Origin of the sequence: Photobacterium frigidiphilum, from assembly GCF_003025615.1 — a bacterium.
GTDB classification, from domain to species: Bacteria; Pseudomonadota; Gammaproteobacteria; order Enterobacterales; family Vibrionaceae; genus Photobacterium; species Photobacterium frigidiphilum.
The window spans coordinates 115,344-165,664 of record NZ_PYMJ01000011.1 but is presented as its reverse complement, the minus strand read 5'-3'; the positions used below and the strand labels follow the sequence as shown (position 1 = coordinate 165,664).

General features: G+C 39.5%; 47 protein-coding genes and 1 pseudogene (1 of these 48 only partly in view). 23 read left to right on the top strand and 25 right to left on the bottom strand.

Annotation, left to right across the window (positions count from 1 at the left end; translation table 11 throughout):
- Nucleotides 1-101: 101 nt before the first annotated feature.
- Nucleotides 102-318: pseudogene (locus tag C9J12_RS31110) on the bottom strand (hypothetical protein); the annotation flags it as partial.
- A 279-nt stretch (nucleotides 319-597) separates the two neighbouring features.
- On the opposite strand from C9J12_RS31110, the gene C9J12_RS13320 reads away from it, so the two are divergent.
- Nucleotides 598-765, top strand: coding sequence for a DUF1737 domain-containing protein (locus tag C9J12_RS13320; protein WP_107243158.1), 168 nt, complete (start codon nucleotides 598-600; stop codon nucleotides 763-765).
- A 440-nt stretch (nucleotides 766-1,205) separates the two neighbouring features.
- Here the strand turns inward: C9J12_RS13320 and gcvP are convergent, their stop codons facing one another.
- The 3 genes from gcvP to C9J12_RS13305 all read right to left on the bottom strand — a co-directional run bounded on the left by gcvP (nucleotide 1,206) and on the right by C9J12_RS13305 (nucleotide 6,130).
- Entirely contained in the window at nucleotides 1,206-4,085 is a 2,880-nt protein-coding gene (gene gcvP / locus C9J12_RS13315) for an aminomethyl-transferring glycine dehydrogenase (protein WP_107243157.1), read from the bottom strand.
- Nucleotides 4,086-4,285: 200 nt separating this feature from the next.
- On the bottom strand, nucleotides 4,286-4,663 hold the full coding sequence (gcvH, locus tag C9J12_RS13310; protein ID WP_107243156.1) for a glycine cleavage system protein GcvH: 378 nt from the start codon (nucleotides 4,661-4,663) through the stop codon (nucleotides 4,286-4,288).
- A 171-nt stretch (nucleotides 4,664-4,834) separates the two neighbouring features.
- Complete coding sequence (locus C9J12_RS13305) at nucleotides 4,835-6,130, bottom strand: serine hydroxymethyltransferase (protein ID WP_107243155.1); 1,296 nt, start codon at nucleotides 6,128-6,130, stop codon at nucleotides 4,835-4,837.
- A 571-nt stretch (nucleotides 6,131-6,701) separates the two neighbouring features.
- Between C9J12_RS13305 and C9J12_RS13300 the strand changes: the two genes are divergently transcribed.
- The 3 genes from C9J12_RS13300 to gcvT all read left to right on the top strand — a co-directional run bounded on the left by C9J12_RS13300 (nucleotide 6,702) and on the right by gcvT (nucleotide 10,253).
- The gene (locus C9J12_RS13300) at nucleotides 6,702-7,328 is read left to right on the top strand and encodes a helix-turn-helix domain-containing protein (protein WP_107243154.1); all 627 of its coding nucleotides are present in this window, start codon (nucleotides 6,702-6,704) and stop codon (nucleotides 7,326-7,328) included.
- A gap of 348 nt (nucleotides 7,329-7,676) precedes the next feature.
- Complete coding sequence (locus C9J12_RS13295) at nucleotides 7,677-9,056, top strand: alanine/glycine:cation symporter family protein (RefSeq protein ID WP_107243153.1); 1,380 nt, start codon at nucleotides 7,677-7,679, stop codon at nucleotides 9,054-9,056.
- Nucleotides 9,057-9,134: 78 nt separating this feature from the next.
- Complete coding sequence (gene gcvT, locus C9J12_RS13290) at nucleotides 9,135-10,253, top strand: glycine cleavage system aminomethyltransferase GcvT (protein ID WP_107243152.1); 1,119 nt, start codon at nucleotides 9,135-9,137, stop codon at nucleotides 10,251-10,253.
- 234 nt (nucleotides 10,254-10,487) lie between these two features.
- Here gcvT and C9J12_RS13285 read toward each other — a convergent pair whose 3' ends face one another.
- Nucleotides 10,488-10,652 (bottom strand): hypothetical protein, encoded by a 165-nt coding sequence (locus tag C9J12_RS13285; protein ID WP_227876360.1) that lies wholly within the window; start codon nucleotides 10,650-10,652, stop codon nucleotides 10,488-10,490.
- A 406-nt stretch (nucleotides 10,653-11,058) separates the two neighbouring features.
- Nucleotides 11,059-11,706, bottom strand: a complete 648-nt coding sequence (locus C9J12_RS13275; RefSeq protein WP_107243150.1) for a glutathione S-transferase — start codon at nucleotides 11,704-11,706, stop codon at nucleotides 11,059-11,061.
- Between the two features lie 236 nt (nucleotides 11,707-11,942).
- On the opposite strand from C9J12_RS13275, the gene C9J12_RS13270 reads away from it, so the two are divergent.
- The 3 genes from C9J12_RS13270 to C9J12_RS13260 all read left to right on the top strand — a co-directional run bounded on the left by C9J12_RS13270 (nucleotide 11,943) and on the right by C9J12_RS13260 (nucleotide 16,041).
- Nucleotides 11,943-12,770, top strand: a complete 828-nt coding sequence (locus tag C9J12_RS13270) for an SDR family oxidoreductase (protein WP_107243149.1) — start codon at nucleotides 11,943-11,945, stop codon at nucleotides 12,768-12,770.
- A gap of 174 nt (nucleotides 12,771-12,944) precedes the next feature.
- On the top strand, nucleotides 12,945-13,451 hold the full coding sequence (locus tag C9J12_RS13265) for a glycine cleavage system protein R (RefSeq protein WP_107243148.1): 507 nt from the start codon (nucleotides 12,945-12,947) through the stop codon (nucleotides 13,449-13,451).
- 361 nt (nucleotides 13,452-13,812) lie between these two features.
- Nucleotides 13,813-16,041, top strand: coding sequence for a patatin-like phospholipase family protein (locus C9J12_RS13260; protein ID WP_107243147.1), 2,229 nt, complete (start codon nucleotides 13,813-13,815; stop codon nucleotides 16,039-16,041).
- Nucleotides 16,042-16,110: 69 nt separating this feature from the next.
- Here the strand turns inward: C9J12_RS13260 and C9J12_RS13255 are convergent, their stop codons facing one another.
- From C9J12_RS13255 to C9J12_RS13240, 4 genes are read right to left on the bottom strand one after another with little or no spacing between them, the layout of a single operon-like run.
- Nucleotides 16,111-17,058, bottom strand: a complete 948-nt coding sequence (locus C9J12_RS13255; protein WP_107243146.1) for an amino acid ABC transporter permease — start codon at nucleotides 17,056-17,058, stop codon at nucleotides 16,111-16,113.
- Nucleotides 17,059-17,060: 2 nt separating this feature from the next.
- Nucleotides 17,061-17,870: a transporter substrate-binding domain-containing protein gene (locus C9J12_RS13250; protein WP_107243145.1), complete on the bottom strand. Its 810-nt coding sequence runs from the start codon at nucleotides 17,868-17,870 to the stop codon at nucleotides 17,061-17,063.
- A gap of 52 nt (nucleotides 17,871-17,922) precedes the next feature.
- A complete protein-coding gene (locus tag C9J12_RS13245) occupies nucleotides 17,923-18,750 on the bottom strand; it encodes an amino acid ABC transporter permease (protein WP_107243144.1) in 828 nt (275 codons plus the stop codon).
- Nucleotides 18,751-18,789: 39 nt separating this feature from the next.
- Complete coding sequence (locus tag C9J12_RS13240) at nucleotides 18,790-19,551, bottom strand: amino acid ABC transporter ATP-binding protein (protein WP_107243143.1); 762 nt, start codon at nucleotides 19,549-19,551, stop codon at nucleotides 18,790-18,792.
- A 444-nt stretch (nucleotides 19,552-19,995) separates the two neighbouring features.
- Between C9J12_RS13240 and aroG the strand changes: the two genes are divergently transcribed.
- Nucleotides 19,996-21,048, top strand: a complete 1,053-nt coding sequence (gene aroG / locus C9J12_RS13235) for a 3-deoxy-7-phosphoheptulonate synthase AroG (RefSeq protein ID WP_107243142.1) — start codon at nucleotides 19,996-19,998, stop codon at nucleotides 21,046-21,048.
- A gap of 265 nt (nucleotides 21,049-21,313) precedes the next feature.
- Here the strand turns inward: aroG and C9J12_RS30695 are convergent, their stop codons facing one another.
- The 3 genes from C9J12_RS30695 to C9J12_RS13225 all read right to left on the bottom strand — a co-directional run bounded on the left by C9J12_RS30695 (nucleotide 21,314) and on the right by C9J12_RS13225 (nucleotide 22,501).
- Entirely contained in the window at nucleotides 21,314-21,487 is a 174-nt protein-coding gene (locus C9J12_RS30695) for a hypothetical protein (RefSeq protein WP_170111771.1), read from the bottom strand.
- Between the two features lie 63 nt (nucleotides 21,488-21,550).
- Entirely contained in the window at nucleotides 21,551-21,673 is a 123-nt protein-coding gene (locus C9J12_RS31410; RefSeq protein WP_265416149.1) for a hypothetical protein, read from the bottom strand.
- Nucleotides 21,674-21,967: 294 nt separating this feature from the next.
- Nucleotides 21,968-22,501 (bottom strand): DUF4136 domain-containing protein, encoded by a 534-nt coding sequence (locus C9J12_RS13225; protein ID WP_107243140.1) that lies wholly within the window; start codon nucleotides 22,499-22,501, stop codon nucleotides 21,968-21,970.
- Nucleotides 22,502-22,653: 152 nt separating this feature from the next.
- Here C9J12_RS13225 and C9J12_RS13220 point away from each other — a divergent pair, with 152 nt between their 5' ends.
- Nucleotides 22,654-23,013, top strand: coding sequence for an ArsR/SmtB family transcription factor (locus tag C9J12_RS13220; RefSeq protein ID WP_107243139.1), 360 nt, complete (start codon nucleotides 22,654-22,656; stop codon nucleotides 23,011-23,013).
- Between the two features lie 567 nt (nucleotides 23,014-23,580).
- On the top strand, nucleotides 23,581-24,066 hold the full coding sequence (locus C9J12_RS13210; protein ID WP_107243137.1) for a hypothetical protein: 486 nt from the start codon (nucleotides 23,581-23,583) through the stop codon (nucleotides 24,064-24,066).
- A gap of 45 nt (nucleotides 24,067-24,111) precedes the next feature.
- Here the strand turns inward: C9J12_RS13210 and C9J12_RS13205 are convergent, their stop codons facing one another.
- Nucleotides 24,112-25,539 carry a hypothetical protein gene (locus C9J12_RS13205; RefSeq protein ID WP_107243136.1) on the bottom strand — a complete coding sequence of 476 codons (1,428 nt, stop codon included), beginning with the start codon at nucleotides 25,537-25,539 and terminating at the stop codon, nucleotides 24,112-24,114.
- Between the two features lie 261 nt (nucleotides 25,540-25,800).
- On the opposite strand from C9J12_RS13205, the gene C9J12_RS13200 reads away from it, so the two are divergent.
- The 5 genes from C9J12_RS13200 to C9J12_RS13180 all read left to right on the top strand — a co-directional run bounded on the left by C9J12_RS13200 (nucleotide 25,801) and on the right by C9J12_RS13180 (nucleotide 30,811).
- Entirely contained in the window at nucleotides 25,801-26,607 is an 807-nt protein-coding gene (locus tag C9J12_RS13200) for a crotonase/enoyl-CoA hydratase family protein (protein ID WP_107243135.1), read from the top strand.
- A gap of 71 nt (nucleotides 26,608-26,678) precedes the next feature.
- Nucleotides 26,679-27,179 carry a phage portal family protein gene (locus tag C9J12_RS13195; RefSeq protein WP_146150086.1) on the top strand — a complete coding sequence of 167 codons (501 nt, stop codon included), beginning with the start codon at nucleotides 26,679-26,681 and terminating at the stop codon, nucleotides 27,177-27,179.
- Between the two features lie 395 nt (nucleotides 27,180-27,574).
- Entirely contained in the window at nucleotides 27,575-28,558 is a 984-nt protein-coding gene (locus C9J12_RS13190) for a retron St85 family RNA-directed DNA polymerase (RefSeq protein ID WP_227876359.1), read from the top strand.
- Nucleotides 28,548-30,158 (top strand): AAA family ATPase, encoded by a 1,611-nt coding sequence (locus C9J12_RS13185; RefSeq protein WP_107243132.1) that lies wholly within the window; start codon nucleotides 28,548-28,550, stop codon nucleotides 30,156-30,158. The genes C9J12_RS13190 and C9J12_RS13185 overlap by 11 nt, the downstream gene beginning before the upstream one ends.
- Nucleotides 30,159-30,160: 2 nt before the next feature.
- Nucleotides 30,161-30,811, top strand: a complete 651-nt coding sequence (locus tag C9J12_RS13180; RefSeq protein ID WP_107243131.1) for a retron system putative HNH endonuclease — start codon at nucleotides 30,161-30,163, stop codon at nucleotides 30,809-30,811.
- A gap of 466 nt (nucleotides 30,812-31,277) precedes the next feature.
- Here C9J12_RS13180 and C9J12_RS13175 read toward each other — a convergent pair whose 3' ends face one another.
- Nucleotides 31,278-32,960: a HEPN domain-containing protein gene (locus C9J12_RS13175; protein ID WP_107243130.1), complete on the bottom strand. Its 1,683-nt coding sequence runs from the start codon at nucleotides 32,958-32,960 to the stop codon at nucleotides 31,278-31,280.
- Nucleotides 32,961-33,742: 782 nt separating this feature from the next.
- Between C9J12_RS13175 and C9J12_RS13170 the strand changes: the two genes are divergently transcribed.
- Nucleotides 33,743-34,219, top strand: coding sequence for a peptide-methionine (S)-S-oxide reductase (locus C9J12_RS13170; RefSeq protein WP_107243168.1), 477 nt, complete (start codon nucleotides 33,743-33,745; stop codon nucleotides 34,217-34,219).
- 107 nt (nucleotides 34,220-34,326) lie between these two features.
- On the opposite strand, the gene C9J12_RS13165 is transcribed toward C9J12_RS13170, so the two are convergent.
- Together C9J12_RS13165 and C9J12_RS13160 are read right to left on the bottom strand one after the other, a co-directional pair.
- Nucleotides 34,327-35,526: a multidrug effflux MFS transporter gene (locus tag C9J12_RS13165; RefSeq protein ID WP_456107139.1), complete on the bottom strand. Its 1,200-nt coding sequence runs from the start codon at nucleotides 35,524-35,526 to the stop codon at nucleotides 34,327-34,329.
- Between the two features lie 109 nt (nucleotides 35,527-35,635).
- Nucleotides 35,636-35,950, bottom strand: coding sequence for a DUF3861 domain-containing protein (locus C9J12_RS13160; RefSeq protein WP_011221304.1), 315 nt, complete (start codon nucleotides 35,948-35,950; stop codon nucleotides 35,636-35,638).
- 103 nt (nucleotides 35,951-36,053) lie between these two features.
- Here C9J12_RS13160 and C9J12_RS13155 point away from each other — a divergent pair, with 103 nt between their 5' ends.
- A complete protein-coding gene (locus C9J12_RS13155) occupies nucleotides 36,054-36,488 on the top strand; it encodes a MarR family winged helix-turn-helix transcriptional regulator (protein ID WP_107243129.1) in 435 nt (144 codons plus the stop codon).
- 118 nt (nucleotides 36,489-36,606) lie between these two features.
- Here the strand turns inward: C9J12_RS13155 and C9J12_RS13150 are convergent, their stop codons facing one another.
- Entirely contained in the window at nucleotides 36,607-37,011 is a 405-nt protein-coding gene (locus C9J12_RS13150) for a DoxX family protein (protein WP_107243128.1), read from the bottom strand.
- A 281-nt stretch (nucleotides 37,012-37,292) separates the two neighbouring features.
- Between C9J12_RS13150 and C9J12_RS13145 the strand changes: the two genes are divergently transcribed.
- Entirely contained in the window at nucleotides 37,293-37,874 is a 582-nt protein-coding gene (locus tag C9J12_RS13145; protein ID WP_107243127.1) for a rhomboid family intramembrane serine protease, read from the top strand.
- A 72-nt stretch (nucleotides 37,875-37,946) separates the two neighbouring features.
- Nucleotides 37,947-38,285 (top strand): DUF1840 domain-containing protein, encoded by a 339-nt coding sequence (locus C9J12_RS13140; RefSeq protein ID WP_006230058.1) that lies wholly within the window; start codon nucleotides 37,947-37,949, stop codon nucleotides 38,283-38,285.
- Nucleotides 38,286-38,311: 26 nt separating this feature from the next.
- On the opposite strand, the gene C9J12_RS13135 is transcribed toward C9J12_RS13140, so the two are convergent.
- The 6 genes from C9J12_RS13135 to C9J12_RS13110 all read right to left on the bottom strand — a co-directional run bounded on the left by C9J12_RS13135 (nucleotide 38,312) and on the right by C9J12_RS13110 (nucleotide 44,926).
- Nucleotides 38,312-38,929: a DJ-1/PfpI family protein gene (locus C9J12_RS13135; RefSeq protein ID WP_107243126.1), complete on the bottom strand. Its 618-nt coding sequence runs from the start codon at nucleotides 38,927-38,929 to the stop codon at nucleotides 38,312-38,314.
- A gap of 224 nt (nucleotides 38,930-39,153) precedes the next feature.
- On the bottom strand, nucleotides 39,154-40,383 hold the full coding sequence (gene gltS, locus C9J12_RS13130) for a sodium/glutamate symporter (RefSeq protein ID WP_407675679.1): 1,230 nt from the start codon (nucleotides 40,381-40,383) through the stop codon (nucleotides 39,154-39,156).
- 215 nt (nucleotides 40,384-40,598) lie between these two features.
- Complete coding sequence (locus tag C9J12_RS13125; RefSeq protein ID WP_107243125.1) at nucleotides 40,599-41,120, bottom strand: hypothetical protein; 522 nt, start codon at nucleotides 41,118-41,120, stop codon at nucleotides 40,599-40,601.
- Nucleotides 41,121-41,186: 66 nt separating this feature from the next.
- On the bottom strand, nucleotides 41,187-41,732 hold the full coding sequence (locus C9J12_RS13120; protein WP_107243124.1) for a porin family protein: 546 nt from the start codon (nucleotides 41,730-41,732) through the stop codon (nucleotides 41,187-41,189).
- 165 nt (nucleotides 41,733-41,897) lie between these two features.
- Nucleotides 41,898-42,854 carry a LysR family transcriptional regulator gene (locus C9J12_RS13115; RefSeq protein ID WP_107243123.1) on the bottom strand — a complete coding sequence of 319 codons (957 nt, stop codon included), beginning with the start codon at nucleotides 42,852-42,854 and terminating at the stop codon, nucleotides 41,898-41,900.
- A gap of 161 nt (nucleotides 42,855-43,015) precedes the next feature.
- Nucleotides 43,016-44,926 carry a bifunctional metallophosphatase/5'-nucleotidase gene (locus tag C9J12_RS13110; RefSeq protein ID WP_107243122.1) on the bottom strand — a complete coding sequence of 637 codons (1,911 nt, stop codon included), beginning with the start codon at nucleotides 44,924-44,926 and terminating at the stop codon, nucleotides 43,016-43,018.
- A 439-nt stretch (nucleotides 44,927-45,365) separates the two neighbouring features.
- On the opposite strand from C9J12_RS13110, the gene C9J12_RS30955 reads away from it, so the two are divergent.
- From C9J12_RS30955 to C9J12_RS13095, 3 genes are all read left to right on the top strand, one after another.
- Complete coding sequence (locus tag C9J12_RS30955) at nucleotides 45,366-45,587, top strand: DUF2986 domain-containing protein (RefSeq protein WP_193944663.1); 222 nt, start codon at nucleotides 45,366-45,368, stop codon at nucleotides 45,585-45,587.
- A gap of 230 nt (nucleotides 45,588-45,817) precedes the next feature.
- Entirely contained in the window at nucleotides 45,818-47,215 is a 1,398-nt protein-coding gene (locus C9J12_RS13100; protein ID WP_107243165.1) for a DEAD/DEAH box helicase, read from the top strand.
- 170 nt (nucleotides 47,216-47,385) lie between these two features.
- Nucleotides 47,386-48,288 (top strand): AraC family transcriptional regulator, encoded by a 903-nt coding sequence (locus C9J12_RS13095; RefSeq protein WP_107243120.1) that lies wholly within the window; start codon nucleotides 47,386-47,388, stop codon nucleotides 48,286-48,288.
- Nucleotides 48,289-48,429: 141 nt separating this feature from the next.
- Here C9J12_RS13095 and C9J12_RS13090 read toward each other — a convergent pair whose 3' ends face one another.
- Nucleotides 48,430-49,503 carry an endonuclease/exonuclease/phosphatase family protein gene (locus tag C9J12_RS13090; protein ID WP_107243119.1) on the bottom strand — a complete coding sequence of 358 codons (1,074 nt, stop codon included), beginning with the start codon at nucleotides 49,501-49,503 and terminating at the stop codon, nucleotides 48,430-48,432.
- A 508-nt stretch (nucleotides 49,504-50,011) separates the two neighbouring features.
- On the opposite strand from C9J12_RS13090, the gene C9J12_RS13085 reads away from it, so the two are divergent.
- Nucleotides 50,012-50,321: the 5' portion of a DoxX family membrane protein gene (locus C9J12_RS13085; protein ID WP_036803089.1), read on the top strand. Its footprint extends 74 nt past the window's final position; only the first 310 of its 384 coding nucleotides appear in the window; the start codon lies at nucleotides 50,012-50,014; its stop codon lies off the right edge, out of view.

Sequence of the window (50,321 nt, the reverse complement as noted above, 5' to 3'; positions counted from 1 at the left end):
AATAATCTTCTTGTTCATGATTATATCGCAACCTGCTTGCAGCAGATTGCTGAAAAACCGAATAATATTGACGCGTTGCTGCCATGGAATATTAAGCATAGCTAGGTGTCGTTGCCCAGACGCTTACGGTAAGGCTGCCTATGAACTACAGACGTAATGATTTCTGTCAGCACTGACATGGTTGATAGTTCCCGCTTTTTACAGGTATCTATTAGAGTATGTATCCGGCTTCTGAACTTATCCCCTGCATCTGATGTTGTCCCATAGCTAATTTTACGCTGGATAACCCCCTCGGATACGCCGCTCAGCCTCACTGTTCGCCCTAGTGTTACTTGTATCAACTGATCTTCTCTAATAGTTTGAAATTGAGAGGAAATAGTAAAACGGTTGCTGACATATAACGAAGCTAGTTGTAAAAGATCAGAATGAGTGATTCTTTTGCAACAGAACCTAATTATTTATGACTATTATTTAAGATGCTGGTCGTTTTATTCTTGTCATATAAACATCGACTTAGCATTCAGTTTACGGTGAACTGGCAATAATAAAAAATCTTGTTCATCCGTTTTCTTATGTGGTGTTAGTTGGAGAGCAATTATGAAATACAAAATTGTCTGCGATAAACATGAGTTTGAATTTGAAAAGAAAATTAACCTTCTTTTTGATCAGGGGTGGAAACTCTATGGTGATATTGTAGTTAATCTGGTTGGTTCAGATAAGACATTAACCTGCTGGTATACCCAGTCGATGGTTAAAGACGACTAACAAATGTGACAGCAATACCTTTATACTCAAGTCACCTCAAGATACAGGATTCTCGCTGAAACGAACATCTTGAGGTAACTTGGGTATAGTGCCCCTTGACTTAATTTTTGTAATACACAATTTACCTTACATCAATTATTTACTACCTAAATTTTAAGTAATATCTTAAACAGGAAGATAGTGAACACGTCTACTAAGTAGAAATTACTTATCTACAAGCAAAAATGCATTTCTGAAATTCATGTTTATCTACAGTCTATTCGGCAATAATAATTTCACTTACTTAGGATGGAGTTTTACTTGACCACAACATATCTTGAACTAACGCTAAGCCATTCCTTATTAACCCTTAAAAAAGAACAATAAAAAAGCGAACCTTTCGGTTCGCTTTTTAACTATCAAGCTAGTCTTCAACTTGATTATCCATGATCAGCAGATCATTAATCTTCGATGTAGCTCTCGATGCTTGGGCAAGAACAGATTAAGTTACGGTCACCGAATACATTATCAACGCGGTTCACTGTTGGCCAATACTTAGATGCTCGAGTGTGATCTGTTGGGAAGCAAGCAGTTTCGCGACTGTAAGCACGGTTCCACTCAGTTTCCATTAGATCTGCCTGTGTATGCGGGGCATGTACCAACGGGTTGTCGTCGATTGGCCATTCACCTTCTTGAACGCGTGCAATTTCTTGACGAATTGCAATCATCGCGTCACAGAAACGATCAAGCTCAGCTAAATCTTCAGATTCAGTCGGTTCAATCATCAGCGTACCGGCAACAGGGAAAGACATGGTTGGCGCATGGAAACCGTAGTCCATTAAGCGCTTCGCTACATCTTCTTCAGAAATGCCAGAGGCTTCTTTTAGTGGGCGAATGTCGATAATACATTCGTGAGCAATACGGCCTTCAGTACCACGGTAAAGAACAGGGTAGTGTGGGCGTAGACGTTCCATAACGTAGTTCGCGTTCAAGATAGCAAGCTTCGTTGCTTCAGTAAGCCCTTCTTCACCCATCATCGCGATGTAAGCGTATGAGATAGGAAGAATAGAAGCTGAACCTAGCTCTGCTGCAGAAACAGCGTACTGCTGGCCTTCATCAGCAGTCGATTGAACGTGACCAGGTAGGAAAGGTGCTAGGTGTGATTTAACACCGATAGGACCCATACCAGGACCGCCGCCACCGTGTGGAATGCAGAACGTTTTGTGTAGGTTAAGGTGCGAAACATCTGAACCGATAAAGCCTGGGTTAGTTAAACCAACCTGTGCGTTCATGTTTGCGCCATCAAGGTAAACTTGACCGCCAGCATCGTGTACAAGGTCACAGACTTCACGTACAGCTTCTTCGTATACACCGTGTGTAGAAGGGTATGTGATCATAATGCATGATAGGTTATCGCGGTGTTTTTCGATCTTATCTTTCAGATCTGCAACATCGACGTTGCCTTTTTCATCACAACCTACAACCACAACTTTCATTGATACCATTGCTGCTGATGCAGGGTTAGTACCGTGCGCAGAACTAGGAATCAAACAAACATTACGGTGGCTGTCGCCATTGTGCTGGTGGTAACGTTGAATCGCGATTAGACCTGCATATTCACCCTGTGCGCCAGAGTTTGGCTGTAGAGAGAATGCATCGTAACCAGTAACAGAACACAGCATTTCAGAAAGCTTAGAGGCAAGCTCTTGATAGCCTTTAGTTTGATCTGCTGGTGCGAATGGGTGCAGTGAACCGAATTCAGGCCAAGTGATTGGAATCATCTCTGCTGCTGCATTCAACTTCATTGTACAGCTGCCTAGCGGGATCATACCGTGTGTCAGCGAGTAATCTTTGTTTTCAAGCTTCTTCATGTAGCGCATCATTTGCGTTTCACTGTGGTGCTCGTTGAAAACAGGGTGTGTTAGGTACTTACTTGTACGACGGCAGCTTTCTGGAATTGCAGCAAATTCGTCAGCAGCAATATCTGCTGTGAACATCGATGCTTTTAATTCGTTGCCAGTAAAGATAGCCAGTAGCTCTTCAACGTCAGAAACCTTGGTGGTTTCATCTAGGCTGATACCTAGCTGAACGTCAAACTTACGCAGGTTGATACCAGCAGCTAGTGCTTTTTTGTAGAAATCTTCAGTTTTCTTGCCAGTGTTAAGCGTAATCGTATCGAAGAATGTATCACTTGCTAGCTCGATACCTGAATTACGTAAACCTGCAGCAAGAATTGCTGTTAAGTGGTGAACACGACGGCCAATTTTACGAAGGCCTTCAGGACCGTGGTACAGGGCATAGAATGCAGCCATATTGGCTAATAGAGCCTGTGCGGTACAGATGTTCGATGTCGCTTTTTCACGACGAATGTGTTGCTCACGCGTTTGCATTGCCATACGAAGAGATTGGTTGCCTTTCGCATCTTTAGAAACACCGATTACACGGCCTGGCATAGTACGCTTGTGCTTGTCTTTTGTTGCCATGAAACCAGCGTGTGGACCGCCGAATCCCATTGGTACACCGAAGCGCTGTGCACTACCAATTACTACGTCTGCGCCCATTTCACCAGGTGCTTTAAGCAATGTTAGTGCTAGTAGATCAGATGCTACAGCAACCAGTGTTTTTTTCGCGTGTGCTTTTTCAATGATGTCTGTTAAATCAGCGATGACACCCGTTGTACCTGGGTATTGTACTAAGGCACCGAATACATCGTGGTTATCCAGTTCTTCAACTGAACCTGTGATGATTTCAATACCAATGTATTCTGCACGAGTGCGAACAACGTCAACTGTTTGAGGGTGTAGGTCGTTAGAAACAAAGAAAGCTTTGCTCTTACTCTTACCTGCACGTAAACACAGTGTCATTGCTTCTGCTGCTGCTGTTGCTTCATCAAGCAAAGAGGCGTTTGCCAGTTCCATGCTTGTTAGGTCCATAATCATCTGCTGGTAATTAAGCAGAGATTCAAGGCGACCTTGAGAGATTTCTGGCTGGTAAGGTGTGTACGCAGTGTACCAACCTGGATTTTCAAGCACGTTACGAAGCACAACATTTGGCGTTAGGTTGTTATAGTAACCTTGACCGATATAGCTACGATTAATGATGTTCTTGCTTGCAATAGCTTTAAGAGAAGTCAGCATGTCTGCTTCACTTTGTGCTGGATCCAGCTTCATAGGTTCTGGCAGACGAATATCTGCTGGAACTGTTTGCGCTATTAGCTGCTCAACGCTTTCTGCTGAAATTGCTTTCAGCATAATATTTTGTTGTGCAGCATTGGGGCCATTGTGGCGACCCGCAAAATCTTGGTCGTCGCTTAAAGCATTTAGAAGAGTCATGTCGGTCATGGTTCTTTCCTGAACAGTTGCTACCAATTACATCCATTGTGATTCAATGATCTGACGTAATTGCTATAAGTCATCGGAGTATTGCTTAAAACGGCTTTTGATTGGTATCTGTAGAAGCAAGTGTCTAAAAGAAGACATCGCTCAACCAAAAGCCGAGATTTACCTAGTTTTCAAGAGATACTTAGATTTCGATAGAGACCTTAGTCTTCGATAGATTCTAAGTATTTGTCACCAGCAGTAAGCTTAGTCAGCTCTTCAACGTCGCTGATCTTAATTTTAGCAATCCAGCCGCCTTCGTACGGTTCTTCGTTTACAAGCTCTGGGCTATCTTCTAGATCTTCGTTGATTTCAACAATTTCACCAGTAACAGGAGCGTAAATATCAGATGCTGCTTTTACTGATTCAACAAGAGAGAATGTTTCGCCTGCTTCAACTGAATCACCAACTTCTGGAAGATCTACAAAAACCACGTCGCCTAAAAGACCTTGAGCGTGGTTAGAAATGCCCATGGTGATAGTGCCGTCACCGTTATCACGAACCCACTCATGGCTTTCAGCAAACTTAAGTGTATTTTCCATTTTAAACTCCTTGCGTAAATTTTCCGCAGATAATGTTTTTTAAAAAAGCGTGCTGTTTATACAGACAGGCCATTTGAATTAATCATTTTTGTTGTTACATGCTCTCTATAACGATGTTCTTCATAAAAAAGAGGTGTTACGAGAGCATGATATGTCGGTAAGTTTTGGTTTTTACTGGTAAAGCGGGAAACGGCTGCACAGCTTCTGAACTTGCTGCTTAACATGTTTTTCCACTTCACTGTTGTCTTCTGGGTTAGCCGCTAGACCATCTAGTACATCGCCAATCCATTCACCGATTTGCTTGAATTCGTCATTGCCGAAGCCACGGCTTGTACCCGCTGGTGTGCCTAAACGAATACCCGAGGTTACCATTGGTTTTTCAGTATCAAACGGGATGCCATTTTTATTACAAGTGATGCCTGCACGTTCTAGTGCATTTTCAGCAGCATTACCTTTCAACCCCTTAGGGCGAAGGTCAACCAGCATCAAATGGGTATCGGTGCCGTTAGTTACAATATCGCAGCCACGATTTTGTAGTACTTCGGCTAATACTTTGGCGTTGCTAATCACATTTTTGATATAAATTTTGAAATCAGGTTCTAATGCTTCACCAAATGCGACAGCTTTACCCGCAATAACGTGCATCAACGGACCACCCTGAAGACCAGGGAATACCGCAGAGTTAATCTTTTTATTGATGTCTTCTAGGTTTGTTAGAATCATGCCACCACGTGGACCACGTAATGTTTTGTGTGTTGTTGTAGTAATAACATGCGCATGTGGGATAGGGCTAGGGTGTTCTCCCGCAGCAATAAGACCTGCGATGTGTGCCATATCAACCATTAGGAAAGCGCCAACTTCATCAGCGATTTCGCGGAATTTTGCAAAATTGATTATACGAGGAATCGCTGAACCACCCGCAATAATCATTTTTGGTTTGTGCTCGATAGCCAGTTCACGTACTTGGTTGTAATCAATTTCTAGGGTGTCTTTGTTCACACCGTATTGAACAGCATCGAACCACTTACCAGAAAGAGCAGGGCGTGCACCGTGTGTTAAGTGACCGCCAGCATCCAAAGACATACCTAAGATAGTGTCACCCGGTTGAAGCAGTGCAAGCATAACGGCACCGTTTGCTTGAGCGCCAGAGTGAGGCTGAACATTAACGTATTCACATTGGAATAATTGCTTGGCACGAGCGATAGCGATCTTTTCTACTTCATCAACATGTTCACAACCACCGTAGTAACGACGGCCCGCATAACCTTCAGCATACTTATTGGTTAAACAAGTACCTTGTGCTTGCATTACTGCTTTAGAAACGATGTTTTCAGAGGCTATCAGCTCAATTTGCTGATTCTGGCGGTTAAGCTCAGCTTCGATACCTGCGTTAACGGCACCGTCAACCTGTGCAAGGTTGGTTGAAAAGAACATTTCTAAATCATGATTTTGATACGAAGCTTTCATTCACGTTATCCTCAAGTCGAGCTCCAAGGCCGTTAAGCATTTATCAGAGCCGTTCATATTTGTAGGTATGGTTTATTCTAATTTTAATAACGTTTCGTCTTGTTTTATCTTGGCAGTGAAGAGCAATACTGCCAACAAGTACGTAACATACCCTTCTATAGATAGCCGATCAAACAAAAATTTCCAATAGTGAATTTTTATCTTTTTTAATGCTAATTATTGTACGCAAACGTTTGCGCTCTGTCATGTAAATTCCTATTATAAGACCAAATTGTTAGTCAATTTCAGTTTACAGTAGTCGTTGATAGTTTGTTTTAATTTGTGATAACCCCTTTTACATAAAGGGGTGAGGGGTATTTCTAAATACATTAAGTTGAAATAATATCGGCGTTATAAATGATGAGTTTTTCATTGATTAAGGCGATGTTTCAGCTTTATATTTTCCAAGTTTCCTAAAGGAAACTTTGTTTCAAATATGACGCATGGGTCATGTTTTTTATTCGCGATAACTTTTAAGTTTCGGGCAAGCTATGCCAGAATGAAGATATAGTATTGGGCAAGGAGGGCCGTAATGACCGATAAAAACGAACAAGATATTTACCCATCAATGAGCGTTGCGAAAGAACTGGAAAGTGAAAAAATTAAGCCGCTAAAGCTCGGTAAACGCTTAAAAGAAATTCGCATGGCACATGGTTTAACACTTGAAGAAGCGAGTAAAAGAACAGGTCTTGCACGTTCAACGCTTTCTAAGATTGAAAACGAACAAATATCGCCAACATTTCAAGCCATGCAAAAGTTGGCGAATGGTTTAAGTGTTGATATACCTCAACTTTTTGCGCCACCGAAGCAGATAAAGGCAACAGGTCGCCGTGATATAACACGTACTGGCGAGGGTAAGCCACATCCCACTTCAACCTATGAGCATGAGCTATTAGCAACCCAGTTAACGCATAAGAAAATGATGCCGTTTAAGTCTCGTGTTCGTGCCCGCTTTTTTGAAGATTACTCTGATTGGATTCGTCATGATGGTGAAGAGTTTTTATTGGTGTTGTCAGGGCAGATAACCTTCTATTCTGAGTTTTATGAACCCGTCATGTTAAGCGAAGGAGACTCCGTATATTACGACGCAAACATGGGGCATATGCTTGTTTCTTTAAGTGAAGACGATGCACTTATCCTTTGGGTTACAGCTTCTTAGCTCAATGTGTGTGATGAAGATCTTCTTTTTAACATTTGTTTTTTAAGCTTGATGATAGGTTTGCCAGTTATTTGTCATTATTGACAAGTGTTTAACATTTAAGGTTTTTTAAGGGAATCAAGCAGCACATCACAAGTGTGTTAGTGGCTGATTATCTAGACAACATCGACAGATTCGGAAAGAAATCTGAATTTATGTGAGTGAGCACGGGTTGAACTAAACTAAACTTTGTCTATTATAGGAAACTCATTAACAAAAACATAACAATCAGCATTGGTAGTTGTTGTTTAAAACAAAGCCGACTATGTTTTTGCAGAGATAGTGATAATAGCGAGGATAGTGTTCCCCATGGAAGCTTTAACGAACTTGATATCTGCAATAAATGGTGTGGTGTGGGGTGTTCCCATGCTAGTAATGATTCTTGGTGTAGGATTATTTTTAACGTTTGGTCTGAAATTAATGCCAATTCTAAAGCTAGGTACTGGCTTTAAATTGTTATGGACTGGACGAATTCCTGAAAAAGAAGAAAATGTAAAAGGTGAGATAAGCCCGTTCAACGCGTTAATGACATCCCTTTCTGCCACTATCGGTACAGGTAACATTGCGGGGGTGGCAACGGCTATCTTCTTAGGTGGTCCGGGCGCATTGTTTTGGATGTGGTGTACAGCGTTAGTCGGAATGGCAACGAAATATGCAGAAGCGGTTTGTGCGGTGAAATTCCGTGAAACCGATGCGAATGGGAACCATGTTGGTGGCCCAATGTATTACATCAAAAATGGCTTAAGCAGCAAGTGGTCTTGGCTGGCGACTGCGTTTGCTATTTTTGGTTCTATTGCCGGTTTTGGTATTGGTAATACAGTGCAATCCAATTCCGTTGCAAGTGCTATTGAATCAAGTTTTGGTGTTTCACCAATGATTTCAGGCTTGGTAATGATGGTACTGGTTGGTTTGGTATTAATGGGTGGCATAAAGCGTATTGCTGATGTTGCAGGAAAATTAGTACCACTGATGGCTGCTTTTTATATTACTGCAGGCTTAGTCGTATTGATGATCAATGCGGCAGAAGTACCGGCAGCCGTTGCATTGATTTTTGAAAGTGCGTTCAACCCAGTTGCTGCTCAAGGTGGATTTGCCGGTGCGGCGGTTTGGGCGGCAATTCGTTTCGGTGTTGCTCGGGGTGTGTTCTCGAATGAAGCTGGTTTAGGTAGTGCGCCTATTGCGCATGCAGCGGCACAAACAAAGAACCCGGTAGCACAAGGCTTAGTCGCGATGCTGGGTACCTTTATTGATACCTTAGTCGTTTGTAGCATAACTGGTTTAGCCATTGTGGTATCAGGTGAGTGGACATCTGGCGCAACAGGTGCGGCACTTACATCTGCCGCTTTTGCTTCAGCATTGCCCGGAATTGGTAATTATCTTGTTGCTATTGCTCTATCAGTTTTTGCTTTCACCACAATTTTAGGCTGGAGCTTTTATAGCGAAAAGTGTGTTCAGTATCTTTTGGGTGTGAAAGCGGTGGTACCTTTCCGAGTACTATGGATTTTGGCTGTGCCTATTGGTGCAACCAGCTCTTTAGAATTCATTTGGTTACTCGCAGATACATTAAACGCAATGATGGCAATTCCTAACCTAATTGCTCTGATATTGCTAAGTCCTGTGGTCTTTAAGCTGACAAAAGAATATTTCTCTAATCAGCAAAAAGGCGATGAACAAACAGGTGAATCATAAGGTTGGAATGGTTTTATTACCAACTAGTAGTATGGATTAATTGACCGCAGGGTATGCGGTCTATGGAGTATTAAACGTATGTCTCACGAACTTCTGGTTACCCCTCTTCATGCGCTACATGTTGAAATGGGCGCAAAAATGGTTCCATTCGCTGGCTATGATATGCCTGTTCAGTACGCATTAGGTGTACGTAAAGAACACTTGCATTGCCGCGATGCAGCTGGTCTATTTGATGTTTCTCATATGGGGCAACTACGTCTGCATGGCGCAAATGCAGCGAAAGCGATTGAAGCATTGGTACCTGTCGATATTATCGATTTGCCTTCGGGCAAGCAGCGTTATGCTTTCTTCACGAATGAAGAAGGCGGTATCAGCGATGATTTAATGGTGACAAACTTTGGTGACCACCTATTCGTTGTTGTTAACGCGGCATGTAAAGATCAAGATATTGCACACATTCAAGCTAACCTGCCTGAAGATGTAACAATGGAACTGATTGACGATCGCGCTCTACTTGCACTTCAAGGGCCAAAAGCAGCTGAAGTACTGGCACGTTTGAATCCTGCAGTGAGCGACATGGTCTTCATGGACGCGACGAAACTAGAATTGTGTGGCGTTGAATGTTACGTAAGTCGTTCTGGTTACACCGGTGAAGACGGATACGAAATCTCTGTACCAGCAGATACAGCAGATGCATTTGCACGTGAGCTATTAGCATATGCAGAAGTCGAGTGGATTGGTCTTGGTGCTCGTGATTCATTACGCCTTGAATGTGGTCTGTGCTTGTACGGACACGATCTTGACCCAACAACAACACCAGTAGAAGCAAGTCTACTTTGGGGTATTAGCAAGTGTCGTCGTGCAGATGGTGAGCGTGCTGGTGGTTTCCCTGGTGCTGATCTTATTCTTGAGCAAATCAAAACCAAAGATGTTGCACGTAAGCGTGTCGGACTTCTTGGTAACTCAAAAGCCCCTGTGCGCGAAGGCAGCAAGTTATTTGATGTTAACGATAATGAAGTAGGTATCGTTACAAGTGGCACGTTTGGTCCTTCTAAAGGTATGCCTGTTGCAATGGCTTACGTTCAGACGGCTCTTGCAGTGATTGGTACAGAGCTATTTGCAGAAGTTCGTGGTAAGAAACTACCGATGACTGTTGAAAAAATGCCGTTCGTACCACAGCGTTACTACCGCGGTTAATTGATTCGCATCACCCACTATCTTGCAACTAGGGTGGTGGGGTTCTTGATGATGTGCTTATGAAGAACAGAAAGTGCTAGTTAGTGAGAATGATTAATTAAAAAAGGAGCGATTTTAGCTCCTTTTTTTCATGCCAAATTTATGCGGATTATCAGTGTGAAATAGACTTTATATAAACAATGTAAATACGTGAGGCATGTGAACGATTGCAGCATGCACCAACGTCTATGTTGATTAATGGCTTTTTACCATTGTCTGATAAACAGATTTGAACATCAGATTAAATCCGTCTTGTGAAATTTCACGTGCTGTCATCTTTGCCGCTTTTAGTCTGCGATAGCACTCACCAAGGGTAGCAAGTACGACTTCTTGTTCTTTAGGGTTCAATTTATTCATCATTGTTGGCTCACTATCAGTAGTAATAAACATTGTTTTTTTTATCACTCAAATATATCTGACAGTTTATGAATCAACTCTGAACGAAGATGAAGAAATAGTGTAATTATCTTACTCGTATTAATCGGTGTGGTATGCCTTCCAAGTTAAAAACCTTTGCTTGTGAGCGCTTCATATTAGAAACCTGTACAAGCATGGTAGTTGTGTAGTGTTTTCTTTTCATCCATTGTAGTGGCTCGGTGAAACTGTCTTCATCGACGACGAAGGTGTCACAACTTAAGCCTTCACCTATGCTGACAATCCACACGCGCTGCTGAAAATCCATTACTTCGAGACATGAGCTTGAAAACCGCTGCCACAGTGTTTGGATGTGACTACTCATCATATAATCCCTTTTAATGTATTTAGTTCACTCTAAAAGAAAAGCCTCATTATGATCAAGCCAAAGAGGGTATTTTGCCATTACTTTCGAAAACACGTCGCTCTTTAAGTGTTTTGCCAACCAGTCTTGAATCTTCGGATAAGATGATTGCTCAAACCATTGCCGATCAACATGCGCGAATTGACGAATAAAGGGGAAAATCGCATAGTCCGCTAGGGTGGGCGCCGTTCCCATTAAATAATTGGAAGTACTCAATCGCTCTTCGAGTACATTTAAAAAATGCATGCCTTGCTGGCGATAGTACTCTTCTGGAAAGTCAGGGTGACGGTCAGCATATTTGTACTTATCTAACCAGCCTTTGAATTCGCCATCACAAGTAGCAATTAATGCGTCAATGTCAGATTGAATCGATGGATTGTCGATGCAGAGTAAATTCGCTGGGTCATTTTGCTGAAGTGCCCATTGCATAATATCTAGGCTTTCATCTATCACCGACCCATCATTCAAGATCAATACGGGTACTGTTCCTTTTTCTGATGCAGCAAGCATGTCGGCAGGTTTATTTTTTAACAGTATTTCACGCAGCATGACAGAACGCTTTGCTAATAATAATCCCATTCGTGCACGCATAGCGTAAGGACAGCGACGAAAAGAATACAGTATAGGATGTGGCATGGTGTTTTCCTGAATACAGAAAAGAATCTATCGCTATAGTAACGTGACTTAATGAATCCTGCATCTTGAGGTAGCTTGGGTATAAAATAATTAACGGTTAATAAATTTTCAGTAAATACTCTAGAAAAAAAGATAATGTAAAAATCACCGTCTATAATTTTAGTCAGTCATGTCTGTGTGAAAAATATGGATTCACACTTAACAAAAAAACACACTTAAATAAGGGAATAGTTCTGATGACTGCTTTAAAAGGCGTTACTGTTTTTATTACCGGCTCTAGCCGAGGAATTGGTCGTGAAATTGCTTTAATTTGTGCTCAGCAAGGCGCTAACATTGTTATCGCTGCAAAGTCTGATCAACCACACCCTAAATTATCAGGTACCATTCATAGCGTTGCCCAAGAAGTCGAAGAGGCGGGTGGCAAAGCGTTGGCGATTAAGCTGGATGTACGAGATGAGGAAGCTGTTAACCTTGCAATGCAACAAGCGTTTGAAACCTTTGGTAGTATTGATGTACTAGTTAATAATGCCAGTGCAATAGTACTAACGCGGTTACAAGATACAGACACTAAGCGCTTCGATCTTATTAATTCGATCAATGTACGTGGCTCATTTGTGTGCTCTAAAGCGGCGATACCGTATTTAAAGAAAAGCCGTAACCCCCATATTATTACGTTATCCCCGCCTATTAATCTCGCTTCGCATTGGTTGAAACCCTATATTCCTTACACAATCACCAAATATGGCATGACACTGTTAACCATGGGATTAGCCGAAGAGTTAAGAGATGACGGCATTTCAGCAGCAACACTATGGCCGCAGACTTCAATAGCTACAGCGGCGGTTGAATTTGCGATTGGCAAAGAGTTGTTAAAACATTCAAGAACGCCTCGTATTATGGCAGAAGCGGCGTTAGAAATTATTAAGACAGAAGGCTTACAATTAAGTGGTCAAACATTAATTGATGAAGGCTTGCTAAAAGAAAGAGGCTTTACAGATTTCGATCAATATAAGCATGATCCTAATTGTGATGATCTGATGCGTGATCTATTTCTGGATGCGTAATACAGATCATTTGATGCAATCGTGATAATTGAACACTTATATAGACTAAATAGTAAGAATCAATAGTTTGTATGAACTTAATCACTGCAGGGTAGCCTTTTGCTTGCTAATCTAATTAATAGAGCTTGGGTATAGGTATGTTGTATCGGTTGCATCAATAGAAGGGGACGACTTATGAATTCTCATTTAACAATTACTCTTGCAGGTAAAGATCACCCACAATTAATTAATCAACTTGCAGCAAAAACCCATGAACTTGGCGGAAAATGGCTAGTGAGTAAAATTAGCCGTTTAGACCAACAGCTTGTGGGTATTATTAAGGTCGAAATTCCAGACACTTTTGCAGAAAAATTAGAGTCAGAATTCAATAAGCTTAGTGATTTTTACGTAAATATTGTAAAAAGTGATCAGCCGCAGGCATTTGTGAAAATAGAGCACATCACATTAAAAGTTGAATCAAGCGACCGCCCCGGCATTGTTAACGATATCACCAATATTTTACATGATATAGGTATTAACATTGATCGAATTGAAAACCATCGAATAGGGGTGCCCGACTTAGGGAAAACGTTGTTTTTTGCTGAACTTTCAATAGATGTACCAAGCCAAACAAATTTAGAACAATTAATCGAATCTGTTCAACAAGTTGAAGGCGATATGCGAGTCGAAGTTGTTGATTGATAAATAGTAATACTAAAGCGCATTATTGCCTTACCGTGTAAACGAATGAGTTGTTCGACATTAATTGTTGAGTGACTAAAATACGGGGTTTCACACTGTATTCGATGTGAACAACACCAACCCACAACTACTTCAACCACAAGAAGGGTGCTGATAAATCAGTGCCCTTTTTAGTCGATGGCTTTTCTCATGCAAGTAAACACTGATACCATTCTCATCGTTTCAATACCTTGCCGTATTCATTCTATTTTAAAATGTCGCACTTTTCACCCGTCGGTCTTAGTGAGTGTTAACTAAAGTTAAATGAATAAATTGCCATAAAGATATATGTGGGAATTGTTAACTTTAAGGTTTCGCACACATGAGAATTGTAACTATATGGTATGTAGCTTTATGTTTTTTATTTAGCTTATTACCTATGGCATTGGCTGGTGCCGATGAATTATCCCCTAAGATTGGTCTAACTCTAAGTGGTGGGGGAGCTAAAGGTGCCGCACATATTGGGGTTTTAGAGGTATTGGAAGAGTATCGAATCCCTATTCATGCAGTTACTGGCACCAGTATGGGGGCCTATGTTGGTGGAATGGTGGCTCTAGGATTAAGCGCTGAAGAAATTAAGCGCCGGACATTTGAGATTAATTGGAGTGATGGTTATTTCGATCGACAAACAAGAAAAGAATTGCAATTAAGAGAGAAAAAAAGAACCGATGAATTTCATTTCTATACAGATATTGGACTATCGCTAGACGGTGAAGTGAAGCCTTTTCCTGGGTTAGTTTTGGGACAGAAAATGGCGAGCATACTACGAAAAGCGACTGGAAACCCGCCCAACTATGACAGTTTCGATCAGCTTGCTATTCCCTTCCGGGCTGTGGCGACCGATCTTGAAACAATTGAGCCAGTTGTACTTGATAAAGGAAACCTGGTACAAGCGATGCAGGCTTCTATGTCTGTTCCTGGGGCGCTAAGGCCAGTTCATAAAGATGGCCGACTTCTTGTTGACGGCGGTATTGTCAATAATATGCCTGTCGATCAGGTGAAAATACTGGGTGCTGATGTGGTGATCGCTGTGGATCTGAGGGATCAGATGTTTAATATTGAGGAACTTCATTCTGCCGTTACGGTTGTTAGTCAGCTCACTACCCATATGACTAATAAAGGGACTGACGAACAGATAGCTTTGCTGAACTTGGAAAAGGATATTTATATCGTACCTGATGTGTCTTTTATGGTGGCGACCGATTTCGATTTAATGTATCAGGCATATAGAAGTGGGCGCAAAGCTGCAATAGCTGTACTACCACAGTTAATGCGTTACCAGCTAAACGAAAAAGAGTATGCCCGATATAGAGTAAATAAAAGAAACCATCGCTGGAATCCATCAACATACTCCTTTACGAATATCATCATTATTAATCAAACAGCTTTGAGTGATAACTCTCTGTATCAGTGGTTAGCATTGCAGCCGAATCAGGAATATAGTGCCGAAGAGATAGAGCAGGCAATTGACAGGCTTTATGCCAAAGGGATTTTTGAAAAGATCACCTACGAGCTTGAGAAAAACGGAAAGCAGTTATCTATTATCGTAGTGGAGAAATCATGGGGACCGGGATATCTCAATCTTAAGGTGTCTATCGAAAGAGACAATGAAGACAGACCTAATTATGGTGTTGGTGCGGAATATACGTTAACTAATATTACCAATTTGGGTGGGGAGTGGAAGTCTAAGGTTTTACTGGGTGTTCAGGATATGCTGATGAGTGAGCTGTACTTGCCGCTTGATTACCAGCAGCAGTATTTCTCCAATGTGGGGGCTAGTTGGCAAAAGGTGATTCGGGCGTTTCACAACGTAGACCGTTTCAACCTCGCTCCGGACGAAGTAAAGTATAAATCGTGGAACATTTTTACCGAATTAGGGTGGAACATTCACCGAGATAGCAGTCTTGCGATAGGGTTTGATGCCAGTTATAGCGATATCCAAGGTGAACTTTCCTCGGCGCCCGAACAGAAAGTAGAAAGCTTTAGTGGCTTCGGTGAGTTTAACTACGATAGCCTAGATAGCTTCTTTTTTCCGAATATAGGTACCTTGTTTGATGTCCAGCTTGGTTACAGGTATTCCAATTCCGAATTAGATAGCGGCGATATTTCTGAATCGGTACCTTATTTGGACACCCAGCTAGTTAAGCCGTTATCTCTTGATAATCATACTTTAATTGCCGGACTGAAAGCATCCGGTTCCGAATCGAATGCATTTTATCCGGTTGCGCCACAAAGCCTTGGCGGGCTCTTTAATCTTTCCGGTTTTACTCATTTTCATTTTACGGGGAACTACAGTGCTATAGGTACGTTAATTTACCGTTATCATTTGACAGATGTAGATTTTAAACTTTTTTCGGCCCCCTTATATTTGGGAGGCTCAGCTGAACGTGGTGGCGTTTGGCTAGATGAAGACGATATTAGTTGGGATTCCTCAATCACTGCTGGCAGTTTGTACATCGCGCTTGATACCTTATTGGGACCTGTCGTTTTAGCATACGGGAAATCAGAAGATGACAATGGGTCGTTGTATTTTGCTTTTGGTAGCCAGTAAATTTAACACCTTGATGCAGTGGTATCAAGGTGTCTTATCTTTCAGGCGATGGTGAAATATACTCGTACTTTACCGAGCTAGATGTCGTTGGCTGCGTTTTTCTAAACGACTAAATAATAGTGATAGCCCCAAACATAACACCAGATATCCAGCACCCACTAGTAGCCAAATCTCGAAGATCAGCCCTGATGAATTAGCCATTTCACTGCCGACAAAGGTCATTTCTTGAATTGAGATGAGTGAGATGATGGAAGAGTCTTTCACTAACGAGATAAACTGACCCGCCAACGGTGGTACTATGCCCGCAAAAGCTTGCGGAAAAATCACGTCACGAAAGCGGCTCCAGCGTGAAAGGCCTAAAGAATCGGCAGCTTCCCATTGCCCTTTTGCAATCGCATCAAGCCCTGAACGTACAATCTCAGCAATGTAAGCGGCAGATATCAAGCCTACACAGAGTACGCCTGAAAATAGGTTTTCCCATAATTTTGACGAACCAAATAAGAAGTGCTGTAAGCCATTAATATCACCAGTATGGTAGCGAAGTGTATCCGCAAGCCCAATAGTAGGAACCAATTGGCTTGAAATGAAAAAATAGAAAATAAAAACAAAAACAAGCGGTGGAATATTCCGAACAAGTTGAATATAAGCTTGTGCAGGTAAACGTAAAATCATCAATGACGAACGACGAGTAAGGCCTAGAAATAAACCGAGTAAACCTGCAAATATCATTCCCCATAAACTTAGGCGGATAGTGGTCACAAATCCTTGAAAAAAGTAGGGGAGCTCGCCTGATTTACCTGCTGAAAAAATCAGATCGACGGCTTTATGCCAGCGCCATTGATAATGAATGCCAGCAGAAGATTGAACATAAATCCAACCAATAAATACACTGATAATAGCAAGTAAAATCCAATCAAGTTTATTGAGTTTAATTCTTGAATAGAACGACAGCAGCGCCGGGGAATTGCTTCCCGGCGTGCTTTTTTTTAATGCATTTTTAATGTTGCTTTGCGACAAAGTTATTGTCCTTCAGAGATCTGGTTTTGCCAATCAAGCGTTGTGAACCAGTAATCGTGACGCTCTTTTAACCAGCCATCTTCGGTACGAAGTAAAATCCAGTTGTTGAAGAAATTAAGTAGGTCAAATTCACCATGACGAATGGCAAATGCTTCAGAGCCACGGCTTAAACGATCGGTTAATGGAATAAAAAGCTTTTCATTATACTGAATCGCCATTTGCTCTGGCTTAGGTGATGATGCAAGAACTGCGTGTGCGTTGCCATTAAGTACTTCTTGGAATGCTTGTGCATCATCATCAAACTGACGAAGCTTGGCTTTAGGGAAGTATTTCTTTGCGGTCTCTACTGTGAAAGCCCCACGGCGAACAGAAAGCGTAACACTGCGCTTGTTGTAATCGGCAATCGTTAATTTGTCTGCAGATTTTCCTTTATTTGCTGCTAATTGCACGCCAGAGTGTGCATAAGGCGCGGTAAATAGAACACTCATATTACGCTGTGGTGTAATTGATAGGCCACCGATGATGACATCAAACTTACCTGCAAGTAGGGCTGGAATAATGCCATCCCACGCGGTAGGAATGAACTCAACTTTCAATCCTGCATCTTTAGCAAGGCGACGAGCAACATCGACTTCAAAACCGACAAGTTCACCTTGTTTATCACGCATAGCCCAAGGAACGAATGTTGAAAGCCCCACACGTAATGTCCCGCGCTCCTTTATATCAATGAGTGTACTTTTTTCTGCTGCAAGGGCGTTTGTACCCATTATTAATGTCATTACCGCAAGACAAGCGGCGAGTAATTTTTTCATGCTTCCTTTCTCCTTTAAATACGATGCTACATCGTGTAGCTCGGATATATTATTATTGTGTTGGTACATTCATTTTATGTTCTAACCACGCAGCAAATCCTGATAGCATTAAAGTGACGCACAAATAAATGCCAGCGACGGTAAACCACACTTCAAATGGCATTGCTGTATCAGCCACAATATTACGACCTTCCGTTGTTAAATCAAAGATAGCCATGATACTGACAATTGAGGAATTTTTTACTAAAGAGACGGTTTCATTTGTGAGTGGTGGCAAAATTCGACGGATCATTTGCGGTAGTATAACGAAACGATACCCGTCTATTGCTGATAATCCTAAACTACTACAAGCCTCAAATTGTCCTCTGGGAATGTTGTTTAAACCTGCCCGAAAAATTTCGGCAGTATAAGCACCTTGAAACAGCGAAAGGGCTAAAACTGCAGTGGTAAATCGCTCTAATCCCAATACAGGACCAAAGACAAAGTACAAAAGGTAAATTTGTACGAGCAATGGTGTATTGCGGATCAGTTCAATATAACCTCGTGCTAAACCTCGCCCTATTATTGAGTCAGATAAGCGTAATAGTGCCGTTACTAGCCCAATGAGCAAGGTGAAAATAAGGCTGACAGCTGATATTTTTAAGGTAATGAATAAGCCTTCGAGCAATTCCGCTGGAAACCATTCGCCATCTTCTATAAACCAGAGGTATTGTGGAATGCGATACCACTGCCAGCGATAATTCATCGCTTCAGCACCAGCGTTTAATAGCCATATTAAGCCAAGTGTCACTACCGCTATTTGCAATAAACCAGAGAGTACAGGCTTTAGAATCCTATAGCCTACTGTGGGTGCTGCTGTAGAAAACGTCTTATTTAACATCAAATAAATAATATCTAGTATAGAGAATCGGCTAACGAGTTAGTAACTTAGTATCTGTTCTAAGAACTGCTTGGTTCGTTGTTGTTTGGGGCTATCAAATAACGTCACTGGTGGCGCAATTTCAACAATTTCGCCTTCATCCATGAATACCACACGATCAGCGACTTGACGTGCAAACCCCATTTCATGAGTAACGCACACCATCGTAATCCCTTCATTAACAAGCTCTTTCATAACATCTAGCACTTCCCTTATCATTTCGGGGTCAAGCGCAGAGGTGGGCTCGTCAAACAGCAGAATGTCGGGTTTCATGCATAACGAACGGGCAATAGCGACACGTTGCTGTTGTCCACCAGACAGTTGTGCAGGGTATTTATCAGCTTGGTGACCGATATGTACTCGTTCTAGGTAATCGCGAGCTAATTTTTCTGCTTCAATTTTAGACATTTTTAATGTTCGACGTGGAGCGAGCATTAAGTTTTCTAGCACGGTCATATGCGGGAAAAGATTAAAGTGTTGGAACACCATACCGACTTTGCCACGAATAGCTTTTAAATGTTTACCATCAAGAGATTGACCCACAACATTCAATTGACCTGAATTATATTTCTCCAGACCATTTATACAGCGAATGAGGGTTGATTTACCAGAGCCAGACGGACCACAAATGACTAAACGTTCACCACGGTTAATCGTTAAGCTTATGTCTTTCAATGCGTGAAAATCGCCATACCACTTATCAACGTGTAAAAAAGAAATAATGGGATCATCTCTTAAGGTTTCAGACTCTTCAGTTAACAAGCGAGATCTCAGTAATGTTGAATGTTGACACCATGTTATTGCTTTAAGACGTTTTTTTCAAAGAAATCGGTCGTAAATACTGAATAAAAAGGAAAAAACATAAGGCACTATGATTTCGAGCTAAATATTGGAATGTATTCTTCCACTGCATTAAAAATCGATTTAATGGAGCTTCAAGAAGGTGTAGCAAGGGTTTGCTTACATTTTATGATTGAGATCTTTGGTTGATATTCGAACTGCTTGTTAGCAGTATTATGAGGTTTTGTAAGCAGATTTGGTCTAATTAGGTCTTAATGCGGAAAAAATGTGTAATTTTATTTCAAATAGCGTTTGCACATGCGGAGTGAAGGCGATAAGTTAGTTTAATGTTTATTGGAGTATGAAAACACTATGGGTATTGACCGATACTTATCATAGTGTTGTAACGCGGGAAGATGAGAAACAATGCAAAAAACAGATGACGTACGCATTAGCGAGATCAAAGAACTTTTACCACCAGTTGCTGTATTGGAAAGATTTCCAGCCACCGAACTGGCGGCTGAAACTGTATATCAGTCACGTAAATCGATTCACAACATTCTGAATGATGAAGACGACCGTTTGTTGGTTGTTGTAGGGCCTTGTTCAATTCATGACACTGAAGCTGCTATCGAATACGGTAAAAAGCTGAAAGTATTACGTGACGAATTAAAAGGTGACCTTGAAATCGTAATGCGTGTTTACTTTGAAAAACCACGCACCACAGTAGGTTGGAAAGGGTTAATTAACGACCCGTATATGGACAATAGCTTTCAGTTAAATGATGGTTTACGTATTGGCCGTAAGTTGCTACTTGATTTGACCGATATGGGCTTACCAACAGCGGGTGAGTTCCTTGATATGATTACCCCACAATACATGGGTGATTTGATCAGCTGGGGCGCAATTGGTGCTCGTACTACAGAATCACAGGTTCACCGTGAGCTATCTTCTGGTCTATCTTGCCCTGTTGGTTTTAAAAACGGTACAGATGGCAATATTAAGATCGCGACCGATGCGATTGGATCGGCAAGTGCACCTCACCACTTTTTATCAGTGACCAAGTATGGTCATTCAGCCATTGTGTCTACTTTGGGTAATGAAGATTGTCATATCATTCTTCGTGGCGGTAAAGAGCCTAATTACAGTACAGAACACGTTAATGCGGTGACATCACAGCTAGGTAATGCTGGTCAGCGTAAGAAAGTAATGATTGATTTCAGTCATGCTAATAGTTCGAAGAAGTTTGAACGTCAGATTATTGTTTCTGAAGACGTCGGTCAGCAAGTTGCTGGCGGTAACAAAGATATCTTTGGTGTTATGGTTGAAAGCCACCTTGTTGAAGGTCGTCAAGATATCGTAGAAGGCACAGAGCCAACGTATGGTCAAAGTATTACCGATGCATGTATTGGTTGGGCAGATACAGAAACAGTACTTCGACAATTAGCACGTGATGTTGCTAAGCGTCGCCAAGCATAGACTGACTCTTTGAGATAGTAGGTAGCCCAGTTAAATTACTGGGCTTTTTTATGTCTTCAATAATCTAACTGTTCTCTCATATTTATATATGGCACAGCATAAATAACCTTGAACGGTTAAATGTTATTGAATAAATAAGGCGAGGGTTGTTTGGTGAGAAACGGTATTGACAGGGAATTCAATGGGTGACAATAATTTTGAAAAACACCGATAGCGTGCTGTGCGGTAATGTCACTAAAAGAAAAGCTAGAATATCCCCTTAGCTTTACTTGTGCTCATTGATTAAATGTTCATATGCAGAGCTGAAAAGCAACGTTTTTCCTTCAGGTGAAAGGTCGCTTAATTCAAAACCAGCAGTCTTTAAACGACGATCACATTCTTCTAAAATATCAGTGATAAACATTTGTTGTGCAGTGTGGGGAAGCTTTCGTTCCATCATTAATACTCTACTTTTAAAAATTCAGATAGCTGCTGCTGGAGTAATACAATAAGTGTATTCATTTTATTCAGTAGGAACTTGCTTACCTTCAGAAATAAGTTCTAAGTCTTGCGCTTTAGTGCAATGTGCAAATAGCTCGGCACCACAATTACAGCACTCATATTTCTCCCAAAGCTTTCTTGTCATGTATCTTTCTACGAACGTTCTATGTACTTGCTTTAGATTAACATTTGCTTTACAAGAAGGACAAGACCTATTAAATAACATGTTGCACTGCTCCCTTTGCATATAAATCCATAGGTATATTAACGCACATCCGACCAGTTACTATTGGGAGTGGTGTCACAGATATGGCCGTGTAATTACACTGTTGGGTAAATGTGTCGTTTTTGTAATGCACATTAATAAAAGGGGGTTAATAAGTGGTATTGCAGGTGGTAGCAGTGGAATAGCTTAAACAAAAAACTACTGTAAAGAAGATTACTGTGGCGGGTAGGTTTTAAACATTTCATGAATCTGCTCATCAATAAAAGTTACTCGTGACTGAGGTGTCATTTCATCCGTCAGTTTACGTTGAGAGATTGAACGCCATACAACCTGATTTGATGTATTTTGGATTAATTCAACAATCAATTTACCATATCTATTTTCTCTATACCGTGTTGGTGAGCTGAACCCTACACCGACATTGCTAGCGCCGTAACCAAAACCAACACTCGTTCCGTAAGACTGTAATTCAGATTCTGCTTGTATATAATATTTAACCGTTAGATCTATTTTTTTATCTGTGCCCAGTTTTAGTCCTTTATTTGTTAATTGGTAATTTAAAGCATCTTTAACTCGAGCTGCATCTAGGCTTGTTGCGGTTTTATTCGTATTTTCTGCAAATTCGTAAGTATGAAATTGGCTGTAATTTACATTTGCTTTAAAATCGGTTGAAACATCAGAGCTACACCCTACAAGAAGTAAACTAAATAATGGCATACTTGCGAATGTCTTAATAAAGCGCAGCATAGAATGCTCCTTAAGGTGTCTGATTACAGTATAGCCATGCTTTTTGATTTTAACGTTGAAGTTTAAGGTCAGGCTGATTTCTTTTTATCATTGACTCATATTAAGTTAATACATATTATCGTTAATCGACGATTTGTAGATGAAGTACTCTGATGAATAAAGAAAAGCAGGCATCAAAGCAAGAAGAATTGAACTGTGAAGATGCAGGCTGTATCACTGTTTTGAATGACATAGTCATTGATGAAGCAAAAGAACAAGCGATTGCGATTGCTGCTAAAGCGATATCTCACCCGGCACGAGTGAGAATCTTGCGTATATTAGCACGCCAGCAAGGTTGTCTTAATAGTGATCTGGTTGGTGAACTTGGCTTAGCTCAGTCGACGGTTTCAGAGCATTTACGCATTTTACGGGAGGCTGGCTTTGTTATTGCCGAACCTAAACCACCTAGAACATGTTTCACTTTAAATAGAGTAAAACTTGATGAATTTAGAGCATTACTCAGCTATCTATAATTTTCAGAGTATTTGTCTATTTTAAAGTACGACTTTTACTGTCATTAATTACTTTAAACAATATTAAAAGTGAGTCGTTTCATAAGTATAGAACGCGGTGGGTTATTGGTTTCCACATCGATACCCATCGTTAAATTCAATGTATTTAGCTTCGTTCAGCTCAAATTCGTAAAGCTTTTGACTATAGTGCGGGAATTGACAGTAGATGGCATACTCCCTGTGTAAACCGTTATCAAGAAATGCCTCGAATACATCTTTAGTATCAGCAATCAGTGTTTTATCGACCATCTTCGCTCATTAATAATAGTGCAGTAATCTTGTTCTTATTAAAGCTATTGAGCGAAAACTTGAATGTCTTATTTTTAAGATTTTAAGATCATAATTATATTGTCGGCATCCAGTATCCAGATAAATTTTATTTAAAACATATTTTCTCCATATTTAGCTAACATCGTGCTTTGAATCTATGCTTATAACAATTAATTATTGGAAGCATTGTGTTTGGTTTTAAAACCGATACAGTGATTTGATAGTGTTGTTGTTATCGATACAGTGAAGAGAGGTATTATGAACGGTTCGCATTTATTGATAGTGCTATCGAGCATAATGATAACCGCGTGTATTAGCGACTTGTATTCAAAACCTATAGCAAAACGAAATGTTGATATATCAACCATTTCAGAAGAATATGTAAAAGCGACCCGTGGTGGCATCTTAGATTTTACTGCGGCAATACCGGGTAAAGTTTATCATCCACGTGATGGTTATATTGCCTATGAGCGCTTCTGGTGTTTAGACGAAGAGAAAGGTTCTGTTGATGATTACCAATTACTCATCAATGAAGTATGCGAACTTAAAGGTGGCGATATGAAGGGGAGTTGGTGTAGTGACAAGCAGAGCCAGCGAGCTCTATTCAGCGCAACAATAGAGCAGAATCAAACAACCTGTACAGGTGGTTACGACACGACTATTATTCATACCCTCGAACCGATATCTTCATCGATTGCATCGGAGTGGATTGCGGCATCAGAAATGTTGGGATATGAACGCTAGGAACTCATCATAATGAGTGTAAAGCATCCTTGCTTTGCGTTTGCGTTAAGCTTTACTCCACTGTTCACGTAACCTTCCATCTAGCTTTTCTGTCAGTGATTTACCACGGCGCAATATTACATTTGAATCGCCTGCTTTAATCACTACTGGGAACGATGTTGTGAGTATACCTTGAAAAGCGAGATACTGTTGATTGTGATGAAAATCAAATACAAGTTCTTGAGTTTTATAGCTAAAAGGTAGACTAAAAGCGCCAGTATGAGAAACAGTGAACATTAACTCAGAAGGATAACATTGAATTGTTTTTTTAGCATAAGCCCGAATAAAGGCGTTTGATAAATTAGGATCATGGAGCTTTTGTGCAAACGGTTTAATTGGATTCTTTACATCTTTTTGTAATCTTTGGAAGTTTTGAACAAAACTGTTTTGATTTATATCGATTTTTTGATCATGTGTCAGTAATGGGTTATCGAAAATATTTTGGCGCTGATTTTCCAGCAAAGAGATTTGCGTTTGATAATTCCCAACAAGCTTAGCAATATCAAGATGTTGAATGTTTTGTTTATCTCGCAGATCTTTTCGTGCTGTTGAAAGCTGTTGGCGTAAACTATTTTCAAAATACTGGACGTTATTACTTGTATCAAAGAAGCCATTTAAATATATCAGTTGATTCCAAAGTCGAGGAGCATAGTTATCAATATTACTTGATACCTCGATACGATCTTTTTCATTAAACCCAGAGAGTATTTGCTCTTTATTGATATAAACACAATTTTCTAATACTTTGTTCAGTAGTTCATCCATACCTTTATAACGGCTGCACAAAGTATGAGGGCCTTCTACAAAGCTGAATCTTAAATCATATAAATCGGAAGATGATGTAATATCGTTATTAATTATCTTAGTGAGTGATTTATTGTATTTATTGCTTAATTGGCTGTATTTTTTTGTTGCCTGTTTTATATCATTTGTTAAATGTTTAATGTTGTTTTGATACGTTTTTTCGGGTGTTTCAAGTAGCGTAAGCTCTCGAGTCAGAGCCTGAATAGCCTGATCATAATCATTTAAAGTGTGGTCGAGATCTTGTTGCATTAAACGTGCTTGTGATCGAACGGCGACCATATTTTTCAGATAACGGTTTTGTGCTATTTCTAAAGCGGTTATATAAGTATTTGCTTCAGCGATGTTAGTTGATTTAAGCAGTGCTTTTAAATCATTTAGTTGAATAATGAAGTTAGGGTTTTCTAACCAGTGTTGATTAGTAAGCTTCGCTGACAATGTTTGGATTTTGAGGAATTTTTCTGGCACATCCAAGGGGTTGTGATTATTTGTAATAATAAAGCCTTTAATTGCTTCTGTTTTTTTTGCAGAGCTGTCTATATCAAAAGATGATAAATCAAGATGACTTTCTGAGTTACAAGAAACCAGCATATAGATGGTAGATAGTAAGGCAAAATTATATGTGAATTTCATGAGTATTTCTTTCGTTTCAACTTTAAAACTTACCGATGAGTGTACTAACAATTAACCGCTATGCAACTGGTTTCTCTGCTTGTGTGGCGCGATATAGCAAAATTGGTATCTGTTTATATAAAATTTGAACGATTACGCTAAGTTTTACACTGGATAAAAACAGCTCTGTAAGTTTTTTTTTAGAAAAATACTTGTCAAATTGAACGGTTTTGTTGAATCTGTGTTAAGTTTTACTGGACAGACCAGATAAGGATTACCGTCATGACGTGGAATAAGTTGGACGTAACAGAGCACAAGGGAGTTGTTACTGTCGCTTTAAATCGACCTGAAAAATTGAATGCGATCGATAAAGAAATGTTCGATGAATTAGATACGATAAGTAAACAGCTGCGTAAACGAAAAGATATTCGAGCCGTTATTTTGACTGGAAATGGCGGAACATTTAGCAGTGGAATCGATATCAAGAGTATTGTTTCTGATAAATCGAAGATATTGAACTTATTAGCCAAGCTTTTACCCGGCAATGCGAATTTAGCACAACGCGTATCTCGCAACTGGCGGATGATCCCCGTACCTGTAATTGCCGTTATTGAAGGCCGTTGTTACGGTGGCGGGCTTCAAATTGTTATGGGGGCTGATATTCGCATAGTCGCCCCTAGTACTGAATTGTCGATAATGGAGGTACGATGGGGATTAGTACCTGATATGGGCGGCTTATTGGCGCTACGCGAGGTGGTGTCGAAAGATGTTGCATTAAAGCTAACCTTAACCGGTGATATTATCACAGCAGAGCAAGCACTAGAATTTGGTGTAGTCACAGAGGTTTGCGATCAACCGATGCAAACAGCGCAAGCTTTATGCGCCAAAATTACGCAGGCTTCCCCCGATGCTATTGCCGCAATCAAACACACAACTAATCGGTGCTGGGTAAGCAGCGAGCGTAGATTATTAGCAAAAGAAACGTTTAGTCAAATTCGTTTATTGTTAGGCAAAAACTTTCAAATTGCTGTAAAGCGTCAGCGCACTTCAAATGATATTGAATATAAAGACCGCCAATCTTTTTGGTAATGAGTCTCTTATTTTTGTTCGATGTAGTCTGAATTAAACAAAAAGGCGTTAAAAACGGCTTACCCGATTACTTGTCGGGTATTCAGTCTGTTTTGTTATCACAAGATGCGACCCAGTTTCACCGTCGTTATTACAAGAATGGTATGCATATGGGCTTCGTTCTTTATACGACGGATCCAAACCTGTCACCGACATCGGAAGATGCTTTGAAGAGTGCACTAAAAAACTCCCGTGGCGTAGGTAATTTTAGCTCTATGTTGATTAATATTCCGAACGGTCAAGAGAAAGGGGTACAGCTCATCCCTGTGGGGAGTATTGGCTCAAAGGATGAATTTGAAGGAATAAAGAAAATATCATCTCAAGAGACCATCGTGGCACACCGCTTTCCAGCAGGGATGTCAGGCATTATTCCGCCAGAAGGTGCGTCGATGGGAAACCCGCTGCAGTACAACGAGACCTACTATGAGAATGAGGTGAAGCCAATGCAGAAGCTGATAATCGGAGTGAATGCGGTTTTATTGAAGCAGTTACATATCCAATTTGAAACGCTGGAAGTCCCCTCGCCAGTATAGTGTTGTCTTAAAGCATTCAGCTTAATACTGGCTGAGGGTTAACTTATTTCCTTAAAAACGTGTCAGAGCAATATATCACTAACGTTCTATTTTGGAGTTTGTCATAGCGCAACCAATTGATAGGTAAAATAAGCCCCCGTTATATCTGCTTCAATCTTTAGGTTGATGAGGATCAAAACCTAACGTATTATGATAGCAATCCTTTAGTTTATAGACATTAAGTCTAGTCGGGCGATAAGCCAGACTCTAATTTATTGGGGAGTTCTGCGATTGCGGTGTAAATTTTATCCGCGTTCGCTCAACGAGTTCCTCGTTTCTCGGTCGCGGATAAAATCTACACCGCTTCCTTAAGTGAAGGATTTAAAGCACGGTTAGTGTAAAACTAATCGTGCTTTATGCTATTAATTTCGTTACAGGAATTTAGTTTGACTATACGGCTATACAAAGCATTTGAGGACGAGTTAGGAGTAACTAGGTCTCGATTAATGAACTTTGCTAAGACTGCTCCTAAAAGGTATAAAGTTTATACAATACCTAAGCGTACATCTGGGTATCGTGTAATTGCTCATCCGTCAAAATCATTAAAAAAAATTCAAAAGTTTTTAGCTGGATTTCTTGCTGATATTTTTATAACTCATCCTAATTCGTTTGCATATAAAAAAGGTGTAAGTATTAAAGATAATGCTAGTGTGCACCTTGGAACTAAGTATTTATTAAAAATGGACTTTAGTAACTTTTTTAATAGTATTACTTTTGATTTACTAGTTTCTTCTTGTAAAGAATGTGAAGTTAAAATTTCACTTGCAGAATTAAGGCTATTAGAGGGTCTGTTATTTTGGAATAAAACAAAAACTATTAATGGTGATTTGGTTCTAAGTGTTGGCGCTCCTACTTCACCACTAGTATCAAACTTTGTAATGTATAAGTTTGATATTTTTATTTCTGATTATTGTAAAATAAACAACATAAACTATAGTCGATATGCAGATGATATTACGTTTTCAACAAATGATAAAAATAAGTTATTTGGAGTGACACGAGTTGTAAAAGATATTCTTAGTGAACATTATTCTAATAAAATCACAGTGAATAATGTTAAGACCACATTTTCTTCCAAAGCACATAATAGGCATATTACAGGTGTAACACTAACTAATGATAATAAATTATCTGTAGGAAGAGAAAGAAAAAGATTAATATCTACTCTGATACATAAGTACGTGATTAATGATATTGAAAAACAAGATGTAACTTATCTACAAGGCATGCTTTCATTTGCTATTCATGTTGAACCAGATTTTAGGGGCAAAATGTCTAAGAAATATGGCTCTAATGTTGTAACTGAAATATTAAAGTTAAGGGTTGAAAATGACGAATGATAAAAAAAATTCTGATTTACAAAAAAATATAAGAAATGCAAAGAAAGGAAATTTCGATGCTGCTTTTCAACTTGTTGACTATTATCAAGATGGAAAATACATTGAAAAGGATAAAGATGAATCTGATAAATATCTTTCGTTAGCGTTTAATTTATTTAAAAAGCAGAATATTCGAATAAATGAAGTCACCCTTGATAATTTCAGGTCGTTTAGTGATTTCAAATTACACTTACCAAGTGAAAACCTTACGGTTATTATTGGCAATAACGGTGCAGGTAAAACAACAATTTTAGATTCTATCGCGATGAGTATGAGTTGGTTACACAATAGAATTGTAAAAAATGGTGGTAATGGCGATACAATTGATAATCTTGATATTAAGCTAGGTGTAGACGCAGCATATTCATCAATTGTATCTAAATTTAAATTGAATAAGTCTGTTTCTTTTGATATGGAATTAGCGGTACCAGCACCGGCTTCATCAGTAAAGAAAAAAAACATCGTCGCGGATGTTACTAAAATAGGTTCTTTTTATAAAAGATCAAATGATATCAATGAGAGTTTTAATTTCCCTCTTTTATCATATTATACAGTTGGTCGTTCTAATGCTGTGTCACGTAAAGATGTTGGTGCATACGATGAAACGTTAGGTATAACGAAGTTAGATAAATTTGATGGTTATCAAAACTCATTAAATGGTAAAGCTGACTTTCAGTCATTTTTTCGTTGGTACAAACGGTTAGATGATATTTCTATTCGAAGAGAAAGTAATAAAATAAGCTCAATTAATTCAGAAGAATTTAAAAAACAATTAGAAATATTAGCTCAAAGCGATGAATCTGCAAGGTTGTTATTAGAGAAATTAAACAACGAAGACAAAATAGAAGCTAAGGAAGCGACAGTTGAAAGTTTTGATGTCGAAAAAATAAAAAAATTAGTCAATAAGGTAATTAGTTACTTTATGAATGGTTACGGTAACCTTGAAATACAAGTTGAACCATTTTTGGGTATAACCGTTGAAAAAAATGGTGAGAAATTAAATGTTCTTCAGTTGTCCCAAGGTGAAAAGTCATTATTAGCTTTAGTTGTGGATATAGCCCGAAGGCTAATTATTTTAAACCCCTCTTTAGATAACCCTCTTGAAGGAAGTGGTATTGTATTAATTGATGAATACGATATGCATATCCACCCAGCATGGCAGAGGTCTTTGATTTCAGGATTGCCAAAAGCATTTAAAAACTGCCAATTTATTATTACAACACATTCACCTCAAATGTTGGGTGAGGTGAAACCGTCTCAAATTATCATATTAGAAAGTGATGAAAATAATAATATTTCATACTCTCACCCTGAACAATCATATGGGTTAACCAGTAACCAAATATTGAATTATTTAATGAAACCATCAGGTACTAATAGTGACTTAGTACGAAATAGTGATGTTGAAGATAAGATCAAATATATACAAAGTTTAGTTGACGATGAACGTTTTAAAGAAGCAGAGCAAAAAATAGAAGAATTAGAGGTTGAGTTAAATGGCACAATTCCAGAACTAACATCAGCAAAGATTGATATAGATCTTAATGGTTGGGATGAATAGCTATGCGCTTTATTGCAAAAAAAAACGAACCTTTATCATTACGAAATTATCGTTCTAGCGCAGGTGCTACTTTTGAAGGTCTTCCTTCAAAGGTAAAAACTGACATTAAAAATCAATTGTTAGATGAACAGGGGCATACCTGCGCTTATTGTATGCAACAGATTAAGTTTGAGGCAATGAAAGTAGAGCATTGGTTACCACAAAGTTCGAATAATAATAAATCGTCTACTTTAGATTATAAGAATTTACTTGGTTGCTGTGAAGGTAATGAAAAAAAACATGACAAAAAAAAAGATATCCGTACGTGTGATACTAAGAAAGCAAATGACTTAATAAAATTTTCTCCTGCAAATCCAAGAGATGAAATTAATAGAAAAATAAAGTATTTAAGTTCAGGAAAGATATTATCTCAAGATCAAGTTTTTAATTTAGATATCGAGAATAAATTGAATCTAAATCTGGGTGTTATGGTCGAAAATAGAAAGGTAGCACTAGAAAGTATTAAGTCGAGGCTTAATCAATTGTCAGGAGATAAGAGATGTAAAAGTAAAATACAAAAGCTACTTGATAAAGTCTCTAATAAAGGGAGGGGGAATAAGTATACACCTTTTTATGGTGTGGCGATTGATTATCTAAATAAAAAATTAAGATAAGCAATAAGTCTGCTTCTTTTTTAAAAGTTAGAGGTATTATGCATTGGAGTAACAGTATTATTTTGTAGTTGTGGCGATTATTCAGTAATAGTAACTATTATTAAATGATTTAGCTATATCTGCAAACTATCTCATTTACTTGATTAAATCAGGAACATTATCAGCTTTGCTATTACTTCTCGCTGTATCAGATGTTCCTGGCTCCCAGTTTCTAGAATGACATGATGGTTTTATTATGCTTACCAAAGCAAAATTTCTAACTTGTTTCTGTTGATCTATGGTAGAGAATGATTACTCTAAGCCAGTTTTCCCCCAAAGAGAGTTAGAGCAATAACTCATTTATGACGATTATCCTAACTTTAATTAATACTAAAACAGTAAGATTCAATGTGGAGTTTTTTTTGTTTACACAAGGTTTGGTTCGTCGCCCAAGTATAACAAACTGTATGGATTGAGGTAATTGTCATCAGTTATAGCTGATTATAATTACAGCATTACAAAGGTATTCGTCACCATTACCAACACACAGGTAGACTCTATTTACAAATTCACAGTCAGAAAAGTCTTTATCTTCTACTTTGTCTTTTACCAATTCCTTTACATCTTTATACTTTTTTAATTCTTTTGATGCGGGCCATGAGTCCGTAAGAGCACTAACAGGATCGTCAATGTAATAACTGTTGTCTTTTCTGTTGTGTTTCAGAACAACATAGAAACGTGAGCGTGGATATTTGTCTTTGTTAAAATCGTGCGATAGTGGAATAAATGGGACATTTCCAGCTAGTCGATCTTTTTCTTTTTTGTTGAAGTTGGCACTTCGAACAAACTTCTTTAAAGTTCTATCAAGACACACTGCAAAATGCTGTTGCTTAAAACCTAGTTCATTGAATGACAAGTACATAAGCAAAACAAGAAGCCTGTTTTTGACAATGACCTCGTAAGATATAGATTTGCTTTCTTTAGTTTTTACTTCAGATCCATGTGCAGCTTGATCTCGGATCGCTTTCATTAAATCAAAGTCATCTTCTTTAAATGCAATCATTTCCTTAACGTCATTGCTTATAAAATTCATAGTGAATTCATATTTCTGTTTGAATGGCGGTATTTTACTAGCTTTTATATGAGATATTATATGCTTAACTGTTTTTCGCTTATCTGTACCATTTTTTGCAAATAATTCTATCTCTTGTTCAAGTTGAAGCTTTAGTGCTTCATTGTCCCATTTCAATCCTTTGAAGTTTCTTTTATCTGCTATCAGAGAGCAATATCTATCAAGTAGAATTACATGGTTCATAAAGTCAAAATGCCATGAGCCTTCATAGCTAAAAATACTATATAACTGAGGCCAAAGTTTTTCAAAGTGATCATTTTCAAAGAAGTTAGTTAATACAGTTTCCCATAAATTTTCAGAAAACAAATATCTTGCGGTGCAAAACAAATCAAAGCGTGATGAAAATGGTTCTTTTAAATAGGTGAAGTCTGAGTAATAAATTGAATTGTATTGTTTTGTACTATTATTAACGATCCATATATTTTCGAAAGATAGAGCTTCCCCAGATAGAATTGAAACCAGTATTTTTATCTTCCAAGCTAAGTGTTTTGCTTCATCAAGGGATAAAGTTTTACTTAAGCATTTAATTTGAATGGTGTCTTTTTCAGATACGAGATAGTTTTTTTCACCTTTATGGCTAATTACACAAGAGTGTTTGTTTTGAATTTCGTATTTGTGCTGACCGTAAGTTACTACTTCGCAAAATTTATCGAGATCAAATTTTTTCGCCAGACCACATTCATCAAGCTCATAACGGCTGTTATTGTTAAACCAAGTCGACAGCCCATGAATACTTACAACAACCGTATCAAAGGTAAAGTCATAAGTTCCCTTGACAACATATTCAGGGTATATGGTTTCACCATAGCAATCACAGTTAAGAAGTGTGTATTTTCCTTGGGTGCTTTCACACTCAATAAGATTTTTCTTATCTACTTTAGATGTAAATGGCATCTTATTTGTGTCGAAATCGGAAACAGTAACAACTGCCATATTATTGTGAGCAGTTTTTAATGTGCCACTTAACTGCACTCCATCAAGCTCAAAACGGATCTCAATACTTTGCTCAGTGGAAAAACATATGTCTCTCTTGCTCAAGCTAGCCTCCAGATAGCTAGGGAAATATTAGCAATGATACACCTATGCTCAAGTATTGAATATACGAGCATCAATTAATTCATATATATCATAGAAATACAGTCAATATTTTGCAATTAACAACAGCGATTTTGAAACTCCTTTTCTTACGTACTGTGCTAAAAAGGCTCTCTAAATTAGTTAACTGTTTATTTATAATACCTATACTAATCCGACCTAAACATTTCGAACTAAAATTTAACACGCTTTTGTCCAATAATTTGTTAAGGGGTAGCAAAAGCCATGATAGATGTTAGATATCGAAGCTTAGTTGTTCTCTTGTGTTCGTATTTGGTGATGCCTTGAATGTATCGGAGAGGGTGTGAACAACACTTGATACCGTTGAGTCAACCACGAAGCGGGTAAGGCAGTGTTCATCGAGGCAGTCACAATAGAGAACTTGGTATTCTGCACTCATGCGTCTACTTGTTCTTATAGTTGTATTGATACCATGGCAAACCGGGCGCATCGCTTTAAATACTCGCATTGTTGTCACCTATTTTAGCCGTAGATATCGTTATTGTATGCCGCCGGTCGGTATTTTTTATTTAGTATATTCAATGCGTTACTGTTCTTTTGAAGGCGCTAAAAACGACTTGCTCGATTACTTGTCGGGTAAGCCAGCTTTGCATAGTCCAGTTCAACGGCGCTTCATGCCTCTACATTTGCATGTGTGCAATGTATTAGTCATAGTATTTCCTAATCTGAAATTGCCAACAAAAATGTTTGAAGAGGTTGATAAAATGGAAGAGTTGTATTTTGCGGGGGGATGTCTTTGGGGCGTTCAGGAATTTATGAAGACGCTGCCAGGTGTTGTTTCGACAGAGGCTGGACGCGCGAATGGTTCTACCTACAATACCTCTGGTGAGTATGATGGCTATGCCGAGTGCGTTTGTACTCAATTTGATCCAACTGCCGTTTCTGTTGAGCAGCTAATGGATTATTTCTTTGAGATTATTGATCCTTATAGCGTTAATAAGCAAGGGGAAGATGTAGGAGAAAAGTATCGAACCGGTATTTACAGCAAGAACCCAAAACATCTGGTTCTAGTGACTTGCTATCTCCAAGCGAGAGAAGATGCTAGCAAGGTTGCTATTGAAGTTCTGCCGTTATCTAACTATGTGAAAAGTGATGATGAGCATCAAGATAGGCTAACTTTGCATCCTAATGATTACTGTCATATTCCGAAAAATATCTTGTACAAATACAAAGATGAGTAAATGCATTAGGTATAAAAAAACCGACATACAAGGCGTCGGTTTGATATTATTTCAAGGTTTCAAGGTTTCAAGGTTTCAAGGTTTCAAGGTTTCAAGGTTTCGTGCGATTAGTTAACCAATTTTTCGGTGACAAAAGAGCGATTTTTTGCCAGTAACCATAAGAACCCGCCAGTGATACCAACAAAAAGTTGAATTGCACCGAGATTTTCGATCAAAGATTCGGGGCGAACGGACACCAATACCATCCCTAACGAACCACAGATCATACTGCAAAATTGAATCAATGCCACGGCAGAACCCGTGTCATTATCTTGTTGGTCAAGCATTAAGTTAGTACCCGGTACACGCATCGTGATAACCATTAAGGTCGCGGGTGCTGCAATGCACGCAAAAACCCAAGGCGACATGTGGCCAATTGTAATGGTTAACATACCTGCTATGGCGAGTAGCAAGAAACAAAGCGTTATGATTTTTTGAACCGGAATGTAGCGAGATAGCTTCATGTAAATCGTTGGGCCAAATGAGGCACACAACGCATTAAAAGCAAAGGCATAGCTAAACTGCTGTTCGGTGAGCCCAAACCCATTAATATAGATGTATGAACCTGCTGCAAGAAATGCCATCAACGCCATTGGTGTAATGGAAAAAATCATCAGTAATGCGACAAATCTTGGATTTTTTAAAACTACCCCGAGTCTTCCCCAAGAATGCAGTATTGAGCCGTCGTATTTTGTTTCGAGCGTTTCTTCATAGCAGAATGCCAATACTGAGGCGAAGGCACCAAAAATTGCAAGCGTTACGAACATCATTCTCCATGACGCGATCTGAAGCAAAAATGCGCCAAGAACAGGGGCGACCATAGGGGCAATGATGACCAATGACATAATTGTTGCCATGATTTTTTGGCGCTCTCGACCATCATAGAGATCTTTGACAATAGCGGTTGCGACTACCGTGATGGCACTTCCAGCAAACGCTTGAAGTATTCGGGCGCCAATGAGTTGTTCGATATTTCCTGCTAATGCGCAAAAGATACTGGCTAGCATATAGCCGCCAATGCCAGCTAATAAGATAGGTTTTCTACCAAACTTTTCACTTAATGGTCCCCAAAATAACAGGCCCACGGCGTAAGTGACGAAATAGCTGCTGAGCGTTAAGTTCACCATTGCCTGATCGGTGTTGAATACGTTGACCATTTGTGGAAGCGCAGGCAAATACAGATCAATAGTAAGCGGTGGAAAGGCACTGATGATGACTAAGAAAAATAACATACCGGTTTTACCCAATACTGATTGTGGTTTTTTCAAATGGATACTCTCAATGGTCTGCTGATGATGGTTCGAGTCAGGGGCGTGGATTTAACAGGCTAACTAATTTTTTAACCTCATAATATGAATGTATATTAGCTACATGAAACTATTTATCTTTTACTGCATTTTTCACTGTGCTTTTTAAATTATGCATAAATGCCTTAAAATGAGGCATAAAATCGACAAACAGTGCATGTTTGCGATTTGCCATCATTACTGGGCCTAACAGACGCAATGCAACACCTACCTTGGTTGCGAGAGACTCTTCTAAGCCACTGCCTTGCTTTAAATTTTCTACAATCTTGAACAAATCTTCTCTGTCTTGAAATTCAAACTGTAGTGTTTTTCCAGTGTCTTGTTCCGAGTTAACGTCTTCAATGGTGATACGATAACAATTTTCTTTTCTAGTTTTAGGGGGCATTGTTGCTCTCCAGACTTGAAATATCGTTGAATTAAGTTGATAATGTCAACTATAAATTATAATGGTTGATATTGTCAATCACTTTCGCATAAAGAGAATATCAATGTCTGACTACAAATCATTAGAAAGCTTGTTTAATTTAGTCCATGTACTAAAGCGTCAGCTGCATGATCAAATAGAACAACTCGATTTGGGTATGGCCCCAATGCATGTTCGAGTGATGAAGATAATTGATAAGAAAAAGCCTTGTACTGCAATTGATATCGCAAGCTTTTTAGATCGGGATAAGGCTCAGGTAACACGTTTAGTGAGTACGTTGATTGAGAACGGCTTGATTACTAAAGCGCCAAATCCAAACGACAAACGTAGTCATTACTTGTCTATCACAGATACAGGCATGGATATTATCAAGACAATTTCAAAGGTTGATGCCGAAACACGTCAAATGATGATGGAAGATCTCAGTTCTGAAGAAATTACTGAATTTCAACGAATTGCAGATAAAATGGCTAAAAACCTTCGCTCGCGCCGAACTTGATAAAATATGTGGCTAAGTGTAGCGCTGGCATGACAAGTGGTACTGTTAATATGAATTAAAAGAGACCACAACAGTGGCCTTTTTTATTCTTACTGAAACCGTGAATGCATGTTATCTATTACCAGTGCTTATTCAACTTAGCATCGATGCTGATTTTTCCTGGGCCAATGGCAACAAGTGCTAAGAAGCCACCTGCGATTGAGATGTTCTTCATAAAGTGAATCATTTGACCACTGTTCGATGGGTCGTAATGAAAAAGAAAGGCTGAAATAACAGAAAATGCTGCAATTGATAGGGCACTAAAGCGTGTTAATAAGCCAAATAAAATAGCTAAGCCCCCGCCTAATTCAAGTAAGATCACAAGTGGCAACATTGCGCCCGGTACACCCATTGAATCCATATAAGCTTGGGTGCCTGCATACCCACCAATTTTACCCCAACCTGCATTGATAAAAATGGCAGCAAGCAGAAAACGAGAAATAAGTAATATGTACGGCTGTAAGGTATTAATCATCTTTTCCATTAGGGAGTCCAAACTGTTTATCGAGAGTGAGTGAATGATAGGGAAGAGCTCGGATCTTGAACACGTTAAAGATTAGGACAAGTTGTTCAATAAAATTGATGAAACTATTGCCGTACCGTTTGGGAGCATTTAACGATTGGTGTACTGTTAAGTGTTTATAATAATTGAATTTACTAATTAACCAACAGTTCAGGTACAGTAGCGAAGAATAAGAGTAAGCTAACTATACTTAGAAAATGGCACGTAGGTATGTGGGTGTTTTTGATATATGGAGAATTCTATTGGACCAACAAGATAAAGATGCACTGAAAGTCATTGGCTTCATTGGTTTGTTCTGTATTTGCGTGCATATCATAAATGTATTCTTAAATGGTAGCCTGAACAGTTACGGTTTATTGCCTCGGCACATTACGCACCTTACTGGCTTAGTCGCTTATCCGTTTATACATGGCTCTTGGTCTCATTTAATAGGTAATCTATTATCTTTTTTTGTATTAGGCTTATTAGTATCTCGATCGGGAGTGTCGCGCTTAATTGTGGTGTTTATTGTAAGTTGGGCGATCAGTAGTATTGGCGTCTGGTTTTTTGGACGAGCCAGTTACCATATTGGTTTAAGCGGCATTATCTATGGCTTATGGGCGTATTTATTGGTTTATGCGTTTATGTACCGCAGCCTTAAATCTATCGCCATTGCTGTTATTGTGATGTTTTTCTATGGGTCCATGGTATGGGGTGTATTTCCGATTCATCGATGGATGAGTTTTGAAAGCCATTTGTTTGGTGGCTTTGCTGGGGCTATTGCTGGCTACTGGTTAGCCAAGCGTGATAAAGCGAGAGAAAAAGATACAGCAACGTTATCTTAAAAATACGTAATTGTATTAAATGCGTGATTGTATTAAATACGTGATTGTCTTAAATGCGGCAGGGGAATAATTATGTTGATCACTTTTAGCTGTAAAGCGAGCGGAAATATCACTATGTTTGGCGATATAGCCACGCAACTAATCAAGATGATGGGGTACTGTGACAACGTTCCTGGTGCAATTGACACCGAAGATGTACCAACAGCTTTAGATAATTTAGAACAGGCAATTCGAGCAATCAAGCAACAGCAAATCGAAGCCAAAAAAGCAGGAACTCTAGAAGAAAAAAACGAAGATGAGCTGGATGATGCCGATTATGAGCCAGAAATAAGCATTTCTATGCGTGCAATGCCTTTAATTGATTTCTTGAAAGCAGCAGTGAAAGGGCAGTGTCATGTTATGTGGCAGTAAAGTATTATTCCATGCGTTATAAATGCTTAACGTACAATATGAAGAGGCGCAAAAGGGTCATCATTCGGATCATTTTGCCATAAATATTCTGCGTGAATAGCGACTTTTCTTGCGACATCTTCGCTATTCTGTTCGGCAATGACTGCAAGGCTCATATCTATGCCTGCTGCAGTGCCTGATGATGTAAAGACAGCGCCATCTTGAACCCAGCGCGCGACAGGTTGCCAGTCAATCTCTTTTCCGTATTGCGTAACCCAGTGATAGTGTTTCTTGTTCGTCGTTGCTTTACGACCTTCTAATAATCCTGCGTTCGCAAGTATCACGGCGCCAGTACACACTGAGCAGATATACTGTATGTTAGGTGCTGTTTTATTTAGCCATGCCAATAAATTCGAGTTATTGACTTCATTTTTAATGCCTTCTCCTCCGGGAATAATAAGTACATCTGTTAAAAAAACATCTTGGAAAGAGTAATCAGTCAGAACTTGTATACCTTGTGAACTGGATATAGCCCCTCCTTGCTCAGAGACTAGCTTGAGCTGGTATTGATCAGGTAATAAGCCAAACATTTCTAAAGGTCCAAATACATCCAGTAACTCAAACTGTTCAAACAATAGGGTAGTTACAATAAGTTTTGATGGCATAGTCATCCTCAGGTCTGCACGTCGATTGTTCACTTGCATAACTCATTGTCATGTTCTTCATAAGCATAGTTAATTGGAAGTAGAAAAAGGTAATGTAATTAAGAATTGAGAGCAATACTGCGTAGAGTAAACGGATCATGCGCTCAACGTATCCATTTCAATGTCAATGCGAATTGAATACGCTGAGTCCACTTTATGTACTTAAGCGATTTGCTTTTTAAGCTTTAAAAATTAGCAAGAAAGTACGGAATGATTAATGCGTTAGCTAAGTCGATAAAGAACGCACACACCAAAGGCACAATAATAAAAGCTTGATGTGAATTACCATAACGTTGAGATACAGCAGACATATTCGCCATGGCTGTTGGTGTTGAACCTAGCGAAATTCCCCCGAAACCTGAACAGACTACTGCTGCATCGTAGGTTTTGCCCATTGCAGGGAAAACAATAAAGAGATTGACTAGCACTGCAACAATAAACTGCGCACTTAAGATGGCAAAGATGGGGCCTGCGAGATCAACCAATGTCCATAATTGCATGCTCATTAAAGACATGGCTAAAAAAGTGCCTAAGGAAATATCAGCAATTAGGGCAATAGCAGGCTTTCGTGATGGCCATTGTGTGCCTGAAATCCGAGGTAAAGACTTAGGTATAAGGTTAGTGATAACGATACCTGCAAATAGGCAAGTAACAAATAATGGTAATTGAAGACCTAATTCAGAAATAGCTTCATTGAGTATGAATCCAACAATGGCACAGATGTGGATTGCAAAGACAGCATCAAGAAAATCGAAGCCTGTAATTTTCTCATTGCCTTCTTTATTTGAAATACCTATATCAAGCTGTTCGTCTTCATTGGGTTTAAGCTGATAACGGGTAATTAAAAATTTAGCAATAGGACCACCCATTAAGCTTGCGAGAATCAGCCCAAAGGTTGCACTTGCAATACCTATTTCCATCGCATTTGGTATGCCGAATTCCTCGCCGATTCTTGGTGCCCAAGCGATTGCCGTTCCATGTCCACCAATTAACGAAACACTACCGCCAAGCAAACCGACAGCAGAATCTAAACCAAATAGCTTAGCAACGCTTATACCGGTAAAGTTTTGTAAAATCATGTAGCCAATAGTAATAGCCAGCAAGACAATAAGAGGCTTTCCGCCTTTTAGTAAATCTTTAAGGCTGGCGTTGATGCCAATCGTGGTGAAAAAGTACACCAATAAAACATCACGAGCGGCAAGGTTAAATTCTATCTCTATAGATGTTGTTACATACACAAGGGCAATAAGCAGAGAAAAAAGAATACCACCAGTAACCGGTTCTGGAATACTAAATTCTTGTAGTGGTTTAAAAGCTGCATTCAATCGCCGCCCGACAAATAGCACCAAAATACCGATAGTGACTGCAAAAAAAGAATTGAAGTAAAGTACTCCGTCATTAAACACTATTTCCATGTGCTTCCCTTTAATTTACGAATATTAAAATTTGAGCCTAGTTGAGTAAGGTTAGCGCAACAAACTGTATTCAGGCTTAATTAAATCAATTCATGAACCTTATCTTTCTATTTATAGAAGCAAGTCTAGACAAATTAGGGCTGTTGCATAGCTTAAGAAATTACGAGGCTTTAAAAGTGTGAGTTGATGGCAGTAAAAGATAACGGGTACACCACTCAAATACTGAGAGTGAAGCCTAAGGTTGCATTCACCGTGGTATCAAAAACGCGTGGTGTTGAAAACGGGCCAAAGAAGTTGAATTCAACACCAGCGCGCAATCCAAAGGTGTCTGTTGCTTGATAGACATAACTGGTCGAATAACTGATGCCGTCAGATTTATAATGTTCTTTCGACAAGTTATTGTAGTTGTAATAACGGCCTGAATATTTTGACAGGCCAAGTTCTAATTGTACCTTGTGTATTTCTGCGCGATCAAAAGCATATTGACCACCAAGTCGATAGGTGTGCACTTTTTCTTTACGGTATGAATCAGTGTAAATACCGGTACTTTCCCCTTCGATCTTGCCGATACTAATGAACACAGCATCTAGCCACATAACGTCTTTAACACCCAGTTGTAAACCATATCCGTCATGTTCACCTAGCCGTATATCTGGTGAGATATGAATGGTTTTCGCTTGAACAGTGTTTGTTATCAATAAAAATGCGATAGGCATTAACAGTGCAGGTGACTTCATTTTTTTCTCAACAATTATTCGTTTCAGTTGAAAGGCTAGGTGTTCATTGCATCGTTATGCGGCTAACTAGAAGCGGTAACCGACAGTGAAGGAATATTGTTCAGTATCAACATGTTCAGTGAATACAATGTTAGCGCGTAAATCGGCGTATAAACCAAAGTCAAAGCCCATACGAACACCAGTTCCTAAAGCTAAGGATGTCTCTGAAGAGCTATCGCTAGCGCCTGAGTTATATGTGAATTTTTCATTTATGCGAGAAAGACCGATTGCCCCATAAGGTTTAATGTCGAAACCATTGAGTAAAAACGCATAACCAATGTCAGAATCAATTTGGAAGTTCGATGCATCGAGTTTGCCAAAAGACCAGTTATCATTATTCTGGGCATAAGAAACATTGAGACCGACAATACGGTTGAAATCATACCCATATTCGATTTTGATTCCATCACCATAGTCGGCTGAATAACGATTGATGCCACCGCTAATTTCTGAAAGTTCAGTCCATGAATATCCAATACCTGCGCGGTGACCTTGGTAATTATCGTCGGCAATGACACTTGAAGCGAATGATGCAATAAGGAATGTTGCTGCGACAGGTAATAATTTTCTCATGTAAATACTCTCTTCATTAATAATTTAAATACAGTGTTTTATTTTGTGAGGGGAGTTTACTGAGAGCGCTTAATTACTGCTAATTGAGTATCATTATATCGATAATAAGCAGGGCTTATTATCGATATGAGAGGTGATAGATTGTAAGGATGGTTACGATGAAAACTAAATGATGTTAGGGAATCGTATTTCTGCATGTAACGTTTTTTGTTCGGTTAAGAGATCAAATATAAGCGTGTGTAGCCAATTGTTCAGATCACTTTTTCGGTTCCGTTGATGTGTATAGCTATAGAGTGTCTGTTGGATAATTTCGCCATCAACCTTGACCGATATCATGCGTAGGTTTGGGTATTGATGAATAGGGAAGTTGGTTGAACTAGGGAAATACATATCAGTATGTTGTACTACGTCAATCAGCGCCATCGGAAATTCTGAGCGAAAACCGACTTTATGTGGAATCCCTTTTTTCGCTAAAATTTCGGCAGTGTAACTTACACGATCATTCCAGCCCGGAATGAGCATCGAGGCTATTTCATATCCGGAAAAGTCTATTGGTGTGGCTTCTGAAAGTTTGATTGGGTGGTCTTTACGCACAATAACAGCGCCATCGAGCTTGATAAGCTCTTTGGTGCTGACTTCTTTTGGTGCCGATGGGTAATCATAATTGATCCCAAGATGAATGGTGTCTTTTGCAATATCATCAAGGGTAGTACTTGTCCAATTGAGTATATGCAGATCAAGATTAGGGGCTTCTTTTTTCAGATGTTGAACCAAAGCGCCTGACAGCGTGCATAATACCTGAGGGGATAATGCAATTTTGATGGTGCGGTTTAGCTCTGAGGGATTAAATACATTTTGTGTATTGAGTGCGTTAGCCAGCCCATCTAAATAAGGTGTAATGCGTTCTGCTAAGTCTTCTGCATATGGCGTGGCTTTTAATCCATTGATCGACTTTAGAAATAGTTCGTCACCAAAATGATTTCGTAGTCGTTGTAAGGCTTGGCTTATCGCGGGTTGCGAGACATAGAGACGTTCCGAAGCTTTTCGCATATTCAGTTCTTGCGAAAGTACTAAGAAGGTGCGCAATAAGTTTAAATCGAGGCTGTAGAAAAGATCTTTCATGCACTTACTTCCTAATCGAGATGTTGTCATCATACACGATCTAATTGGCAAGTTTTGTTTGGGAGTATTACGGAGTTGCAAAATCTGTGGGTTGAGCTGTAAAGAAAAAACAGCCTCCAAGCGTGTATAACTGGAGGCTGTATATTTAATTTTTCGAAATATTATTTGTTTAGTGCTTTAGCAATAATAAGGTCACGTTGAATTTGCGCTTTTTCAACATCATCAGTCGTTGCGATAAGCTTTTGTTCTTGTGCTGTAATGTACGCATTAAACGCTTCTTTATTGTTAAAGATTTTGTCTTTAACATTGATAGAGGCAACGTTTGTGTAGCGACCATCGCTGCTTGTCGGAACTGAAATCTTTCCTGAGTTGATTAGGGCTTTGATTACAGCTCTTTCAGCTTGATAGCCTTCAAGACCACTAAGATGCCAGCGGTTCATCGGCTTTCCTTCGTAAGTCCCTTTTTTGACTTCTGTTAGGTAGCGAACTGTAAGGTTACGGATTGTACCTTCATCTTCGCCATACTCTTCTTCAGTATCAAAGATAACAGGGAAGCTTTGACCTTCAAGAACGCCGCCTGCTTTGGTTAGGTGTCCCATACGGTAGCTATTCATACCTAGAGTGATTTTTGTGGCGTCAGTGACTTTTTGGCCATCAGCAAACTGCAGATCAGTAATGCGCTTACCTGCTGGTTTTGTTAAGTCGATGGTATACGTTACACCAGCAAAGAAATCATTGGTTGAGTATTTAGACGAACGGCGTTCAGGGTTAAAGCTGTACGTTACATCACCTTCTTTAACACTGTTAAAATAGCCAGCAGACCATTCCATGTAGGTTTTTAATTCTTTACCTGTCATGGCGTATACCGTAATTTCGCCACCTGCGTATTGGTAGTTAAAGGCAATATCTTTCGCTTTAATCTGACCTACATCGAGCTCAGCTTTATCGTTATCTATTTGAAGAGCAATAACATTCGCTTTAGGCGCGTAGTACATACTTGCTTCTTGATAAAGTGCGCTAATACCTGTGTCTTGAATGTGTACTTGCGGAATACCTTTAATTTCATTTTCAGGAACAAGATCAACACCAGTTAGCTCTGCCACTTCGCGATTTGCATTTTCACGTAAACGTTTGTGATAGGGTGCATACAGTTCTTCCATCTTTTCATCAGAAAGAGTGCCTTTGATTTTGTAGGTATAGCTGTCTTTATTGATTAAAGAGAATTCACCGTCTCGTTCTTCAAATTGAAGGTCAATACGAGATAGGGCACGACCATACTTATCTGGTTCTGTCACAATAACGCCGTTGATTACCGCTTTATCAACCAGCGTATGCATGTGGCCCGCCACAATTGCATCAATCTCTGGGTTTGCTTCAGCAATGTCACGCACGCCGGTGTCTTTGATGTTGTTTTCGTTATCAATACCCATGTGAGCAACAAGGATTATCGCATCGACATCGTTTTTGATTTGTTGAATAACTTTTTTCACTTCCAAAGATGGGTTAGTGAATGTCATCCCTTCAAGACGGTTTGTACCTTCAGCAAACACTTGTGTCATTGGTGTATCCATTCCAATAACACCTATCTTTATACCATCACGCTCAAGAATTGTGTGCGCAGGTAAAAAAGGGTTGCCGTCGGCTCGCTTAATATTACCGCCCAAAGTTTGACCTTTAAATTGAGTGAGTGAGCGGTTTAATACTTTTAAGCCAAAGTCGAATTCATGGTTACCCGGTACCCATACATCGTACTTCATTTCATTGAACCCCAGCATCATAGGATCAACGGGTTCATCTTTAAATGTTTCGACAAAGTTACCTTGAATCGTATCGCCTGCGTCAACAAGAATGACGTTGTCATTGTTTTTACGAATGTCTTTTACCTTAGACGCGATTTGACTCAGGCTACCCCTCATGTTCGCTTTGTCGCTGGCATAATCCCATGGCATAAAATGCCCGTGAATATCAGATGTGCCTAAAATCGTAACGTCGGTAATGTCGCCATCTGCAGAAAATGCAGGGCTGCTTATTAGGGAAAAGAGAATAGCAGAGGCTAATAAATGCTTTTTCATTGTGAACTCTCATTATTATTTATGGGGATGCGAGGGCATAGTAGGCGTTAAACGAGGGTGAGTGCGAGAAGTTTGTCACAAATTTCGTGATGTAATTAATCACTGTACATAATTTTGTGAGGTGTCACGCAGTGCTTGCGTGTGGTGTAAGCAGAATAATGACTAAATAATTGTTTAACAATGAGTAATTATCGAACGTTAGCCGTTTTAATCGATGCGTTTTCATTCAGTACATGTTGTTTTATTCGCTAAATGGGTGACCGTTTTAAGCCAATGTATTGATCGTTTATAAAAACGGCAATGATAAGACGATCTCTTGTGTAAATATCTATTCGAAGAAGAATGTGAAATCTTACTTGTTATTAGGCTAAGAGCCTATACAATCTGCGCATTGAAATTTGTTCGTTATGAACCTTTAGAATGTGACCGACAGAATACGATGAATAGAAAGAAGAAATTAAACCAGATACTAAAGAAGCGATTAAAGCAGGCGAACGTGAAATTACAAACAAGTAATAAGCCGCGTTACATTTCTAAAGCTGATCGAGCAAAAATGGATTTAGAAGCTGCACAGCAAACGTCAGAAGATGTTGCTTCAGAAGAGCAAGCTATTGATACTGCAAACGCAGATGAGATTGCGAAAGAGCCTGAAACTAAATAGTCAGGCTTTGCACTACCTAGTTATAGGTAGGTCATGTGCTCAAATGTGAGAACATGTTCAAAACACCATGAAAAGGCGTTGTATAACGCCTTTTTTCATGGGTTTTCAGTAGCTTTCATTAGTGTCAAACTGAGTATTAATGGTACTTGGTCGCGATATCCTGTAGGCTACACGCCCCCCCGTCCTCAAGACGGTCTAAACTATGAAAAATAATGACAAGAGATGATCTTATGAGCTTTGCCTCCCTGGGCCTATCTGCGCCAATCCTTGAAGCCGTAACTAAACAAGGCTACGACACACCTTCGCCAATTCAGGCTCAAGCAATTCCAGCTGTAATCGAAGGTAAGGATGTAATGGCAGCGGCCCAAACAGGCACTGGTAAGACAGCAGCTTTCACCCTTCCTGTCTTAGAGCGTTTATCTAATGGTCCACGTGTTAAGCCTAATCAAGTGCGTGCACTTGTACTTACTCCTACGCGTGAATTGGCGGCACAGGTTGCTGAAAGTGTTGCGTTGTACGCTAAAAATCTTCCATTGAGCTCAGCGGTAGTATTTGGTGGCGTTAAAATTAACCCACAAATGATGCGATTACGTCAAGGTGCTGATGTGTTGGTTGCAACACCGGGTCGATTGCTTGACCTTTATAACCAAAGAGCTGTGCGTTTTGACCAGCTAGAAGTATTGATTCTAGATGAAGCTGACCGCATGTTAGACATGGGCTTTATTCGTGATATACGTAAATTATTGGCAGCAATGCCAAAGCAACGCCAGAACTTACTTTTTTCTGCTACTTTCTCTACTGAGATTCGCCAGCTTGCAAAAGGTCTGGTTAATAACCCGGTAGAAATTTCTGTTACGCCACGTAATGCAACGGCTCCAACAGTTAAACAGTGGATCTGCCCTGTAGATAAAAGCCGAAAAGCGAACCTATTAACCAAGTTATTGAAAGAAAATAACTGGGGTCAGGTACTGGTATTCACAAAGACAAAACACGGTGCGAACCGTTTGACTACTCATCTTGAAGGTCGTGGTATTAAAGCTGCTGCGATTCATGGTAACAAGAGCCAAGGTGCACGTACTAAGGCACTGGCAAACTTCAAGAGTAAAGAAATTCAAGTGCTTGTTGCAACAGATATCGCTGCACGTGGTCTTGATATTGAGCAATTACCACAAGTGGTTAACTTTGAATTACCGCATGTTTCTGAAGATTACGTTCACCGTATTGGCCGAACTGGCCGTGCTGGTTGTGAAGGGCAAGCTATTTCATTAGTGTGTGCTGATGAATACAAAGATCTTGCTGCTATCGAACGTTTAATTAAGCAAGTATTACCACGTGAACAGATTAGTGGTTTTGAAGCAGTGAATAAGCTGCCTGAGTCTCGCTTAGATACGCGCGCAATTCAGCCGAGTAAACCGAAGAAACCAAAATCAGATCACCGTGACGGTCAACGTTCTGGTGAAAATGCTAAAGGCCATAAACCACAAGGCAAAAATAGACGCCATGTTGGTGGTCAAAGCCAAAGCGAAGGTACGGGTAAACCGTCAAATCGTTCAGGAGCTGGTACTGGCGCACCTAAAGCAAAACCTGCAAAGCGTCGTACCCCTCGTCCTGCGAGCGTTACACGATAAGCCTGAAATAAAGTAAAGCATAACAAAAGCCCTGATCTTCTTTTGAAAGATCAGGGCTTTTTTGATCCGCTTTATTTACTTTTTGTCAGTATAGGAATTAAGATTGAAAGCATAAATTGACGTTATGCTTATGACGAAATAATACTGACAATAAAACATATGGATATGGCGTGAAAACTAACTATAAAAGAAAAGTACTTCCCGTTATTCGTTACCTAGAAAAAAACTATAATCAACCTCTTAATTTAAGTGATGTGGCAGCACTGGCTCATTTATCACCTTATCATTTTCATCGTATCTTCAAGGCTGTGACTAACGAAACTGTGGCTGATTATATTCGTCGGTTAAAGTTAACAAATGCAGCGCAGATGCTATTTCACAATGATTACAGCGTGACGTATGTTGCTCTAGAGTACGGTTTTTCGAGTTCTCAAAGTTTAGCTAAGGCTTTTAAAAGTTATTTTGGTCTAACGCCAACTGAAATAAAAAATTGTCAGACATTCAATGAATTATCTCTACTTTTACGTAATAGCAAGATTGGACACACCTTGAGCAAAGAAGGACACGCTGCAGAAGGTGAACGAAGTTATAGTTTTACATGTCATCAACAATGGAGTGAAGTCATGAAAACTGAAGTAATTAATGAGCGCCTGCTTGCTTATACCCGCGTAACTGGGACTTATGGCGAAGGTTATGAAACTGCAATTGCCAAAGTGTGCCAATGGGCTGGGGCTAAAGGGTTAAGCGATGGTGAAATAATTTTTATCTATCACGACAATCCAGAGTTAACACCTAGCGCTAAGTGCAGAACAGATATCTGTATTTCAGTACCACAAGGAACAGAAGTTAGTAATGGTATTGAATTGAAAATATTACCTGCTGGTGGCTATGCTTCTATACGGAGTGAGATCCGTGGTAAAAGTGATTTTGGTCAGTACTGGGATGAATTATTAGGGCAGGTTGTTGAATCAGGTTTAGACGTAGATGAAAGGCCATGTTTTGAACTCTATCATAGCTACAATCCTGAAACAGAAGTAGGGGATGTAAGCTTCTATACAGCTGTGAAAGTGTAATCTGAATGGGCTAAAACGCTTCTTAGACATTTTCGCTAAATGTCGTCGATTGTTTGTCACCAATATCGACAAACCGCTTAGTTTCTTGCCAGTCATGCGTTGACTGGCTTTTTTTTGCGTAAAATATAGAGAGGGTAGCAATTAGGCACGCAAGGCGAGTGTGATACACACTATGCCATGATCGGTACTTTGACTATCACGTTCAAAAGAGGGATTGATCAAGTGTCTGTCGTAGGTGTCATGCTCACTGACTTCGAAGAGACTAGAATGATACTGAGCATCGAACTCACAAGATAATAAAATATAATCTAATACCGATTTTTTCATCCCGTAATAATGGGTTGGTGTACGATGAGCCATTTCAGTGCAGTTATCTGTGGCTTGGTAAAGATCCCATGTATCCTTTAATCGGTATTTTGCTAAAATCACATCGCTTTCAGATTCTGAAATGAAACGTAGTGAGCCTGTTAAGAGGTGAGCTAATACACCATCTGATAGTGAATCGTTAAAATCACCCATAAGCATCATTGGCAGCCCCGTTTTCTCGCGACGCTCAATGATACTCATTAATAACAGTGCTGCTTCCGAACCGCGCTGAATCGACGATCCCCAACTACCCGTGACTTCTGCTTTTAATGTTTGAATAATTGTTTGTGTACGTGATTCATCATTAGCACTGTTGTCATGCTCTATCATCGGGCGCTTTGACTTGAAGTGCACGACATAGCAATCGCATTCGCCAATATGAGGGAGTTCAATAGTGGCGCGAAGAGGCTGGCGACTGAATGTAAAATTATCTTTCAGCCCCATAGCAACCGCCAGCTCTTTATCGGGTACAACGGCTTCTATGTGAGTGATTGGGTAGCGCGATGCAATTGCCACAACTGGGCTACGGCAGATAAAATCATCAATGACTTCTGCTTCATCAACGACCTCAAAATGGCCATAACCTTGTGCAGCGACTAAAATTTTAAGTGATTCAGGGCTAAATACTTCTTGAAAACCAATAACATCTGGCTTGTATTCTATAAGGTATTCTGCAATCCAATTCTGTTTCTTTTGCCATTGCTCAGCGGTATAAATACGTTCGAAATCATAAAAGGCGAAAGGAGGTTCAAGATAATTGAAAAGATTGAATGTCGCGATTTTAATCGTATCAGACAGAGTTTGTGTTATAGCATCTTGTTCTATAACGGGCAGATTATCTTGTGGCAAATTAGGCGTCTCGAATGGTGTTTGACGTAGGCAGTATAACGGAAATCATGTTGTGCCGTTATTAGTTGAAGGCATTTTCATGAAGTTCTATTTTTGCACTCATAAAGTTGCGCACAATTAGTTTGCGTGCAAAATTATTTTGACGTATCCTTTGGGATATTGATTAGCGTTATACCCAAGTTACCTCAAGATGCTCGTTTCAGCGAGAATTTGTTGGGCTCTAGGCAAGGCACTTATTTATAGACCTAGTCGTTCTACGTTGGAAATAAGTAACACCGCATAGAGCCCAACAAAACTCGCCCTTCGGGAGTGATTCAGCGTATCTACTTCTGTGTCAAACGTGCTTGAAAGGAAATGCCATTCCTACACACATTTTCCTTGAATTAAATACGCTGAGATCACTCTGAATCCTGCATCTTGAGGTGACTTGGGTATACATCATTACATTGCCGATGAGCATGATGTGATAGCAACGGTATAAGTTAGAATAATGAAGGTTGATAAAATGATGAATAATGGATTGATAATCGCTGGCCGTGTCTTGTTAGGTTTGTATTTTTTAGTGCCTGGTATTATGAAATTTGTCGCGTGGGATATGCACGTTGGTTTGATGGCAAAGCATGGCATGGTGTTTATCCCATTTTTCCTTGCTGCGGCGGCTATTTTCCAGATTATTGCAGGCTCTGCGCTTATCGTTAATCGCTATACAGGTATTGTATCTATCCTGTTGGCACTCTTGGTTTTGGCTATTAACGTGAATTTACATGACTTCTGGAATTTAGATGGACTTGAAGGAGCGCATGAAATGCAAAACTTTA

What these genes read in the sequence shown, in the direction of transcription:
- C9J12_RS13295 (WP_107243153.1), top strand. Translation starts at nt 7,677, where the DNA reads ATGGAAGCTTTAACGAACTTGATATCTGCAATAAATGGTGTGGTGTGG.
- C9J12_RS13160 (WP_011221304.1), bottom strand. Translation starts at nt 35,950, where the DNA reads ATGCCCCCTAAAACTAGAAAAGAAAATTGTTATCGTATCACCATTGAA.
- C9J12_RS13190 (WP_227876359.1), top strand. Translation starts at nt 27,575, where the DNA reads ATGCTATTAATTTCGTTACAGGAATTTAGTTTGACTATACGGCTATAC.
- C9J12_RS13135 (WP_107243126.1), bottom strand. Translation starts at nt 38,929, where the DNA reads ATGCCATCAAAACTTATTGTAACTACCCTATTGTTTGAACAGTTTGAG.
- gcvH (WP_107243156.1), bottom strand. Translation starts at nt 4,663, where the DNA reads ATGGAAAATACACTTAAGTTTGCTGAAAGCCATGAGTGGGTTCGTGAT.
- C9J12_RS13260 (WP_107243147.1), top strand. Translation starts at nt 13,813, where the DNA reads ATGAGAATTGTAACTATATGGTATGTAGCTTTATGTTTTTTATTTAGC.
- C9J12_RS13265 (WP_107243148.1), top strand. Translation starts at nt 12,945, where the DNA reads ATGAATTCTCATTTAACAATTACTCTTGCAGGTAAAGATCACCCACAA.
- C9J12_RS31410 (WP_265416149.1), bottom strand. Translation starts at nt 21,673, where the DNA reads ATGACAAGAAAGCTTTGGGAGAAATATGAGTGCTGTAATTGTGGTGCC.
- C9J12_RS13110 (WP_107243122.1), bottom strand. Translation starts at nt 44,926, where the DNA reads ATGAAAAAGCATTTATTAGCCTCTGCTATTCTCTTTTCCCTAATAAGC.
- C9J12_RS30695 (WP_170111771.1), bottom strand. Translation starts at nt 21,487, where the DNA reads ATGATGGAACGAAAGCTTCCCCACACTGCACAACAAATGTTTATCACT.
- gcvP (WP_107243157.1), bottom strand. Translation starts at nt 4,085, where the DNA reads ATGACCGACATGACTCTTCTAAATGCTTTAAGCGACGACCAAGATTTT.
- C9J12_RS13245 (WP_107243144.1), bottom strand. Translation starts at nt 18,750, where the DNA reads ATGTTAAATAAGACGTTTTCTACAGCAGCACCCACAGTAGGCTATAGG.
- C9J12_RS13180 (WP_107243131.1), top strand. Translation starts at nt 30,161, where the DNA reads ATGCGCTTTATTGCAAAAAAAAACGAACCTTTATCATTACGAAATTAT.
- C9J12_RS13320 (WP_107243158.1), top strand. Translation starts at nt 598, where the DNA reads ATGAAATACAAAATTGTCTGCGATAAACATGAGTTTGAATTTGAAAAG.
- C9J12_RS13220 (WP_107243139.1), top strand. Translation starts at nt 22,654, where the DNA reads ATGAATAAAGAAAAGCAGGCATCAAAGCAAGAAGAATTGAACTGTGAA.
- C9J12_RS13125 (WP_107243125.1), bottom strand. Translation starts at nt 41,120, where the DNA reads ATGAAGTCACCTGCACTGTTAATGCCTATCGCATTTTTATTGATAACA.
- C9J12_RS13100 (WP_107243165.1), top strand. Translation starts at nt 45,818, where the DNA reads ATGAGCTTTGCCTCCCTGGGCCTATCTGCGCCAATCCTTGAAGCCGTA.
- C9J12_RS13225 (WP_107243140.1), bottom strand. Translation starts at nt 22,501, where the DNA reads ATGCTGCGCTTTATTAAGACATTCGCAAGTATGCCATTATTTAGTTTA.
- C9J12_RS13210 (WP_107243137.1), top strand. Translation starts at nt 23,581, where the DNA reads ATGAACGGTTCGCATTTATTGATAGTGCTATCGAGCATAATGATAACC.
- aroG (WP_107243142.1), top strand. Translation starts at nt 19,996, where the DNA reads ATGCAAAAAACAGATGACGTACGCATTAGCGAGATCAAAGAACTTTTA.
- gltS (WP_407675679.1), bottom strand. Translation starts at nt 40,383, where the DNA reads ATGGAAATAGTGTTTAATGACGGAGTACTTTACTTCAATTCTTTTTTT.
- C9J12_RS30955 (WP_193944663.1), top strand. Translation starts at nt 45,366, where the DNA reads ATGAATAGAAAGAAGAAATTAAACCAGATACTAAAGAAGCGATTAAAG.
- C9J12_RS13170 (WP_107243168.1), top strand. Translation starts at nt 33,743, where the DNA reads ATGGAAGAGTTGTATTTTGCGGGGGGATGTCTTTGGGGCGTTCAGGAA.
- C9J12_RS13270 (WP_107243149.1), top strand. Translation starts at nt 11,943, where the DNA reads ATGACTGCTTTAAAAGGCGTTACTGTTTTTATTACCGGCTCTAGCCGA.
- C9J12_RS13285 (WP_227876360.1), bottom strand. Translation starts at nt 10,652, where the DNA reads ATGATGAATAAATTGAACCCTAAAGAACAAGAAGTCGTACTTGCTACC.
- C9J12_RS13115 (WP_107243123.1), bottom strand. Translation starts at nt 42,854, where the DNA reads ATGAAAGATCTTTTCTACAGCCTCGATTTAAACTTATTGCGCACCTTC.
- C9J12_RS13205 (WP_107243136.1), bottom strand. Translation starts at nt 25,539, where the DNA reads ATGAAATTCACATATAATTTTGCCTTACTATCTACCATCTATATGCTG.
- C9J12_RS13185 (WP_107243132.1), top strand. Translation starts at nt 28,548, where the DNA reads ATGACGAATGATAAAAAAAATTCTGATTTACAAAAAAATATAAGAAAT.
- C9J12_RS13200 (WP_107243135.1), top strand. Translation starts at nt 25,801, where the DNA reads ATGACGTGGAATAAGTTGGACGTAACAGAGCACAAGGGAGTTGTTACT.
- C9J12_RS13305 (WP_107243155.1), bottom strand. Translation starts at nt 6,130, where the DNA reads ATGAAAGCTTCGTATCAAAATCATGATTTAGAAATGTTCTTTTCAACC.
- C9J12_RS13150 (WP_107243128.1), bottom strand. Translation starts at nt 37,011, where the DNA reads ATGGAAAAGATGATTAATACCTTACAGCCGTACATATTACTTATTTCT.
- C9J12_RS13300 (WP_107243154.1), top strand. Translation starts at nt 6,702, where the DNA reads ATGACCGATAAAAACGAACAAGATATTTACCCATCAATGAGCGTTGCG.
- C9J12_RS13140 (WP_006230058.1), top strand. Translation starts at nt 37,947, where the DNA reads ATGTTGATCACTTTTAGCTGTAAAGCGAGCGGAAATATCACTATGTTT.
- C9J12_RS13120 (WP_107243124.1), bottom strand. Translation starts at nt 41,732, where the DNA reads ATGAGAAAATTATTACCTGTCGCAGCAACATTCCTTATTGCATCATTC.
- C9J12_RS13250 (WP_107243145.1), bottom strand. Translation starts at nt 17,870, where the DNA reads ATGAAAAAATTACTCGCCGCTTGTCTTGCGGTAATGACATTAATAATG.
- C9J12_RS13275 (WP_107243150.1), bottom strand. Translation starts at nt 11,706, where the DNA reads ATGCCACATCCTATACTGTATTCTTTTCGTCGCTGTCCTTACGCTATG.
- gcvT (WP_107243152.1), top strand. Translation starts at nt 9,135, where the DNA reads ATGTCTCACGAACTTCTGGTTACCCCTCTTCATGCGCTACATGTTGAA.
- C9J12_RS13155 (WP_107243129.1), top strand. Translation starts at nt 36,054, where the DNA reads ATGTCTGACTACAAATCATTAGAAAGCTTGTTTAATTTAGTCCATGTA.